We start from the raw sequence: 55,294 nt of genomic DNA, 5'->3' as shown, positions 1-55,294 counted from the left end.
GGCGTGGTTGGGGAGCATGACGCCGCCCGAGCCGACCCGGATGCGCTCGGTGACTCCGGCGACCATCGCCATGAGGACCGGCGGGTTCGTCGCCGCGACGGCCGGCATGTTGTGGTGCTCGGCGAGCCAGTAGCCCTCGTACCCGTGGGCGTCGGCGACCCGGGCGAGGGACCGGGTCGCGGCGAGGGCGTCGCCGCTGGTCTGGTCGGTGCGGACCGGGACGAGGTCGAGGACGGACAGGGTCGGGCTCGGGGTGCTCACCCCTGGCTCAGCGGCGGCCGGCGGGCGGCTATTCCGGGGCCGGCCGCACGGGCTGGTCGAAGACGTGCCGCCGCACCCAGGCGTGCATCGCGACCGCGGCCGCAGCGCCGGCGTTGATGGAGCGGGTCGAGCCGAACTGGGCGATGTGGAGGACGACGTCGCACGCCTCCTGCATCGCCGGGGTGAGCCCGTCGCCCTCCTGGCCGAAGACGAGGACGCACGCGCGCGGCAGATCGTGGGTCTCGAGCGCGACCGACCCCGGGACGTTGTCGACCCCGACGAGCGGCAGGCGGTCGCCTCCCGCCCCGGCCGCGGCCGCCCACGCGACGAGCGCCGCGGCGTCCGGGTGGTGGTGCTCGTGCTGGTAGCGGTCCGTGACCATCGCCCCGCGGCGGTTCCAGCGACGCCGGCCGACGACGTGGAAGGCGGCGACGTTCATCGCGTTCGCCGTCCGCACGACCGAGCCGATGTTGAGGTCGTGGCCCCAGTTCTCGATCGCGACGTGGACCGGGTGACGGCGGGTGTCGAGGTCGGCGACGACGGCGTCCATCCGCCAGTAGCGGTACCGGTCGACGACGTTGCGGCGGTCCCCGTCCCGCAGCAGGTCCGGGTCCCAGTGGTCTCCGTCGGGCCACGACCCCTCCCACGGCCCGACCCCGACCTGCCGCTCCTCGTCCACGACGCGAGGGTAGGCGAACGGTGTCCGTGGCCCCGCATACTCTGGAGGAGTGATCCCCACCCTCGGTCCGCAGTGGCTGCAGCCCGAGTACCTCCTCGACACCTACGGCGAGGCGTTCCTGTGGATCGCCGTCCTCATCGTCTTCGTCGAGTGCGGCCTCTTCTTCCCCTTCCTGCCGGGCGACATCCTCCTGTTCATGACCGGCATCTTCATCGCGAACGGCCGGCTCGAGGACCACCTCCTCGTCGCGATGGGCGCCCTCGTCCTCGCCGCCATCGGGGGCAACGTCGCCGGCTACGAGATCGGCAGACGGGCCGGCGCGCCGCTGCGAGAACGCGACGGCCGCATCGTCAAGCGCCAGCACATCGCCCGCACCGAGGTCTTCTTCGACCGCTACGGCGCGGCGGCGCTCGTCCTCGCCCGCTTCGTGCCCGTCGTCCGCACGTACATCACCGTCGTCGCGGGCGTGAGCCGGATGCACCGCCGGTTCTTCCTCACGTGGTCCTTCGTCGGGGCGCTCGTCTGGGTCGTCGGCATCACCCTCGTCGGCTACCTGCTCGGCGGCGTCCCGTGGGTGCGCGACCACCCGGACCTCGCGGTGCTCGTCTTCGTCGTCGTGACGAGCATCCCGATCGTCGTCGAGTACCTGCGCCACCGCAACGACGCCCCGCTGTCCGAGGACGCCGCCGAGGCGTCCTGACCGACGAGGGGCGACCGGCCCCGACCGACGGGTCAGGACAGGTCGACGAGACCCCGCCGGTGCGCCTCGGCGACGGCCGCGGTCCGGTCCGCCACCCCGAGCTTCGCGAAGGCCCGCACGAGGTGGGTCTTGACCGTCGCCTCCCCGATGAAGAGCGACCGGCCGATCTCGGCGTTCGACAGGCCCCGGCCGACGAGGGCGAGCACCTCGACCTCGCGGCCGGTGAGGTCCGTCCCGGCGGGAGCCCGCAGCCGCTCGGCGAGCCGGGCGGCGACGGGAGGCGCGAGGACGGTCTCGCCCCGGGCGGCCCGCCGGATCGCGTCCGTGAGCACCGCCGTCGGGGCGTCCTTGAGGAGGTAGCCCCGGGCGCCGGCCTCGACGGCCCGGACGATGTCGGCGTCGGTGTCGTACGTCGTGAGGACGAGGACCTGCGGCGGGTCTGGCAGGGCGCCGATCCGCCGCGTCGCCTCGGCACCGTCGAGCACCGGCATCCGCAGGTCCATGAGGACGACGTCCGGGGCGAGCCGGGGGAGCACCGCGAGCGCCTCCGCCCCGTCCGCTGCCTCGCCGACGACCTCGAGGTCCGCCTCCTCGCCGAGCACCGCGACCATCCCTGCGCGCACGACGGGGTGGTCGTCGACGACGAGCAGGCGGATCACCGCGGCACCTCGAGGGTGAGCGTCGTGCCCGCGCCCGGCCCGCTGAGCAGGTCGACGCGGCCACCGACCTGCGCGGCCCGGGCGCGGACCCCGTCGAGCCCGAAGCCCCGGTGGTCCGTGTCCGCGTCGAAGCCGCAGCCGTCGTCCGCGACGGACAGGACGACCCGCTCCGGCCGGTAGCTGAGGGCGACCGCGACGTGTCCGGCGCCCGCGTGCCGTCGCACGTTGGCGAGCGCCTCCTGCGCGGTCCGCAGGACGACGACCTCGGCGGCGCCGCCGAGCGGTGCCGGCTCCCCGTCGACCCGCACCTCGGTCCGCAGCCCGGTCTCCCGGCCGACGGCGTCGCCGAGCCGGACGAGGGCCTCGGCGAGGCTGCGGGACTGCAGGTGCCCCGGGGTGAGCTCGGCCACGATGAGCCGGGCCTCGGCGAGGTTGTCGGTCGCGGTGCGTTCGACGAGGGCGAGCCGCTCCCGCGCGGTGTCGACGTCGCCGCGGGCGAGCGCGGCGTCGGCGGCCCGGCTCAGGGTGACGACGGAGGTGAATCCCTGCGCGAGGGTGTCGTGGATCTCCCGCGAGATGCGCTCGCGCTCGTCCTGGACGCCGCGGTCCCGCTCGACCGCCGCGAGCCGGGCCTGGGTCGCCCGGAGCTCGTCGATCGTCGTGGCCCGGGCGTCGGCCTCGCCGACGATCCGGTGGATGAACAGGCCGAGGGCCAGGCTCACCCCGAGCGAGATGACGGAGGACACGACGATCGGGCCGAAGGTTCCGTCGTCGTAGCCGCTCTGGACGTACCGCGTGACCCCGAAGGCCGTGAGGGTGAGGACGGTTCCGGCGACCGCCTGTCGCGCCGAGAGCATCGCCCACATCTGCGGGTAGAGGACGAAGTAGAGCATCCAGGCCTCGGTGCCCGGGTCGAGCCACTGGACCGCGACGAGGAGGGTCCAGGCGAGGACCTGGTACGCGAGACCGGCGCGACGGTCGTCCCGCAGCCCCCGCACCCCGAGGCCCGCGTACGCCCCTCCGATGACGAGGAGGAGGACCGGGGAGACCCACCGGCCGTGCGGCCCCGGGTCGTCGAGGACCGCGACGACGAGCGCCGCCCCGAGGACGACGACGAAGAGGCCGTGCCACCACGGCAGCTGGCGGTGCCACCACGCGTCGAGGGCGCCGCTGGACGAGCCCTCGGGCCGTTCGCAGCCGTCGGTCTCGGTCGCCGTCGCGCTCACGCTTCCATCGTCGCGCGTGGGGACCGGCGGCGCAGCCGTCACACACTCCCCCGTTTCGTCCACCGGAAGGTCGTGACACAGAGCACGAGCCCGACGACCGACCACGCCGCGAGGACGAGGAGGGTCCGGCCGGTCTCCCACGACCCCGCCATCTCGAGCCCGACCATGCCCTCGGGGTAGAACACCGACCGCATCCCCTGGGCGATCCACTTGAGCGGGAAGAGCGCGGCGACCTGCTGGAGCCATCCCGGGATGCTGTCCCAGCCGATGTAGACCCCGGAGATGAACTGCAGGACGAGGATCGGGCCGATGACGACGGCGCCGATCGCCCGCGACGTCGCGAGCGAGGAGTAGGCGACGCCGAGGACCGTCCCGCTGAGCACCCCGAGGGCGAAGACGCCGGCGAAGACGGCCCACCGGTCGGCGCCCGTCGGCATCGGGACGTCGTAGACGAGGCGGGCGACGGCGAGGAGCAGGACCAGCTGGGCCAGCGAGGTCACCGCGACGAGGCCGACCTTGCCGAGGAAGTAGGCGACGGGCGGCATCGGGGTGGCGCGCAGCCGCTTGAGGCTGCCGTCGTCCCGCTCGGTCGCGACCGACAGGGCCATCGTCTGGAAGGACGTGAGGAGCACGCCGGCCGCGATCATCCCGGGCAGGAAGAAGCGCGACGCCGACATCTGCGAGCCCCCGTCCTCGAACTGGGCGCCGAAGACGGTCGAGAAGAGGGCGAGCAGGAGGATCGGGAAGAGGAAGGAGAAGAAGACCGACTCCTTCTCCCTCGAGTACATCCGCAGCTCGACGGCGGTGCGGTCGAGCCCGAGGGCGAGCGTCGTCATGCGGGGACCTCCGTGGCGGCGACCGGGTCGGCCGCGTCGACGTGCGGGGCGATGAGCGAGAGGTAGGTGTCCTCGAGGCTCGGCCGGGTGACGGTGAGCCCGGGCACCTCCCCGGCGAACCGGGCGGCCAGGGCGGAGACCTCGGTGGTGGGCGTGGTCGTGCGCCGGGTGCGTCGCTCGCCGCCCTCCTCCCACGAGACCGTGGCCTCCGCGCCCTGCCGACCGCCGAGAGCCGCGGGGGTGTCGAGCGCGAGCAGCCGGCCGGCCGCGATGACGCCGACCCGGTCGGCGAGGTGCTCGGCCTCGTCGAGGTAGTGGGTCGTGAGGAGGATCGTCGTGCCGTCGTGCGCGAGGGAGCGGATGAGTCCCCAGAAGTCGCGCCGGGCCTGCGGGTCGAACCCCGTCGTCGGCTCGTCGAGGAAGAGCAGGTCGGGCCGGCCGACGATGCCCAGGGCGACGTCGAGGCGGCGACGCTGGCCCCCGGACAGGCCGACCGTCCGGTCGTCGGCCTTCGCGGTGAGCCCCGTGAGGTCGAGGACCTCGTCGACGTCGCGGGGCCGGCGGTAGCTCTTCGCGGCACTGCGCAGGACCTCGCGGGGCGTGAGCAGGTCGAGCCCGCCGGTCGACTGCAGGACGATGCCGATGCGGTCGCGCCAGGCGCGCGGCGCCCGGTGCGGGTCGGTGCCGAGGACGCTCACGTCCCCGGCGTCCCGCGACCGGAACCCCTCGAGGATCTCGACCGTCGTCGTCTTGCCGGCCCCGTTGGGGCCGAGGAGCGAGAACACCTCGCCGGCCCGGACGTCGAGGTCGAGGTCGTCGACGGCGCGGTGCGTGCCGTACGTCTTGCGCAGACCTCGGATGCGGATGGCCTCTGTCATGCCTCCAGGGTGGTGGCCGCGACCGCGTCGGTCGAGACCCGGGCGGTGGATCCACGGTCCATCGACCGGTGGACGAGCCACGCCGCGACGAGCGCGACCAGCACGCCTGTGACACCGGCGACGACGTAGAGCGTGCGCGGGCCGGCGACGGCGCTGACGACCCCACCGGCGACGAGGGCCAGGGCGGAGGCCGCCCGGGAGAGGCCGCCCACGAGGGCGAGGACCGACCCGCGGTGGTCCGCGGCGAGCTCGTCGAGGACGAGGGCGACCACGAGGGCGTTGACGAGCCCGAGGACGAGACCCAGCCCGGCGCCGAGGACGAGGTAGACGAGGAGGCCCGGTGCGAGCCCCTGTCCGACCTGGACCAGCCCGAGCAGGCCGACGCCGCCGAGGACGGCACGGGTGCGCGAGGCCCGGCGCGTCAGCGAGCCACCGAGCACCGCCCCGAGCACCGCACTGCCGCCGGTCACGGCCTCGGCGAGCCCGTACTGCGCCGCACTCGCCCCGAGGACGTCCCGGACGAGGAAGACCTCCGCGACGTTCACCGACTCCAGCGCGACGATCATCGGCAGGAGCGACAGGACGAGGACGAGCAGGACGCGGTCGGTCCGCAGCTCCCTGAGCCCGTCGCCGGGGAGGATCGACGCCGTCCAGCGCCGGGCTGCCCCGCCCGGTCGTGGCCGCGGGCGGGCGGCACGGGGAAGGGTCAGCGCCACTGCGGCGAGACCGAGGAAGGTCAGGGCGTCGAGGACGAGCGCGGTCGAGGGTCCGTGCCACTGGACGAGGACCCCGCCGACGGCGGCCCCCGCGGGACCGGCCACGCCGCGGAGGGACTGCTGGAGGGCCACGACCCGCCCGGCGCCGCCGGGTGGGACGAGCCGGGGCACGATCGCGCTCCACGTCGGGTGGCCGAGGGCGAAGGCGGTCTGGAGGACGAGGACGAGGACGACGGTCGCCACGACCCCGCTCACGACGGCGAGGCCGAGCGCGGCGCCGGTCTGGACGAGGGCCGTCGCCACGAGGACACGACGCGGGTCGGCCCGGTCGGCGAGGGCACCGGCGGGACCCATCGTGAGCACGACCGGCAGGGCGAAGGCGAGGAGCAGGACGGAGACCGCCCACGGCCCGCGCTCGCTCGCGTGGGCCCGCAGGACGAGCGCGACCATCGCCGCCGAGTCCCCGAGGACACTCACCGCCGCGGCGGCGAGGAGCAGGCGGACGGTGCGGTCCCGCAGCACCGTCGCGTACTCGTGAAGTATCTGTTTCACATTTGTGAAGGTAGTGCTTCACGAATCCCTGGTCAACTAGCCTGGCGCCATGGCACGCGTTGCGCGGGACGAGGACGGCCGCTCCGAGCTGCGGATCACCGACCCTCGGGCGTTGCGGGCACTCGCCCACCCGGCGCGTCAGCGCGTCATCACCGAGCTCTTCTCCGGCGAGGTCCTCACCGCCACCGAGGCGGCCCGGCTCGTCGGCCTCAGCCCGTCGGCGACGAGCTACCACCTCCGCGCCCTCGAGCGGTGGGGCATCGTCGAGCGGGACGAGAGCAGCGACGGCCGCGAGCGACCGTGGCGCGCCACCGCGTCGTCGATCACCGTGACGCCGGACGCGCACCGGGCGGCCGGCGTCGACTCCAGCCGAACCTCGGTCCACGCGTGGTTCGGCGACCTCGGGGACGACCTCGACCGGTTGGCGGCGTCGGTCGCCGCCGGCGACGAGCACGGGATGACCGCACGCGGACGGCTCTGGCTCACCGACGACGAGGAGACCGAGATCCGCGAGCGGCTCCAGGAGGTCGTCCGCTCCTTCCGCGGGCGGACCCGGCGCGAGCACCCCGAGGGAGCGCGCCCCTGGAACGTCTACGCCCTGCTCCTCCCGGCGCAGTCGCCGAAGGCCTGACCCAGCGGGCCGACCGCGGGGTCGAGGGGTCACGACGCGCCGCGGCGACGCCCGCCGGTACGGCGCGTCGTGGCCTCCCGACGGTGCCGGGCACCGCCGGGGCGGGCCCCCACGCCGCGGGTCCGGGGTCGGGAAACCGGCACTCGCGCACCCCGATGGACGAGACGGCGGCGCAAACTCGCGGCGCGTGGGTTATGGCGCACATCACGCGAGCGGTCTAGGGTCATCGGCACTCATACGGATCGAGGGACCGGGAGGGCCCAACACCATGGAGACCGTCGTCGTCGGCGTCGACAACAGCGACGTCTCCACCCGAGCGGTGGAGTTCGCTGTCGATCGCGCCCAGAAGAACGACTGGAAGGTGGTGCTGGTCCACGTCATCCCGTGGTCCCCGTACTCCTTCCAGACCCCCACGGAGAACGAGCACCGACAGCGGGAGAAGGTCAACGAGACCAACGCCGCCAAGGAGCAGATCCTCGTCCCCATGGCGAAGATCGCCGAGGAGGGCGGCGTGGCCCACGAGGAGATCGTCACCCACGGCAAGCCCTCCGACACCATGAGCGACCTCGCCACCAAGCACGGCGCGGTCCACCTCATCGTCGGCCGGACCGGTGACGGCGGCCTGCGCGAGGCCGTGTTCGGTTCCGTCGCCAGCCGGCTCGTCCAGCAAGCCAAGATCCCCGTGACGGTGGTGCCCTGATGAACATCGCAGATGGTTTCGAGTCCTTCGCCAACGGCGTCGGCAACGTCGTCTTCTACTCCGTCACCGTGGCCGGTGCCAGCCTCCCGCTCATCGTGGTGTGGCTCGTCATCGCCGGGACCTTCTTCACGATCTACCTCGGCTTCATGCAGGTGCGCGGCCCCCGCCTGGCCGTCGACCTCGTCCGGGGCAAGTACACCCAGCCCGACGAGGTCGGCGAGGTGTCGCACTTCCAGGCCCTCGCGACCGCCGTGTCCGGCACCGTCGGCCTCGGCAACATCGCCGGTGTCGCCATCGCCATCTCGCTCGGCGGCCCGGGCGCGACGTTCTGGATGATCCTCGCGGGCCTGCTCGGCATGGCGACGAAGATGGCCGAGTGCATGCTCGGGGTGAAGTACCGCAACGAGCACAGCGACGGCACCGTGTCCGGCGGCCCGATGTACTACCTCAAGAAGGGCCTCGCCGAGCGCGGCATGGGCGGTCTCGGCAGCGTCCTCGCCGTCCTCTTCGCGATCTTCATGATCGGTGGCGCGCTCGGTGGCGGGAACATGTTCCAGTCGAACCAGGCGACCGCCCAGATCGTCGACGTCACCGGTGGCGACGACGGCTTCCTCGGCAGCAACCCGTGGATCATCGGCGTCCTCTTCGCCATCGCCGCGGGCCTGGTCATCATCGGCGGCGTCAAGAGCATCGCCCGCGTCACGGAGAAGATCGTCCCGTTCATGGCGGTCCTCTACCTCGTCGCCTCGCTCATCGTCATCCTGTGGAACGTCACGGCGCTGCCGGACGCCATCGGGGCGATCTTCTCGGGCGCCTTCAGCCCCGAGGGTGTCGCAGGCGGCGCGATCGGTGCGCTCATCGTCGGCTTCCAGCGGGCGGCGTTCTCGAACGAGGCGGGCCTCGGCTCGGCGTCGGTCGCGCACTCCGCGGTGAAGACGAAGGAGCCCGCGACCGAGGGCTTCGTCGCGATGCTCGAGCCGTTCATCGACACCGTCGTCATCTGCACGCTCACCGCTCTGACGATCGTCATCACGGGGACCTACCAGAACCCGGACGCCTCGGAGCTCGGCGGCGTCGCCCTGACCTCCGACTCGTTCGAGACGGTGCTGCCGTGGTTCCCGACGGTCCTCGCGCTCGCCGTCGTGCTCTTCGCGTTCTCGACGATGATCAGCTGGGCGTACTACGGGATGAAGGCCACGGGCTACCTCTTCGGCGACAACTTCGCCGCGGAGCAGGGCTTCAAGGTCGTCTTCCTCATCGCGACGATCCTCGGCTCGGTCGTGGCGCTCGACCCGGTCATCCTCGTGTCCGACTCGATGATCTTCCTCATGAGCCTGCCGAACATCATCGGGCTCTACCTGCTCGCGCCGGTCATCCGGAAGGAGATCCACGGGTACCTCTCGCGGGTCCAGTCCGGTGAGGTGCAGAAGGTCAAGGTCTGACCGACCCCGCACGACGACGGCTCGTCCCCGGCAGGGGGCGGGCCGTCGTCGTGCGGTGCGGGTGGTGGCGCCGCGGGTGCGGAAGCCGACGCCCGGGAGGCGTGCGGAGCGGGCTCGGTCGTCAGGCGAGGCCGAGGTCGGCGAGCCCGTACACGTGGCGGTAGTCGAGGCCGGCGTCGGCGAAGACCCGGTCGGCGCCGGTCGCTCGGTCGGCGATCGTCGCGACGGCGACGACGGTCGCCCCCGCCTCCTGCGCGGCGGTCGCGGCCTCGAGCGGGGAGGCACCGGTCGTCGAGGTGTCCTCGACGACGAGGACCCGCCGGCCCTCGATGCCCGGCCCCTCGATCCGCTGCTGCAGGCCGTGCGCCTTGCCCGCCTTGCGGACGACGAACGCGTCCAGCCGGCGCCCGGCGGCCGCGGCGGCGTGGAGCATCGAGGTGGCGACGGGGTCGGCGCCGAGGGTCAGCCCGCCGACGGCGTCGAAGTCGAGGTCGGCGACGAGGTCGAGCATGACCCGGCCGACGAGCGGGCTCGCCTCCCCGTCGAGGGTGACCCGGCGGAGGTCGACGTAGTAGTCGGCCTCCTTGCCGGAGGAGAGGGTGACGCGGCCGTGCACGACGGCCTTGTCCCGGATGATCGTCTGGAGCCGGTCACGGTCGGCGGCGATGTCGCTCACGCGGCCCACCGTAGTGCGCCCCCGCCCGCTCGTCAGCGGCGGCCGCGGACCCGGTCGAGCAGCCGCGCCCCGGCACCCCGGACGACCGGCCGCGGCAGCGCCCGCACGAGCAGGGACAGGGCGGTCCACTGCGGCCCGGGGACGGAGACGACCCTCCCGGCGGCCGCGTCGGCGAGGGCCTGCGCCGCGACGTCGTCGGCGTCGAGCCAGAGCCCGGCGGGGACCCCGGGCCGTCGCATCCGGGCGCGGTCGTGGAACTCGGTGCGGGTCAGGCCGGGGCAGACCGCCGTCACCGTGACGCCGGTGTCGCGCAGCTGGCCGGCGAGCGCCTCGGACAGCACGGTGACGAAGGACTTGTGCGCGGAGTAGGAGCCGCTCGCCATCCACCCGGCGACGGAGGAGACGTTGAGGATGCACCCGCGGCCCCGGGCGCGCATCGCCCCGGCCGCGGCGTGGCTCGTGAGGAGCACGGCTCGCACCATGACGTCGAGGGCGGCCTCCTCACGCGCGACGTCGTTGTCGACGAACGGTCGCTCCTGGCCGAACCCGGCGTTGTTGACGAGGACGTCGACGGGCCGGGCGGGGTCCGCGAGGCGGTCGCAGACGTCCTGGGTCTGCCGGCGGTCGGCGAGGTCCGCGACGAGGACCTCGACGGCGTGGCCGTGCGCGGCGCGCAGCTCGGCGGCCAGCCGCTCGAGCCGGGCGCGGTCCCGGGCGACGAGGACGAGGTCGTGACCGTCGCGGGCGAGCCGCCGGGCGAAGGCCAGCCCGATCCCGGCGGTGGCCCCGGTGACGAGCGCGGTGGTCACGACACGCCCTCGGCGAGGAAGGGGAGCAGGGCGGCGAGGACCTCGTCGGGGGCCTCCTCGGGGCAGAAGTGCCCGCCCGGGACGGCGTGGCCGCGCACGTCGGCGGCGTACCCGCGCCACACGTCGAGGACGTCGTACGTACGGGCCACGAAGCCGTCGGCTCCCCACAGGACGAGCAGCGGGACCTCGACGCGCCGGTCCCGGCTCGCCCGGTCGTGCTCGAGGTCGACGCCGAGCCCGGCGCGGTAGTCCTCGCACGAGGCGTGGAGGACCTCGGGCCGGGAGAAGGCCCGGACGTAGGCGGTGACGGCGTCCTCGTCGAACCGCGCCCCGGGGGCGGACCAGCGGCGCAGCGTCTCGCGGAGGAAACCCTCGGGGTCGGCGCCGACGAGCCGCTCCGGGAGCCCGTCCGGCTGGGCGAGGAAGAACCAGTGGTAGTAGCCGGTCGCGAACCGCGCGTCGGCGTGCTCGACCATGTGCAGGGTCGGCGCGATGTCCAGGACCGCCATCCGGGTCACGACGTCGGGACGGTCGTGGACGAGCCGGTGGGCCACCCGGGCGCCCCGGTCGTGCCCGACGACGGCGAAGCGGTCGTGGCCGAGGGTCGCCATCGCCTCGAGCAGGTCGGCGGCGCTCGCCCGCTTCGAGAACGTCGCGTGGTCCGGCTGCGCGGCCGGCGCGGTGCTGTCGCCGTACCCCCGCAGGTCGGCGGCGACGACGGTGTGCTCCTCCGCCAGCGCGGGCGCCACGCGGTGCCACATCTCGTGGGTCTGCGGGTACCCGTGGAGGAGCAGGACGGGGGACCCCGACCCGGCGACGGCCACGTGCACCGTGCCACCGGAGGTCGGGACGTCGTGGACGGCTGCCCCGGGGATCGGCACGGCACCTCCTGCGTCGCGGGTGGGTCTGTCGCCAGCATCGCACGGTGCGGGGACCGTCGGTCGCGGTCGTTAGGGTGACGGCGTGCGTATCGCGACCTGGAACGTCAACTCCATCCGCTCCCGTGTCGACCGGGTCGAGGAGTGGCTGCGCCGCACCGACGTCGACGTCCTCGCGATGCAGGAGACGAAGGCCAAGGACGAGCAGTTCCCCTACGAGCGGCTCCGCGCGCTCGGCTACGAGGTCGCCCACCACGGGGTGAACCAGTGGAACGGCGTCGCCGTCCTCTCCCGCGTCGGGCTCGAGGACGTGCAGGTGGGGTTCGAGGGCGACCCGGGGTGGGGCGAGCCGGTGGCCGCGGAGGCCCGCGCCATCGGCGCGACGTGCGGCGGGGTGCGGATGTGGTCCCTCTACGTGCCCAACGGCCGCGCCCTCGACGACCCGCACATGGCGTACAAGCTCGAGTGGCTCGCCCGGCTGCGGGACCGGGCCGAGGACTGGGCGGCCGACGGCACCCCGGTGGCGCTCTGCGGCGACTGGAACATCGCCCCGCAGGACGAGGACGTGTGGTCGATGGAGTACTACGAGGACAAGTCGCACGTGAGCCCGCCCGAGCGGGCGGCCTTCTCCGCCTTCCTCGAGTCCGGGTTCGTCGACGTCGTCCGACCGCACGCGCCGGGTCCCGGCACGTACACGTACTGGGACTACCAGCGGCTGGCCTTCCCCAAGCGGCGGGGCATGCGCATCGACTTCGTCCTCGGCTCGCCGTCCCTCGCCGAGCGGGTCGCGGGCGCGGCCATCGACCGTGAGGAGCGCAAGGGCAAGGGGGCCAGCGACCACGCGCCGGTCGTCGTCGAGCTCGAGGACCGTCCGGTCACCTGACCGGGGGCTGACGCGGGACGGCCTCGCGGGTTAGCGTGCCGTGATGACGCGCCCGCCCCACGAGATCGTCGCGACGGTCCTCGTCGACCCCACGGTCCTCGGGGAGCTCGAGGTCGCGCTCATGCACCTCGACCTACGGGTGTGGCCGATGGCGACCGCCCCGAACTGCACCGACGGGCCCCGCCAGGCGTTCCAGTACCGGCGCCGGACCCTCATCGCCAAGCGCGGCGCGTGGGACGACGCGGAGCACTGGGTGCCGGTGTGGGTGTCGTTCGGGGCGTCCTGGAGCGAGGGCGCCGAGCCGCTGCCCTGGGAGGCGCACGCCGCCCTCTGGGACGAGCTGGCCCGGTGGTCCGGGCACGTCCACTACCGGAAGTGGCTGAGCGGCGTCCGTCCGCTCGAGGTCCCGGTCGGGGTCGACGGCGCCGGCTCGAGCCCGGGGGCGTCCCGCTCGGCCTGAGGTGGGTCGGGGCTGCTCGCAGGTCGGCTGCTGTCGGTCAGCGCTGCTCGCGGGGGCAGAACCACGTCGTGCGGCTGCCGACCGTCGCGCGGGCCATCTCGCTCCCGCACCGGGGACAGTGTCCCGACGCCCCTCGGTGCCGGACCACCTCGAGGGTGTGCACGCCGCCCTGACGCACGGCCGTGCGGATCGCGGACCGCAGGCGTCGGCGCAGCTCGTCGAGCTCCTCGGTGGACAGCTCACCCGCGGGGCGGCGGGGGTCGATCTCGGCCTGCCACAGCACCTCGTCGGCGAGCAGGTTGCCGACTCCCGCGACCCGCTGCTGGTCGAGCAGCCGCGCCTTGACCGGGGCCTTCCCGGTGCCGATCCGCTCGCGGAACTGCTCCCGGGTGATCTCCTCGGCGTCCGGGCCGAGCGCGTCGACGTCCGGGTCGAGGCGGATCCGACCCAGCCGGCGCGGGTCGAGCAACCGCATCCGACCGCCCCCCTCGAAGGTCAGGGTGAACCGGTACCACTCCTCCTTGCGCCGTCGCGGACGGCGCCGGCCGCTCCCCTGGTAGTCGCCGCCCTCGTCCTCGCCCTCGGGGCCGACGACGAGGATGCGACCGCTCATCCCGAGGTGGATGCCGAGCGGTGGGGCGTCCCCGCCGAGCTCGCACCAGATCGACTTGCCCCGGCGGTGCGCTGCGGTGAGCCGGTGCCCGACGAGGGCGTCGCGGATCTCGCCCGGCGGGTGCGGACGGCACTCCCACGAGTCGCTGTCGTCGACGTCGGTGATCGTGCGGTGCAGGGCCGACCGCTCGATGACGGCACGGGCGGACTCGACCTCGGGCAGCTCGGGCATGACCCGATCCTCGCCCGTGCCGGCCCGTCGGGTCGTGCCGGGGTGCCGACGAGGGGGGCAGGTGTCCAGGGCCCGGGGCAGCGACCCCGGGCGTCGACTACGGCCGGGTGAGGATGCCCGCCGCGTAGGCCGCCTGGCCGACGTGCTGGGTGGCGTCGTTGAGGGCGCTGACGAGCCGGACGGCGAGCGTCACCGGCGGGTCCCAGTCCTCGTCGACGACGCGGTCGAGGTCGGCGTCGTCGAGGGTGCGCAGCGCGTCGGCGACGAGGGCGTGCGTCGCGTCGAAGTAGCCGCGCAGGTCCTCGGCGTCGGCCCGGACGGCGAGGACCTCGTCGTAGGACATCCCGTACCCGTGCGCGCTCGCGGGGAAGGGCAGGTCGAAGCGCTCGGACCAGCCGCCGGTCGTCCAGACGACGTCGCGGTCGAACGCGTCGGCCACGTGGGTGTCGAGCACCCGGGTCGTGTGCCAGACGAGCCAGGCGACGGTGTTGGCACCGGGGGCGGGCGGGGTGGCGAGCTGCTCCTGCGGGACGTCGTCGAGGAGGACGTGGACGCTCTCCCGGACGCGGTCGAGGGCGTCGGTGAGGATGTCGCTGATCGTGGCCATGCCGCCGACGCTACGCCTGCGGTCCGACCCTGACGCGCTCCGGTGCCGGTGGCCGCCCGCGACGTCGTGGCCGGCCCGGCGAGCGCGAGACAAGAGAACGTCCCCCGACACAAGAGAACGTTTCCCTTGTGTCGGGGGACATTTCGGGGTCACCCCGAAAAGGGGAGGCGGGTGGGTCAGGTGAGGCGGAGCGTGTCCGCGTCGGGGTCGAGGCCGACGCGGACGGTGTCGCCGTCGCGGACCTCGCCGGCGAGCAGGGCGGTCGCGAGCCGGTCACCGATCTCGCGCTGGACGAGCCGGCGCAGCGGCCGTGCCCCGAACGCCGGGTCGTAGCCGCGCTCGGCGAGCCAGGACTTGGCGTCGTCGGACACCTCGAGGTCGATGCGGCGGTCGCGCAGCCGCGCCCCGAGCTCGTGGACCTGGAGGTCGACGATCCGGGCCAGCTCGTGGGTCGAGAGGGCGTCGAAGACGACGACCTCGTCGAGCCGGTTGAGGAACTCCGGCTTGAACGCCTGCCGCACGACCCCCATGACCTCCTCGCGCCGCTCGTCCGGCCCGAGGGTCGGGTCGACGAGGTACTGCGAGCCGAGGTTGGAGGTCATGACGAGGATGACGTTGCGGAAGTCGACGGTGCGGCCCTGCCCGTCGGTGAGCCGGCCGTCGTCGAGCACCTGGAGCAGGATGTCGAACGTCTCCGGGTGCGCCTTCTCGACCTCGTCGAGCAGGACGACCGAGTACGGCCGGCGCCGCACGGCCTCGGTGAGCTGGCCGCCCTCCTCGTACCCGACGTACCCCGGAGGGGCGCCGATGAGTCGGGCGACGGCGTGCCGCTCGGCGTACTCCGACATGTCGAGGCGGACCATCGCCCGCTCGTCGTCGAAGAGGAAGTCCGCGAGCGACTTCGCGAGCTCGGTCTTGCCGACGCCGGTCGGCCCGAGGAAGAGGAAGGACCCGGTGGGGCGGTCCGGGTCGGCGATGCCCGCCCGCGCCCGGCGCACCGCGTCGGACACCGCACGGACCGCGCCGGACTGCCCGATGAGGCGGGAGCCGATGATCGACTCCATCGACAGCAGCTTCTCGGTCTCGCCCTGGAGCAGCCGTCCGGCGGGGATGCCGGTCCACGCCGCGATGACCTCGGCGATGTCGTCGGCCCCCACCCGCTCCTTGACCATGAGGTCGGCCTCGGCGCTCGCGGACTCCGCGGCCTGGGCGGCCTCGAGCTGGGTCTGCAGGGCGGGGATGTCGCCGTAGAGCAGCTTCGACGCGCCGCCGTAGTCGCCGTCGCGCTGGAGCCGCTCGGCCTGCGTGCGCAGGTCGTCGAGGCGGGCCTTGAGGTCACCGACCCGGTTCAGGCCCTCCTTCTCGGCGGTCCACCGGGCGTTGAGGGCGTCGAGCTCCTCGGTGCGGTCGGCGAGGTCGGCACGCAGCCGCTCGAGCCGCTCCTTCGAGGCCTCGTCGCTCTCCTGGGCGAGGTGCAGCTCCTCCATCCGCAGCCGGTCGACCTGGCGGCGCAGGACGTCGATCTCGACGGGGCTGGAGTCGATCTCCATCCGCAGCCGGGACGCGGCCTCGTCGACGAGGTCGATCGCCTTGTCCGGCAGCTGCCGGCCGGTGATGTACCGGTCGGACAGCGAGGCCGCCGCGACGAGGGCGGAGTCCTCGATCTCGACCTTGTGGTGCGCCTCGTAGCGCTCCTTGAGGCCGCGGAGGATCGCGACGGTGTCCTCGACCGACGGCTCGCCGACGAACACCTGCTGGAAGCGGCGCTCGAGGGCCGGGTCCTTCTCGACGTGCTCGCGGTACTCGTCGAGCGTCGTCGCCCCGACGAGCCGCAGCTGCCCACGCGCGAGGAGCGGCTTGAGCATGTTGCCGGCGTCCATCGCCGACTCACCGGTCGCGCCGGCCCCGACGACGGTGTGCAGCTCGTCGATGAACGTGACGACCTCGCCGTCACTGCCGGTGATCTCCTCGAGGACGGCCTTGAGCCGCTCCTCGAACTCGCCGCGGTACTTGGCCCCGGCGACCATCGCCCCGAGGTCGAGGCTCACGAGCCGCTTGCCGCGCAGGGACTCGGGGACGTCGCCGTCGACGATGCGCTGGGCGAGACCCTCGACGACGGCGGTCTTGCCGACGCCGGGGTCGCCGATGAGGACGGGGTTGTTCTTCGTCCGGCGGGAGAGGACCTGCACGACCCGGCGGATCTCGTCGTCCCGGCCGATGACGGGGTCGAGGCGGCCGTCGCGGGCGGCCTGGGTGAGGTCGGTGCCGTACTGCTGCAGCGCCTCCCCGCCCTCCGCCGGGGTCTCGGACGTCACGGTGCGCCCGGCCCGCAGCTCGGTGAGCTTGGCCTCCATGTCCGCCGCGCCACGCTTCTCGACGGCGGCGAGGTGGCCGGTCTCGGCGAGGGCGAGCAGGAGCAGGTCGAGGGCGAGGAAGGTGTCTCCCGTCGCGCGCATGAGGGTGTCGGCCTGCTGGAGGACGGCGAGCGCCTCCCGGCCGAACGTGGGGGCGGACGACCCCCCGCTCGCGGTCGGCAGGGTCCGCAGCCGGGCGTCGGCCTGGCCCAGGACGTGGGCTGCACCGGTACCCGCCGCGCCGAGGAGGGCGTCGGCGAGCGGCGTGTCGAGGCGGAGCGCGGCGCTCGTGAGGTGGTCGGGGGTGATCTCGGCGTGGCCCGCCTGCTGCGCGGCGCGCTGGGCGAGGGCCAGCGCCTCGGCCACCTTGGTCGTGGGCTTCAGCTCCATCCGTCGGGTCTCCTGCTCGTGCGAAGGTCGTCGTCAGTGTCGTCAACACTGAACAAAGTTGAGTCTATTCCACTCAACCCGCGCCACGCACCCCCGTCAGTGCCGGCCGAGCCAGCGCACCGCCTCGTCGACGAGCGTCTCGGGATCGCGCCGCAGGTCGAGGACGACCCCGTCCTCGTCCGGCTCGAGCGGCTCGAGGGTCGCCACCTGCGACTCCAGGAGGGCGGGGGGCATGAAGTGGTCGGGACGGGCGGACATCCGCGCCGCGATGAGGTCGGCCGGACCGTCGAGGTGGACGAACTGCACCTGCGGCGGGCCGTGCCGCAGGATGTCGCGGTAGGACCGGCGCAGGGCCGAGCAGGCCATGACGGTGGACTGCCCCTCCCGCGCCTGGGCGGCCATCCACGCCGCCAGCTCGGCGAGCCACGGCCGACGGTCGGCGTCGGTGAGCGGCGTCCCCGCCGACATCTTCGCGATGTTCGTCTCCGGGTGGAACCGGTCCGCCTCGGCGAACGGCAGCCCGACCGCGTCGGAGATCCCCTGTGCCACCGTCGACTTGCCGCACCCGGACACGCCCATGACGACGACGTGCCGGGTGCGGCCGTGCCCGGGGCCGGGCCCCTCGGGGACGCTCACAGGACGACACTCACGAGGGCCGCGAGGGCGAACCCGACGACGCCGATGAGGGTCTCCATGACCGTCCACGTCCGCAACGTCGTGCGCACGTCCATCCCGAGGAAGCGGCCGACGAGCCAGAAGCCGGAGTCGTTGACGTGCGACAGGACGGTCGAGCCGCACGCGATGGCGACGACGACGCAGGCGAGGTCGATACTGCTCAGCGACCCGGCCGCCTCGACGGTCGGCGCGATGAGGCCGGCGGTCGTCGTGAGCGCGACGGTCGCCGAGCCCTGCGCCACCCGCAGCGCGGTCGCGACGAGGAAGGCGGCGACGATGACGGGCAGGCCGACGCCCTCGAGCGACCCGGCGAGCGCCTCGCCGATGCCGCTGGCCCGCAGCACGCCGCCGAACATGCCGCCCGCGCCGGTGATGAGGATGATCGCGCACACCGGGGCGAGCGCGCCGTTGAGCAGCTGCTCGACGTCGGACTTCGAGCGACCCCGGCCGAGCACGGCGGTCGCGACGAGCACGGTGACGAGCAGGGCGACGGCGGTCTGCCCGATCATCCGCAGCAGCCCGACCCAGGTCGCGTCCCCGTCGACGACCCCCGCCGTCGCGAGGGTGTTGAGCCCGGTGTTGAGGAAGATGAGGGCGAGCGGCAGCAGGAGCAGGCCCATGACCGTCGCGAACGCCGGCGGCGGCAGGTCGTCCGAGCCCTCCGGCTCCTTCGCGCCGCCCGACAGCAGCTCGGGGACGGCCTGGTCGATGCGCCGCCCGGTCCAGGTCCCGAAGAGGTAGGAGGCGAGGTACCAGGTCGGCAGGCCGACGAGCAGGCCCACGACGACGAGGAGGCCGATGTCGGCCCCGAGGATCTCCCCGGCCGCGACCGGCCCCGGGTGCGGTGGGACGAACGCGTGCATGACGGCGAAGGCACCGGCCGCCGGCAGGGCGTACGTGAGGACCGAGCCGCCGAAGCGCCGCGCGACGCTGAAGATGATCGGCAGCATGACGACGAGCCCGGCGTCGAAGAAGATCGGGAAGCCGAAGAGCAGCGACGCGACGCCGAGGGCCAGCGGTGCGCGCTTCTCCCCGAACCGCGAGACGAGCGTGTCGGCGAGGACCTGCGCGCCCCCGCTCACCTCGAGCAGGCGGCCGATCATCGCGCCGAGCCCGACGAGGAGGGCGACGTTGGCGAGCGTGCCGCCGAAGCCGTCGAGGAGGGTCGGCACGACGTCGGCGAAGGGGATGCGGGTGACGACGGCCGTGAGCAGGCTGACGAGCACGAGCGCCACGAAGGCGTGCATCCGCAGCTTCATGATGAGGAAGAGCAGCACGCCGACGGCACCGGCGGCGACGAGGAGGAGCACGCCGGAGGAGTAGGCGGGCTCGACGGCGTCCGCGGCGACGACCGCGGTAGGGGCGAGTGACGGCATCGTCACTCCTCTCGGGTCGGGACCCGGGGCGGGACCCCCGGCGACCCCACGCTATCGACGCGGTGACCGCCCGTCGCCTTCCGGAACGACCGTGTCCGGTCGATCCGCCCCGCGCCGGGCCTCGAGCGAGACCTCGAAGGTGCCACCGCGAACCCGTGCACCGTCGAAGACCGGCTCCTCGTCGAGGGTGGCCACCACGCGGGGGTCGGCGAGCGCGGCGGCGACACCCCGGTCGCGGACATCCCGGGAGGGCCACCGCGTCAGCGTGACGACGACCGCCTCGCTCGGCCCCGTGGACACGAGGCCGGCCACGTCGCCCAGCGCGTCGGCCGCGTACTCCGCCGCGTGGAAGTCCGCCTGACCCACCGCGTCCTCGACCTGCCAGTGGTCCACGACCGAGGTCGCGCCGTGTTCGAGGTAGACCTGGGCCATCCGCCGCGAGAACTCCTCGAAGGCCGAGCGCCGGTCACGGGGGACGGGCACGAGCGTGATGTCGGTGATGTCCATGCAGCGGTCCCTACCCGAGCGGGGTCGGGTCGTACCAGCCGTCACGCTCCTGCGCGAGAGCCGAGAGCCGTTCCCGCAGGTCGGGGATGTCCCGGTCGCCCTCGACGACGACGTGCACGGCCCACTCGTGGTCCTCGGCGTCGTCCTCGCCGGAGAGCGCCTCGCGGACGACCCGGACCTCCGTGAACCCCTCGTCGCGGAGCTCGTCGGCGACCTGCTCGGCCACGTCGCGGTCGGGGAAGACGAGGAGGTGCTCGGTCATGGGCCCAGTATCCCGCCGGGATACCGTGGGGCATGGCCACCGTGACGACCGGCAGCACGCCGACCGCCGAGGACCGACGCCGTCAGGTGGTGGTGACCGTCGCGGAGGTGTTCTGCGTCGTCGGGACCCTCGTCGGGCTCGGCGTCCTCGGGACGCAGGTCGAGGACTCCGCCGGCGGCGCGCTCGCCGCCGACGCCACGCTCCTGGCCCCCGCGGGGCCGGCGTTCTCGATCTGGACCCCGATCTACCTCGGCCTCCTCGGGTACACCGTCTGGCAGTGGCTGCCCGAGCACGCGACCGACCGGCGGCACCGCGCGACGGGATGGCTCGCCGCGGCGTCGATGGTCCTCAACGCGTCGTGGCTCCTGGTGACCCAGCAGGGCTGGGTGTGGGTGAGCGTCGTCGTCATCCTCGCGCTGGCAGCGACCCTGTTCGCCCTCGTCGACCGCTTGCAGCGGACGCCGTCGTACGGGGTCGGGGAGTCGGTGCTCGTCGACGGGACGTTCGGCCTCTACCTCGGCTGGGTCGTCGTCGCGTCGGCCGCCAACGTCTTCGCCGCCCTCTCCTCGAGCGGTGTGCGTCTCGACGGCGGTGCGCTCGCGACGGTGCTCGCGCTCGTGGGGGTCGGCCTCGTCGCCGCCGTCGGGGTGGGGCTCGCCCGGCGGTTCGGCGGTCGGTGGTCCGTCGCGGTCGCCCTCGCGTGGGGCCTGGCGTGGGCCGGGTGGGGCCGCCTCGCCGACGAGCCGGCGTCCGTCCCGGTCGGCCTCGCCGCGCTCGTCGCGGCCGTCGTCGTCGTCGCCGCGGCCACCCAGGAGCACGCGCGGCTCACGGTGTGAGGCCGGACGCCGCCTCCCGGCCCGCGAGCCTCCCGACGCACGGGACCGGCTCGGCCCACTTCGGTTCCCGTCGGTCCCGGCGACCGGCCATCGTCCCCCAGCGCCACACGTGCGGGACGACGGCGCCCGTCCACCACCGGGCCTCCTCGGCCCAGCGCGGTGCGGTGGGGCGGTGCCCCGGCGCGGCCTCCCGGCGCGAGCCCCGCACCGGGCCCACGCCGAGCGCGTCCGCCACCCGGTGGGCGACGAGCCGGTGCCCCCACGCGTTGAGGTGCACCCGGTCGACACAGAACGCGTCCGGTCCCCAGCGGCCGAGATCGGCGACGTCCACGAGGGTCGCGCCCCGACGCTCCGCGAGAGCCCGGACCCGGTCGTTGTAGGCGACGACGCGCGGACGCGCACGCCGCAGCAGGGGCGTGACGGTGACCTCGGGGACGGTCAGCACCACGACGCGGGTGGACGGGGCCGCCACCGCCGCGACGACCGCGTCGAGCGTCGCGGCCACGACGTCGACGTCGACGCGCGGCAGGAGGAGGTCGTTGCCGCCCGCCCAGACCGTCGCGAGCGACGGCCGGGCCCTTACCACCACGGGCACCTGGTGCTCGAGCACCTGCGCCACGCGCCGACCCCGCAGCGCGAGGTTGACGTAGGCCGCGTCCTCCGTGTGCGTGCCCAGCGCGTCGGCGACGAGCTTGGCCCAGCCACGCCAGCCGTTCGGGTAGTCCGGATGGGGGTCGCCGACCCCCTCGGTGAGCGAGTCGCCGAGTGCCACGAACGTCGTCACGTCGGGCACGCTAGGGCCGGCCTCCCGGCCTCCGGCGACGCCCGGTCGTCCGGGCGGCGACCGCCCGGTGAACTCTTGCCGGCACCGGACCGCGACCCCCGGGGAGCGGCGCCGCGGAGGTCGACTCCGTGCTGCGATGAGGGGGTGGACCCCGGCCGTCTCGTCGCCGTCGGCGACTCCTTCACCGAGGGCGTCGGTGACCCGCACCTGCGCTACCCCAACGGCTACCGCGGGTGGGCCGACCGCCTCGCCCGCCAGCTCGGCCGCGCCGACCCCCGGTGGGAGTACGCCAACCTCGCCCTGCGGAGCAAGCGCATCGACGCCGTCCTCGCCGAGCAGCTCCCGGCCGCGCTCGCCCTGCGCCCGACGGTCGCGACGTTCTTCGCCGGGGGCAACGACCTGCTCGCCGTCCGCGCCGACGTCGACGGCGTCCTCGACCACTACGAGCGGGCCGTCGCGGCCCTCGCCGGGACCGGTGCCGCCGTCGTCGTCTTCACCGCCTTCGACCCGCGGATGACCGCCCTGCTCGAGCCGCTCACCAGGCGGGCCCGGGCGATGAACGCCGGGATCCGGGACATCGCGGACGAGCACGACGCCCTCGTCGTCGACCACGCCCGGCTCCGGGAGTTCGACGACCCCCGTCTCTGGGCCCCGGACCGTCTGCACATGAGCCGCTGGGGCCACAAGCGGATGGCGGCGGCGGTGCTGCGCGAGATCGGCGTGCCGCACACCCTCCACCTGCGGCGCCTCACCGACCCGCCGCCGCCGACCCGGTGGACCCGCGCGGTCGCCGACGAGGCACGGTTCGTGCGCGACGAGGTGGTCCCGCTCGTCCGGCGCCGGGTCACCGGGCGCAGCAGCGCCGACACCGCGGACCCGAAGTGGCCCGACCCGGTGCGGCCCGCGGACGGGCTGAAGCGGCTGGCTCGGGAACGCTCCGCCCCGCTCCGCGGCGCGCCCGCGACCGTCCAACCTTCGACGAAGGTTGGACGGTGACGTTCCTGCGCGCCCCCTCCAGGTCCTCGTCGGGGACCGTGAGGACATGAGCACGACAGCCGCCGCCCTGCCCCGTCCGAGCCGCCGCGTCGCCATCGGCATGACGACGCTCACCGCCGCCGCTCTCCTCGGCCGCCCGACCCCCGCCGCCGCGAGGCGTGCACCCCGCGCCCCCGAGACCGTCGCGCTGCCCGACGGCATCCGACCCGAGGGCATCACCTCCGGCCCCGGTACGACGTACTACGTCGGCAGCCTCGCCGACGGTCGGATCGTCACCGGTGACCTGCTCGCGGGCACCGTCGCGACGTTGCTCCCCGGGGCCGCCGGACGCCAGCTCCGCGGCCTCTTCTTCGACGACCGGTCGGGCCTGGTGTGGGCGGCGGGCAACGTCGGCAGCGAGGGCCACGTCTGGGCGGTCTCCGGCGCGGACGGCACCGTCCTCGCCGACGTCGTCGTCCCGGGCGCGGGCTTCCTCAACGACCTCGTCGTCACCGACGACACCGTCTGGGTCACCGACTCGCGGGTCGACCGGCTCACCGCGATCGCCGTCGACGGCCGCGGTGCGCCGACCGGCACCGACCCGGCGTTCCTGCCGCTCGGCGGGGCGTGGCCCGGCTACGACGGCACGAACCTCGCGGCCAACGGCATCCGCGAGCTGTCCGACGGCAGTCTCGTCCTGGACCACAGCACCGCGGGCGGCCTCTGGGCCGTCGACCCCGCGACGGGCACGACGACGGAGATCCCCGTGAGCGGCGGTCCGGGTATAACCGGCGGCGACGGGCTCGTGCTCGACGGCTCGGTCCTGTACGTCGTGCGCGGCAGCGGTCAGGCGGAGGTCTCGGTGCTCCGGCTGCGCGCCGGCGCCGACGGCTGGGCCGCGGCCTGGCGGGGCCGCGCGGAGGACGAGACCCTCGACGTCCCCGCGACCGCCACGCTGGCCGGGGGCTGGTTGTGGGCCGTCAACGCCCGGTTCGGCGTCGCGTCGCCCGACACCGCCTCCTACTGGATCACGCGCCTGCCTGCCCGCTGAACGGGCTCCGGACCACCGCGCCCGACCTCGCCCCCTTCGGCTCACGCCGGGTCGGGCGCGGTGCCGTGCGTCAGCGGAACACCCGGTCGACGGACGTGAAGGCACCGAGCGCGTGGTCGGCCCGGAAGGACGCGTGGTCCGCCCGCAGCCGCTCGGCCGCCTCGGTCGCGAAGCCGAGGGTGTCCTCGAGGAACAGCTCGGGCACCCCGATGGCGTCGAGGACCAGCGGCTCGATGTCCACCTCCCGCTCCCCGACGTCGTCCGACAGGGCGTGCGCGTGCGCGAGGGTCTGGCCACACAGCTGCGCGTACCTCTTCCAGTCCCCGAACGACAGCTCGTCCAGGTCGATCTCGTTCTTGTACGGCGACCGCTCGCGGGTCATGAAGCTCATCCCCTCGAACTCGACGTGCCCGAAGAACACGTCGCCGTTGACCAGCTGGACCCGGGCCGCCTCGGTGATCCGCTCCCCCGTCCCGTCGACCCCGAAGTCGGAGGGCGGGACGAGCCCCGACAGCGCCGACCGGCGGGCCTGCTTGAGCTCGACGATGACGTCGTCCGACCCGTCGGCCGTCGGACCCTCGAGGAGGACGTAGTACCGGGTGAGCCCGAGCGAGGCGGTCCCCTGGCCGATCCGCGCGGCGACGTCCTTGACCCGCATCCGACCGGCCCGCGCCGGGACGGTCATCCCGTTGTCCTTCACCATCCGGTCGACGACCTGCTGGAACTCGGGGACCCGCCCGGACTGCGGCACGAGCTTCTTGCTGGACTTGAAACCCCGCCCGTACTCGTCGTGGTACTTCTTCGCGAGCCACTCGGTGCGCGCGTTCAGCGAGTTCTCCAGGAGCGCCTTGATGATGGGCGGCGCGTTGTCCAGCCGCGTCTGGTGCTGGGTCTCGTCCCCGTCGCGCGCGAAGCGGGTCATCCCCTCGACGTACCCCCGCACGAACTCGGCCGCGACGGCTCGCTGCTTCTTGGGCTTCATCCCGCCCTCGACCTCGGCGGCCACGACGAACCCGACGGCACCGCGCTTGATGTCCCACGTGAAGGGGGCGTAGTAGGCCTCGTCGAAGTCGTTGACCCCGAAGAAGGGGACGTTGTCGGCGCTCGGCATGACGCCGAAGTTCTCGGGGTGGACGTCACCGAGACAGAGCACCGTCGGCATCCACGCGTCCTCGCCCGCGATGTCGCGGTAGAAGAGCAGCGCGGTGCCACGGAAGAACGAGTACATCGAGTCGGCGAGCTTGTCGAACTTCGCCTGCGCGTCGTCCGAGCCGTCGGTGATGCGGGACCGGTGGTCCTCGCGGATCGTCTGGCGGACGTGGACCCGCCGGTCGTGGCCGGAGAGGTTGCGCGGCAGCGGCACCATGTCGCCCCGGGCCCGGGCGGCGGCCAGGGCGGTGAAGGAGTCCATCCGGGACGCGGCGTCCCGGGGCCCGAGCGCGGAGTCCTTCGGACCGCCGGTCGACCCGGCGGAGTCGCCGGCGGCGGTGGGGCGCGACTTCGTCGCCGCGTCCTTGCGGGTCGACGCCTGCTTCGCCGACGCCTTCGTCGCCCCGGACCTCCTCGACCCCGACGACGTCGTCGTCTTCGCCCCGGCCTTCTTGGCGGCGGCCTTCTTCGTGGGGGACTTCTTCGCCGCGGACTTCTTCGCCGTCGACGAGGCCGTGCGCGCGCTCGAGCCGGAGCCGTCCCCGTCGGGGGCCGCGGACGAGGCGGCGGCGGTCGAGCGGGAGCGGCGGGAGGTGGAGGCCATGACCCTGTCTATCGCACGGCGCCGAGGCCCGGAAGCGCCGACCGGCCGCCGTCGCGCGCGACCCGGTCGGCGACGACCCCGAGCAGCCTCCGGAACCCGGCCGCCGACCACGCGGCCCGTCCGACGAACAGCCCGTCGACGCCGGTGTCGAGCAGGACGTCCGCGTTCGCCGTGTCGACGCCCCCGCCGTAGAGCACGGCCAGCGGGTCGGCGTCGGTGAGCGCCGAGCCGGTCCGGCGCAGGTGGGCGACGACCGGCGCGACGTCGTCGGGCGTCGCGGGCGTCCCGCCGGCGCCGATGGACCACACCGGTTCGTAGGCGAGGACGACCCGGCGGACCTCCTCGCCGTCGAGACCGCGCAGGGCGCTCGCCAGCTGGTCGGTGAGGTGCTCGAGGGCCCGGCCCTCGCGGCGACGCCCCGCGCTCTCCCCGACGCACAGCAGCGGGGTCAGACCGCCGTCGAGGACCGCCCGCAGCTTGGCGGCGACGACGCCGTCGTCCTCGCCGAGCCCGATCCGGCGCTCGGAGTGACCGACCTCGACGATCCCCGCGCCGGCGTCGGCGACCTGCGCCACCGAGACCTCACCGGTCCACTCCGGGCCGTCGTCCCAGTGCGCGTCCTGGGCGCCGACCCGCAGCCCGTGACCGGACGGGACGGCACCGGCCACGGCCGCGAGCGCGGTGTGCGGCGGGAGGACGAACGCGTCGACACCGGGCGGCAGGGGCCGGTCGGTCACCTCGGCGACCCACGCCCGCGCGGACGCGAGCGTCATCGACATCTTCCAGCTCGTCCCGAGCCACACGGGTCAGCAGCCCTCGTAGGCGCTGATGACCGCCACCTTGTCCTTCGAGGGCGACGACGGGTCGAAGGTGTAGCCGATCCACTCCGAGGCGAGCCGCCGCGCGAGCTGCAGGCCGACGACCCGCTGGCCCATCGTGAGGACCTGGCAGTCGTTGGACAGGATCGAGCGCTCGACGCTGAACGAGTCGTGCCCGACCGTGGCCCGGATCCCCGGCACCTTGTTCGCCGCGATGGCGACACCGATCCCGGTGCCGCACACGAGGATGGCCCGGTCGGCCTTCCCGTCGCGGATGGCCTCCGCGGCGCGGATGCCGACCGACCCGTAGGTCTCGGACTCCTTGTCGTCGGCCGGGACGCCGAGGTCCTCGACGGACGCCACCCTCGGGTCGTCCTTCAGGTCGGCGAGGATCGCCTCCTTGTACTCGAACCCCGCGACGTCACCGCCGACGAGGAGCCGGATGCCCGTGCTCATGCGCTGCTCCCTTCGCTCACGCCCGCGGGCTCTCCCGCGAGCACCTGTCCGACGGCGCCGACGACGAGGGCCATCGACACCGCTCCCGCGTCGGGGGTCCCGACGCTGCGCTCGGCGAGCGGACGCGCCCGCCCGAGCCGGGGGGTGAGGTCGGCCGTCGCGCGGGCGGCCTCGTCGGCGACGCGGGCCGCGGCCGGCCAGGCGGTCGCGAGTCCCTCCCCCGCGTCGACCCGCTCGCGCAGGTCGGCGACGAAGGGGACGAGCGCGTCGACGAGGGTCTTGTCCCCCACCTGCGCACCGCCGGCGGCCTGCACGGCGTCGCAGCCGCGGGCCACGGCGGCGGCGGCGGACGCGGCGGTCACCCGGTCCTCGTCACCGAGCCCGGCACCGACACCGGAGAGGAGGATCCCCCAGAGGATCCCGCTCGTGCCGCCGGCCTTGTCGCCGAACGCGTCCGCCGCCGCGGCGAGCACCGAGCCGGCCCCTCCCCCGGCGTCGGCCGCCGCGTGCGCCGCCTCTTGGGCCGCGCGTGTGCCCCGCGCCATCCCGAGGCCGTGGTCGCCGTCGCCGGCGACCGCGTCGATCCGGCCGAGCTCGTCCTCGTGCTCGAGGACGGTGGCCGTCATCGCGTCGACCGCGGCGAGCACACGCGGCACGGCGGCCAGCGACTCCTCGCTCGCCGGGGTCCGCTGCTCGGTCTCCTCGCTCGCCTCGTCGACCTCGACGGCCTCGTACGTCGGCAGGTCCCCGACGTCGCCACGGCGGAAGGCCGGGGTGTCCGCGGGGGCGACCCACAGCTCCTCGAGCCCGCCGTCGAGCCACGTCAGCGACAACGAGCAGCCGGCCATGTCGAGACTCGTCACGAGCTCGCCGACCTCGGGCTGGACGATCTCGACCCCGGCCTCCTCGAGGAGCCGGGCGACGTGGCCGTACAGGACGAACAGCTCCTCGTACTTCGTCGCCCCGAGTCCGTTGACGAGCACGGCCGCCCGCCCGGAGGCGTCCTGCGGGCGCTCCTCGAGCACCCGCTCGACGAGGGCGGCGGCGAGGTCGGGTGCCGGCATCCACGGGGCGGAGGAGATGCCCGGCTCGCCGTGGATCCCGAGGCCGAAGTCCATCCGGCCCTGCTCGACGTGGAAGAGCGCGTCGTCGCTGCCCGGCAGGGTGCAGCCGTCGAAGGCGACGCCGTAGGAGTACGTGCGGTCGTTCGCGAGCCGCATGAGGCGCTCGACCTCGTCGAGGGGGTCGCCCCGCTCGGCGGAGGCCCCGCCGACCTTGTAGACCGTGAACGTCCCGGCGATCCCGCGCCGGGCGTCCTTCTCCGCGAGCGGCGCGGACGCGACGTCGTCGGTGACGTAGACGACCCGGGTGTCGATGCCTTCCTCGACGAGCCGCTTCTGCGCGGCGCCGAAGTTGAGCCGGTCCCCGGCGTAGTTGCCGAACGCGAGGACGACTCCACCCCCGCCGGACGCCGCACGGGCGACCCGGTAGACCTGCTCGGTCGAGGGGGAGGTGAAGACGTCACCGAGGACGCAGCCGTCGGCGAAGCCGGTGCCGGTGACACCGGAGTACGAGGGGTAGTGCCCGGAGCCGCCGCCGACGACGAGGCTCACCTTGCCCGCACCGGGGCCGGAGCGCCGGACGAACCCCGAGGCGTTCGGGACCCGGCGGACGTAGCGGCCGTACGCCTGCGCGAAGCCGGCGACGACCTCCTCCTTGAACCGCGCCGGGTCGTCGTGGACGTGGGTCATCGGGGACCTCCGAGAGGGTCTGGGTGCGGCGGTGCCGCGGGGACGGGACGCGGGTGCTCCCGCGGGGGTCGGGTGGTGCGGGTGGCCGGCGCCGCGCCGCGCGGGCGCCGGCCCCCCGGGTCGGGGTGCGGTGGGTGCCGCTCAGCCGCCCATGACGAAGTTGTCGAGCTGCCCGACGTTGTCCTCGGTGATGAGGATGCAGTCGATGGCCTGCTTCTCCGTCGAGGCGCCGGTCTCACCGTCGGTGAGGAAGGCGTCGGCCTGCTGCACGGCGAGCGTCGTGCCGTCGACGATGGGCTGGAGGACGGTCGCGACCATCTCGCCCGCCTCGACCGCGGCCGCGGCGTCCGGGTTGCCGTCGAAGCCGAGGACCGTCACCTGGTCGAGCTTCCCGGCGTCCTTGAGGGCCTGGATCGCGCCGAGCGCCATCTCGTCGTTGCCGGAGACGACCCCGACGATGTCCGGGTGGGCCCGGAGCATGATCTCCATCTTCGCCTTGCCCTCGGCACGGTCCCAGTTCGCGGTCTCCTGCTGCACGAGCTCGAGGTCCGGGTACTGGGCGAGCACCTCGGCGTAGCCGTCGGAGCGCACCTGGGCGTTGTTGTCGGTCGGGTTGCCGAAGAGCTCGACGTACTTGCCCTCGCCGCCGACCGCCTCGACCCACGCCTCGGCGCCGATCGTGGCTCCCTGGGCGTTGTTCGAGACGATCTGGCTCTTGGCGATCCCCTGCTCGGAGATCTCGGCGTTGACGAGGAAGACGGGGATGCCGGCGTCGGTCGCCTTCTGGACGGCGCCGACCGACTCGTCGGCCCCGGCCGGGTCGAGGATGATCGCGTCGACCTGCTTGGAGATCGCGCCGTCGATGAACTGGTTCTGCCGGTCGGCGTCGTTGTTGTGCGCGTCGACCGTCGTCTCGTAGCCGAGCTTCTCGGCCTCGGCGACCGCGGTGTCGACCTCGGCCTTCCAGTACGGGTTCGACGGGTCGACGGTGATGACGGCGATCGTGCCGCCCCCGCCGCCGCCCTCGTCACCGGAGGCTCCGGCGGAGGTGTCGGCGTCGGAGGAGCCGCAGGCGGCGAGCGCGATCGAGCCGACGAGCGCGACCGTCGCCTTCGTGAGCGTGCGGAACATGGTGGTCCTTTCGGGAAGGGTGGTGCGGTGGGTGCACCCGGTGGCCGCCGCGCCCTCACCGACGCGGGCGGCCACCGGGTCAGGCGGGACTCGGGGAGCCCGGCCGGTTCGTGGACGCGGCGACCTTGCGGAGGGCGCGCCGCTTCTGGAAGGACTGCTGGAGCTGGTCGACGGCGACGGCGAGGATGATGACCGCGCCCTTGATGACCTGCTGCCAGAAGACCGAGACGCCGACGAGGACGAGACCGTCGACGAGGAAGCCGATGACGAACGCGCCGATGAGCGTGCCGCGGATGGTGCCGCGCCCGCCGGAGAGGGCGGCGCCGCCGATGACGACCGCGGCGATGGCGTTGAGCTCGTAGAACTCGCCGGCCCGGGGCGTCGCCGCCGGGAGGTCCGCGGTGAGCAGGAGACCGACCGTGGCGGCGCAGAAGCCGGACATGACGTAGACGAGGGTCTGGACCTTCTTCACCGGGACGCCGGACAGCTCCGCCGCCCGTTCGTTGCCGCCGGTCGCGTAGAGCCAGCGGCCGAACGCGGTCCGGTTGAGCAGGAGGGAGAAGCCGACGGCGAAGACGACCATGAACCACACGGGCATCGGGATGCCGAGCGGGGCGCTCGCGAGGAAGGTGACGAAGCCGGTGTTGCCGAGGCCCTCCTCGCCCTGGAGGGCGGTGAAGGTCTCGCCGTTCGTGATGAGCAGCGCGATCCCGCGGGCGACGTAGAGCATCCCGAGGGTCGCGATGAACGGGGCGACGTTGAGCTTGGAGACGAGCAGGCCGTTGACGTACCCGACGAGGGCGCCGAGGGCGACCGCGCCGATGATGACGACCCACACCGGCGGGTAGGCGACGAGCTGGGTGATCGGCATGTCCCAGCCCTGGAGCAGGTAGCCGGCGATGACCCCGGACAGTCCGACGGTCGAGCCGACCGACAGGTCGATGCCGCCGTTGAGGATGACCATGAGCATCCCGATCGCCAGGATCGCGTTCATCGCGACGTGGCGCGTCATGAGGATGAGGTTGTCCGGCTGGAGGTAGTTCGGCGACAGCGACGCGAAGATCACGACGATGATCGCGAGCGCGACGAGCGCCCGGCCCTCGACGAGGACGTTGCCGAGGTTGATCCGGCGGCGGCGGGGCTCCTGCGGCGGCGGCGCCGGGCGGGTCTCCCGCTCGGGGGCGAGGGTGTCACTCACGGTGCTGCTCCTTGGTGTGGTGGACGTCGGCGCCGGTCTCGCCGGCGGCGGCCATGACTTCTTCACGGGTGCAGGTGCGCGGGTCGAACTCGCGGACGACCCGACCCTTGGACATGACGACGACGCGGTGGGCGGCGCTCAGCGCCTCGCCGATCTCCGACGTCACGTAGAGGACGGCGAGCCCGCGGGCGGCCTCGCGGAAGAGGAGGCTGAAGATCTCCCCCTTGGCCCCCACGTCGATCCCGCGGGTGGGCTCGTCGAGGAGCAGCACCCTGGGGTCGGTGAGGAGCATCTTGCCGATGACGACCTTCTGCTGGTTGCCGCCGGACAGCGAGGTGATGAGCGCCTCCGGGCCGGCCGTCTTGACCCGCACGTCGCGGATCTGGTCCTCGATCCCGCCGCGCTCGTGCTTGCGGGAGACCAGCCCCCGCCTCACCGAGCCGAGCAGGCTGGCGAGCGAGAGGTTCTGGCCGACGGTCATGAGCTGGACGAGCCCGTCGCGCTGCCGGTCCTCCGGGACGAGCCCGATACCGAGCTCGATCCGCTGCTGGATGGAGTACGGCGCGAGGTCGGTGTCGCCGAGCAGGGCCCGGCCGGTGGCGAACGGCTCGCGACCCGAGAGGGCCTCCATGAGCTCGGTCCGGCCGGCCCCCATGAGGCCGTAGAGGGCGACGATCTCGCCCTCGCGGACGTCGAGGGAGACCCCGTCGACGGCGAGGCGGCCGCCGCCCTCCTGGTCGACGACGCGCACGTCCTCGATCCGCAGCGCGACGTCGCCGTAGTCGCGCGAGGCGTCCCGGAAGTCGTAGTCCGCCTCGCGGCCGACCATCGCCGAGACGACCCACGGGAGGGTGAGGCCCTCGGCGTCCCGGTCGGCGACGAGGTCGCCGTCGCGGAAGACGACGGCGTGGTCGGCGACCTCGATGGCCTCCTCGAGGTGGTGCGAGATGTAGACGATCGCGACCCCGGAGGCGGTGAGGTCGTCGATGACCTTGAAGAGGACCTCGACCTCGGCCGAGGACAGGGCCGACGTCGGCTCGTCCATGATGAGGATGCGGGCGTCCGCCGCGAGGGCGCGGGCGATCTCGACGATCTGCTGCTGCCCGAGCCGCAGGTCGGCGACGAGGGTGTCCGGCGAGATCTCCTCCTCGAGCCGCGCCATGAGCCCGCGGGTGATCTCCGCCTCCCGCCCGTAGTCGATGCCGCGGGCGGTCCGCAGCTCGCGGCCGATGAAGATGTTGTCGCGGACGTTGAGGTTGGGGCAGAGGTTGAGCTCCTGGTGGATGATCGCGATGCCCCGGTCGACGGCGTCGGTCGTCGACGCGAGGGTCACCGGCTCGCCGTCGAGCTCGAGGACGCCGCCGGTCGGCTGCTCGACCCCGGAGAGGATCTTCATGAGCGTCGACTTGCCGGCACCGTTCTCCCCGAAGAGGACGGTGACCTTGCCGCGCCGGACGTCGAAGTTGACCCCCTTGAGCGCGCGGGTCACCCCGTAGGTCTTCGTGATGTCGACGGCCCGCAGGACGACGTCGCCCTCGTGCGCGGCGGCCTCGGTGGGCGTCTCGGTGACGGCGGTCACGACGTGGCCTGCAGGACGACGGGCTGGACGAGGTAGGAGCCCTCGGGGCCGCCGGTCGCGAAGGCACCGACGACGGAGACCTCCTGACCCTCGAGCGACGCCGGGTCGGCGGCCCCGACGACCTCGTCGGCGATGACGAGCTTCAGCTCGTTGGCGACGTTCTGGAAGTCGGTCTGGCCGGGGAAGTCCCCGAAGGTCATGAAGCCCGTTGCGTCGCGCACCGGGGTCCCGCTCACGGCGTTCCCGATGGGGATGCGGACGGTGTCGCCGTCTGGGACGCCCTCGACGTCGACCTCCATGAACCGGTCGTCGACGCTCGTCACCGTGCCGGTGAACGAGACCGGGACGGCGAACTTGCCGCTGCCGACGGCGACGCCGAACTGCTCACCGCCGGCCTGCGGGTCGGCGTCGACCGCCTCGGCGACGGTCGCGAGGTCGGTGGCCTCCGCCGTGAGGGTCTCGACGACCTGCGGGAAGTTCTCCTGGACGTAGACGGGCGCCTCGAACTGCTGCGGCCGCAGGGCCTCGGCCTCCTCGGGCGTGACGAACTTCGTCGAGACGACCATCGCGACGAGGAGGAGGACGGCGGCGCCGAGCAGGACGAGCGGCCGGCGACGGGTGCGGGTCATCCGGGGGCTCCTCTGCGACGGGGGGCGGTCGGCGGCCGGTGCCGCCGGGGCGGGGGCGGGTGCGGTGCTCATCCGGGGATCAGCGAGACCTTGATCGACTCGGCGCCCGAGGCGACGAGGTCGAGCCCGCGCTGGAACTCGGCGAGCGGCAGCTGGTGGGTGCAGATGTCGTCCATCGGCAGCCGGCCGGACTCGATGAGGCGGATCGCGGCGGGCCAGCAGCCCGGACCGAGGTGCGCGCCGAGGACGTCGAGCTCCTTGTCGTCGCTGATGATCGACCAGTCGACGGAGACGTCGTCCTTGAAGACGGAGTACTCGACGAACCGGCCGAGCTTGCGGAGCAGGTTGAGGCCCTGGAGCACCGCGGACGGGTGGCCGGTCCCCTCGAGGTAGACGTCGGCGCCGTAGCCGCCGGTCATCGCCTTCACCTCGGCGACGGCGTCGGTGTCGGCGATGTTGATGGCGCGGGTGGCACCGGTCCGCAGCGCGAGGTCGAGCTTGCGGGGGTCCATGTCGAGGGCGACGATCTCGGCGGGGAACTTCGCGGCGGCGCCGGCGATCATCCCGAGGCCGATCGGGCCACAGCCGGCGACGACGACGACGTCGTCGAAGCGGATGGCCGCCCGCTCGACGGCGTGCAGCGCGCAGGACAGCGGCTCGGCGAAGGCGGCGTGGGCCGGCGGGAGGTCCTTGCTGATCCGGTGCACGAGCGCCTCGACCGGGAAGACCATGTACGAGGCCATGCCGCCGGGGTTGCGGCGCTTGAAGCCGAACATGTCGTGCGGGGCGCACATGTGGTAGTTCCCGGTGTCGCAGTAGCGGCAGTCCCAGCAGGGGACGATCTGCTCGGCGACGACCCGGTCCCCGACCTCGACCGACCAGCGGGCGCGGGCGGCGTCGTCGAGCTGCACGACCGTCCCGGTGAACTCGTGGCCCGGGACGACCTCGGTCTCGGCCCAGGCGGGGCGGTTCTCGTCGCCCCAGAACTTCGCGGCCCCGTGGTACGCCTTCAGGTCGCTCGCGCAGATGCCGACCGCCTCGACGCGGACGAGGGCCTCGCCCGGGCCGGGGGTCGGGACCGGCAGCTCCTCGAGGCGGTAGTCGCGCGGACCGTGGCAGACGACGGCCTGCATGGTCGTCGGCACATCGGTTCCGGGTGTCGTCGTCGCCGTGTCCGTCACGGAAGACCTCCATTGGTCCGGCGCTGCGTCGCGCCGTCGAGCGGGTGGGTGCGGACCAACCGTACGAGCGCTCCGCACTTTTGTCCAGAACATTTTTTCAGACGGCCGATCCGGCATACTCGGCCCGGACGAGAGGAGGGCCGTCATGGCGCCGTCGCGGCAGGAGCCCGACACCGACACCTCGGCCGGTCGCTTCCCGGCCGACCTGCTCTACCGGGCGGCCCGGATGTACTACCTCGAGGACGCGAACCAGGCGCAGGTCGCGGCCGCCCTCGGCACGAGCCGCCCGACGGTGAGCCGGCTGCTCTCCGAGGCCCGGGCCCGCGGCATCGTCCACATCGAGGTCCGCGAGCCGGAGCCGCTCGTCACCGCCGACCTCGCCGAGCGGCTCGCGGCACGCCTCGGCCTGTCCCGCGCCTGGGTGACCCCACCGGTCGGCGCCTCGGGGACCGGGTCGGTCCTCGCCCCCGCCGTCGGCGAGGCGCTCGCCGCGGCCGGGCTGCGGGCCGGGGACGCCCTCCTCGTGTCGTCCGGGGCGACCGTCCACGGCGTCGCCCAGCACGCCCTGACGCCGCTGCCCGGTGTCCTCGTCGCCCCCGTCGTCGGCGGGTCGGACGAGCCGGAGGAGTACTACCAGACGAACGAGATCACCCGGCAGGTCGCGGCGCGCGTCGGCGGCTCGCCGCAGTTCCTCTACGCCCCCGCGATGCCGGGCCCCGAGCTGTCCACCCTCCTGCGGGGCGACGCGACGATCCGCCGCGTCACCGACCTGTGGGCGTCCGCCTCGGCCGCCGTCATCGGCATCGGCGCCCCGCCGAGCAGCCGGACGTCGCTGCCGAGCGTCCTCCCCGGCGGCAGCGCCGGGCTCGCCTCGGCCGTCGGCGACGTCTGCTCCCGCCCCTTCACCGAGGACGGCACCCCGCTCGACTTCCCGGGCAGCGACCGGCTGCTCGCGATGGAGCTCGAGGACCTGCGCCGGGTCCCGCACGCGATCGGGGTCGCGGTCGGCGCGATCAAGACCTCCGGCATCCTCGCCGCGGTCCGGGCGCGCTACGTCACCGAGCTCGTGACCGACGCCCCGACGGCCACCGCCCTCCTCGCCCGGACCGGCGCTCAGGCCTGAGCGCGGGCGACCTCGGCCAGGTCGTGCATGTGTTCCACCGTGTCGCCGTAGAGCGCGGTGAAGGTCCGGTACAGCGCGTCGTAGACCTCACGGCGCCGCTCGTCGGGCTCGACGAGCACCCCGTCGCGGGCCCAGTCGGTGTCCGGCGGGACCGCGCCGGTGCCGATCGCGGACAGCAGCGCGCTACCGTAGCTCGCCCCGATCGCCTGCTCGGGCACGACCTGGGGCCGTCCGCTCACGTCGCTCACGACCTGGGTGAGCAGGCGTGAGCGGGTGCCTCCGCCGACGGCGACGACCCGGGAGCGGGGCGCCGCGGGTCCGTCGCCCAGGTCGACGAGCTCGAGGACCTGGCGGATCCCGAGCGCGATGCCCTCGCAGGCGGCGCGCATGAGGTGCCCCCTCCCGTGCCGCAGGGTGAGACCGACCGCGACCCCGCTCGCCCGGGGGTCCTGGACCGGGGTCCGCTCCCCCGCGAAGTACGGCAGCAGCAGCAGGCCCTCGGCCCCGGCGGGGACCGCGGCGGCCTCCGCCTCGAGGTCTGGGAGGTCGGCACCGGTGAGGTCGCGGACCCACTGGACGAGCGAGCCGCTCGTCGCCGTCCCGCCCGCGAGGGTCCGGGTACCGGGGACGACACCGGCGGTGAGCCACAGGTCCGGGTGCGCGACGGGGCGGGTGACGGGCTGGACGAGGAACATCGTCGACCCGTACATGAGCATGAGGTCGCGTTCGTCCCGCACGCCGGCCGAGAACGCCTCGGCCCACGCGTCGACGGTGCCGGCCGAGACCGGGGTGCCCGCGGGGAGCCCCGTCCGCGCGGCCGCCTCGGCGCCGAGCCGGCCGACCACGTCCTGCGGCCAGACGAGCCGGGGCGGGGTCGTCCCGGGCGTCACCTCCTCGACCCAGTCGTGGGCCCAGTCGAACGCCGTGACGTCGTAGAGCGGGTCGCACTGGCTGGCCGTCTGGTGGTCGAGGACGTACTCGCCGGTGAGCCGTCCGACGAGCCAGGAGCTGAGCCCCCACCACCGCGTCGTGCGGGACCAGACCTCCGGCTCCTCCTGGCGCACCCACGCGAGCTTCGGGCCGACGGCCTGCGTCGTGAGGTCCTTGCCGCACCGTCGGCGGATCTCGGCGGCGCCGAGCCGCGCCGTGAGCGCGACGATCTGGTCGGTCGCCCGGCCGTCGATGCCGTAGAGGACGGCCGGGCGCAGCGGCACCCCGTCGTCGCCGGTCACGACGAGACAGGGCCCCATCCCGCTCACGCAGAGCCCGACGACGGTGTGGGCGCCGAGCGCCCCGGCGAGCTCGCGGCAGACCTGGGCGACCTCGTCCTCGACGGCGACGGGGTCGACCTCCGCCCGACCCGGCCACGGCATCGACACCCGGTGGCTCCGGGTCGCGGTCGCGACGACGTCGCCCGCGGCGGTCGCGGCGACGGCCTTCGTGCTGCCGGTCCCGACGTCGACGCCGACGAAGACCTCGGCCACCGGTACCTCCAGCGTCGACAGGGACGGACGGGGGTCATCCTGCCAAAGCCCCGCCCCCGGACGGTGATCGCGGTCAGCCCCGGTGGGGGCTCCACACGACGAGCGCCTGGCTGCGACCGGCCCGCGGCCGCTCGCCGAGGCGGCCGGCCCAGACGTCTCCGGTGGGGCTCACCGAGAACACCCGGGTCGAGCCGCCGTGCACTGCCCGCAGGGCGTCGACCTCGTCGGTGAGCTCGGCGACCCGCCGGCGCAGGGCGTCGACCTGGTTCTCGAGCTCGAGGATGCGCGCGACGCCGGACAGCGACACACCCTCGTCCTGGGACAGCCGCTGCACCTCCCGAAGGAGCGCGACGTCGCGGGCCGAGTAGCGCCGGCCGCCGCCCTTGGTCCGCGACGGGGTGACCAGGCCGAGCCGGTCGTACTGCCGCAGGGTCTGGGCGTGCATCCCCGCGAGCTCGGCGGCGACGGAGATGACGAACACGGGGGTGTCGTCGTCCGGGCCGAACGCGGCGACGTCGATCCTGGCCATTGCGCTGCCTCCCGTCAGGTGGCGGCCTGCTCGAACAGGGTCGCACGCGGGTCGGCGTCGCCCTCGGCGTCACGGAGGGTCTCGACCGCGTGTCGCGCCTCGTCCGAGAGCCGCTGGGGGACCACGACCTGCACCTTGGCGAGCAGGTCACCGGTCGCCTTCGCGGTCTGCACCCCCCGACCCTTGAGGCGCAGGACGCGGCCGCTCGGGGTGCCGGCGGCGACCTTGACCCGGACCGGGGTGCCGTCGAGCGTCGGCACGCTCACGGTCGCACCGAGCGCGGCCTCGGCGAAGGTCACGGGCAGGTCGACGGTGAGGTCGTCGCCCGAGCGCCCGAAGACCGGGTGCTTCCGGACGGCGACGGTGAGGATGAGGTCACCGCGGGCGGCACCGGGGTCACCCTCGGCGCCCTTGCCGCGCAGCCGGATCTTCTGGCCGTCGCGGACCCCCGCGGGGATCTTCGCGGTGACCTTGCCGCCTTCGCGGGTGCTGAGGGTGACGGTCGCGCCCTCGACGGCGTCGCGGAAGGCGAGCGTCGTGCGGGCCTGGACGTCGGCGCCCGGACGCGGGCCGCGCGAGGAGGTGAAGCCGCCGAACGGGTCGGCCCCGCCCCGGGGTCCACCGGCCCGCGGCCCGGCACCGCCGGCACCCCCGAACATCTGGGCGAGGATGTCGTTGATGTCCTCGCCGCCCTGGGCGTAGCCGCCGCCCGGACCGCCCTGGGAGAAGCGGACGCGGCTGCCGCCGCCCCCGCCGCCGAACGCGCTGAAGATGTCCTCGAAGCCGGCGTCGCCCGCGGGCCCGCCGGCCCCGGCGCGGAAGCGGGCACCGCCACCGGCCATCGACCGGACCGCGTCGTACTCCTCGCGCTGCTGCGGGTCGGACAGCACGGCGTTGGCCTCGCCGACGTCCTTGAAGCGCTGCTCGGCGCTCGGGTCGTCGGCGTTGCGGTCGGGGTGGTACTGCTTCGCGAGCTTGCGGTACGCCTTCTTGATCGCCGCGGTGTCGGCGTCCTTCGGGACGCCGAGGATGGCGTAGAAGTCCTTCTCGAACCAGTCCTGGCTGGCCATCGGCGTCTCCTCTCGGTGCCTGGGTCGGGTCGCCCTCCCCACCCCGGGGGACGGGGCGGGGGAGGGCGGCGGCGTCAGTCGGGGTCGGCGACCGCGACCCGGGCGGGCCGCAGCACGTGCTCGTTCGCACGGTAGCCCGGCTGGAGCACCGTGACGACGGTCGTCGACGTCGAGCCGGTGGGCAGCTCGTCGTCGTCCTCCGGCCACGGCGCGTGCATGAGGGCCTCGTGCTGCTGGGGGTCGAACGCCTCGCCCTTGTCGCCGAACCGCTCGAGGCCGTAGCGCCCGAGGGCGGTCTCGAGCTTGTCGGCGATGGCGGAGAACGGTCCCGTGAGGTCGCCGTGCTGACGGGCGGCGTGGATGTCGTCGAGCGTCCCGAGGAGGGAGCCGAGGACGTCGCGCACCGCGCGCTCCTGGTCGACGGCGCGGTCGCGGTCGACCCGCCGCTTGTAGTTGACGTACTCCGCCTGGAGTCGCTGGAGGTCGGCGAGCCGCTCGGCGGCCAGCACGGTGTCCGGGTGGACGTCCTCGCCCTCCGGCACCACGACCTCCTCGGCCGGGACGGCCTCGGTCGGGCCGGGCTCGGTCGTCCCCGGCTCCCCCGGGGCCGCGACGGACGGGTCCGTCGCGGCCGCCGGGTCGGCCGTGGGGGCGGGCTGGGCCGGGTCGTCGTTGACCGCCTCGGTGTTCACCGACTCCTCGGCGCGCTCCGGGTCGTTCCTCGACTGCTCGGTCACGCCTGCTCCTTGCCGTCCTTGGTCTCGTCCTCGTCCTCGACGACCTCGGCGTCGACGACGTCGTCGTCCGAGCCGGTCGCCGCGTCGCCGGTGGGCTCGTCACCGGGCACGTCGCCCGACTCGCCCTGCTCGGCCGCCGCCGCGTAGACCGCGGCCCCCATCTCCTGGGACTTGGTGTTGAGGTCGTCGATCTTGGCCTGGATGTCCTCGGTGGACGCGCCGCTGTCGGGCTTGATCGCGTCCTTGAGGGCCGTGAGGGCCTCGTCGACCGGCGCGCGGTGCTCGTCGGAGACCTTGTCGCCGGACTCGGAGAGGAACTTCTCGGTCGAGAACACGAGCGACTCACCCATGTTGCGGGCCTCGGTCTCCTCGCGCCGCTTCTTGTCCTCCTCGGCGTGGGTCTCGGCGTCCTTGACCATGCGCTCGATCTCCTCCTTCGACAGGGCGGACCCGCCGGAGATGGTGATCTTCTGCTCCTTGCCGGTGCCCCGGTCCTTCGCGGAGACGTTGACGATGCCGTTGGCGTCGATGTCGAACGTCACCTCGACCTGCGGGACCCCGCGCGGCGCCGGCGCGATGCCGGACAGCTCGAAGGTGCCGAGCGGCTTGTTCTGCTGCGCGATCTCGCGCTCGCCCTGGAAGACCTGGATGAGCACCGACGGCTGGTTGTCCTCGGCCGTCGAGAAGACCTCGCTGCGCTTGGTCGGGATCGCCGTGTTGCGCTCGATGAGCTTGGTGAACAGCCCGCCCTTGGTCTCGATGCCGAGGCTGAGCGGCGTGACGTCGATGAGGAGGACGTCCTTGCGCTCGCCCTTGAGGACACCGGCCTGGAGCGAGGCGCCGAGGGCGACGACCTCGTCCGGGTTGACGCCCTTGTTCGGCTCCTTGCCGCCGGTCATCTCCTTGACGAGGTTGCCGACCGCCGGCATGCGGGTCGAGCCGCCGACGAGGACGACGTGGTCGATCTGGTCGACCGAGACGCCGGCGTCCTTCATGACGTTCTCGAACGGCTTGCGAGTCCGGTCGAGGAGGTCCTTCGTCATCTGCTCGAACTGGGCGCGGGTCAGCGTCTCGTCGAGGTGGATCGGGCCGTTCTCGGACATCGAGAGGTACTGCAGGCCGATGTTCGTGCTGCTCGCGGAGGAGAGCTCCTTCTTCGCCTGCTCGGCCGCGTCCTTGAGCCGCTGCATCGCGATCTTGTCCTTGGACAGGTCGACGCCGCTGCTGTTCTTCACCGTCGTGAGGAGGTGCTGGACGATGCGGTCGTCCCAGTCGTCGCCACCGAGCTGGTTGTCACCCGAGGTGGCGCGGACCTGGATGGTGGAGAAGCCGTCCTCCGGGTCCTTGCCGACCTCGAGGAGGGAGACGTCGAAGGTGCCGCCACCGAGGTCGAAGACGAGGATCTGCTCGTCCTCCTTGCCCTTCTCCAGCCCGTAGGCGAGGGCGGCCGCGGTCGGCTCGTTGACGATGCGCAGGACGTTGAGGCCCGCGACCTCGCCGGCCTCCTTCGTCGCCTGACGCTCGTGGTCGTCGAAGTAGGCCGGGACGGTGATGACGGCGTCGGTGATGTCCTCGCCGAGGTAGGACTCGGCGTCGCGCTTGAGCTTCTGGAGGATGCGCGCGCTGATCTCCTGCGCGGTGTACTGCTTGCCGTCGATGTCCTCGGTCTTCCAGTCGGTGCCCATGTGGCGCTTGACCGAGCGGATGGTGCGGTCGGCGTTCGTCACGGCCTGGCGCTTGGCGATCTCGCCGACGAGCACCTCACCGCCCTTGGAGAACGCGACGACCGAGGGAGTGGTGCGACCGCCCTCGGCGTTCGCGATGATCGTGGGCTCGCCACCCTCGAGGACGGCGACGGCGCTGTTGGTCGTACCGAGGTCGATGCCGACTGCACGGGCCATGTGAGTGCTCCTTGTGTGCTGGTGGTGCGGAGTTGAGTGCTCTGCGCTCAAGGTAGATCCGGTGGCACGGGTTGCGCAAATCCGCCGGACCAAAGTTGCTGTCACCCGACTCAACCTTGCCCCGGGTGGATCCATTCCCACGACCGGCGCTGCCACCCGCCCCGTCGACGTCGGGCAACACGCAGGCGGCGGGTCCCCCTCTTCTGCGTGTTGCCCGATCTCGACGTCGGTCAGCGGGAGGCGGCGACCCGCGCCTCCGGACCAGGGCCCGGCTGGCAGTGCGGGCACCACCAGGTGCGCCGGTTCGCGGCGTCGCCGGGCACCTCGGCGACGACCCGGACCGGGCCGCCGCACCGCAGGCAGCCCTGCCGCCGCCGGCCGGTGACCCAGTGGTCCTCGCCGCGCCGGGACGACCCGGTCGTCACCTGGTAGGCGCCGTCGACGGTCGCCGAGTGCCACAGCATCGTCGCCGCCCGCTCGACGAGCCGGCCGACGTCGACGTCCCCGACCCGCGTCCACGGGCTCACCCCGGTGAGGAACGCGAGCTCGTTCGCCCAGAGGTTGCCGAGCCCCGCGACCCGGCGCTGGTCGAGCAGGGCGCTGACGAGCGGCACGTCCGGGTCGGCCCGCAGCCGCCGCTCCGCCTCCGCGGCGTCCCAGTCCTCCCGCAGCGGGTCGGGGCCGAGGCGCCCGACGAGCCGGGCCTCCTCCCGGGTCGGCACGAGGTCGAGGTCGTGCAGCCGCAGCCCCCAGACCGTCCGGTCGTCGTCGAGCCGCAGGACGAGCCGGACCTCGTGCATCAGCCGCGCCGGCAGCCGCTTCCCCGGGCGGGTCACCGACCACTCGCCGTCCATCCGCAGGTGGCTGTGCAGGGTGACCGGCGGGGCGTCACCGGCTCCGGAGAAGCGGGTCAGCAGGTGCTTGCCGTGGGTGTCGTGCCCGAGGACCGAGCGCCCGGTGACGCTGCGGGTCGCGAGCCGGGGGTGGCGCAGGTCGGTGTGCGCGACGGTGCGCCCGGCGAGCTGCCGGTCCAGCCTCCGGGCGAGCCGGAAGACGCTGTCACCCTCGGGCATCGCCCCATCCTCGCCCGGTCGCCGGGGGACGGCGGACGGCGTCTCGTTGGACCGTTATTCCGTGATCACGTAATCTCGTACTCATGACCTCCCTCGACGACCTCGACCGACGGGTGAGCCGGCTGGAACGCCTCCTCACCCCCACGGACGACCCGCGCCCGGACACCGCCGGGGCACCGCCCCCCACGGGGCGCCCTCGACCACCGGCGGACACCGAGACGTTCTGGGCCCTCGACGGCCTCGACCGCCGGCTCCCGGAGGACTCCCGCGGCGCCGTGATGATCGTCGGCGCGGTCGGGACGGCCGACGGCCGGGCGGCGCAGTGGCAGGAGGGCGCCCTCGCCGACGACCTCCTCGACGACGAGTGGTCCACCGCCGCCGAGGCGCTGGCCGCCCTCGGACACCCGGCCCGGCTGCGGATCCTCCAGGAGGTGCTGCGCGGGGTGTCGACGGCCCGAGACCTCGCCGCACTCGAGGACCTGGGCACGACCGGGCAGGTCTACCACCACCTGCGACAGCTCGTCGGCGCCGGCTGGCTGCGCGCCCGGCGCGGCGGGGAGCACGAGGTCCCCGTCGAGCGGGTCGTGCCGCTGCTCACCGCCGTCCTGGGGGCCCGGCGATGACCCGGGTCCGTCGGCTCGTCGCCCCCCTGCAGACGTGGTGGCTGCGGTCGTTCCTCGTCGCCATCCCGCTCGTGACCGTCGTGCCGGTCCCGTGGTGGGGCCACTGGACGGTGCTCGTGGCCCTGATCGGCCTCTCGACGGTTCGCCCACCCCGGCGGGACGACGCCCGACCGGTCGCCGTCCGGGCGCCGGTCCGGGGCCGGTGGGCGGCCCTGAACTCCCCCGGGACCTCCGTGCCGAGCCACGGCGTGCGCGCCTACGGCCAGGCGTTCGCCGTCGACATCGCCCACCCGCGGGCGGACGATGCCGCCGGTGCGGTCGGCTGGGGCCTGCGTCAGCGCCGAGCGGAGGAGTACACGAGCTTCGGCGAGCCGGTGACCGCGGTCGCGGCCGGCACCGTCGTCGCGGTGACCTCGGGCCTCCGGGACCACCGCGCCCGGTCGACGTGGCCCGGCATCGCCTTCATGCTCACGGTCGAGGGGTTCGTCCGCGAGATCGACGGCGCCCGGTTCGTCGTCGGCAACCACGTCGTCATCGACCACGGGGACGGCGTCTTCTCGCTCTCCGCCCACCTGCGCCGGGGCTCGGCGACGGTCCGCCCGGGCGACACGGTCCCGTCCGGTGCGCGGCTCGGCGAGGTCGGCAACTCGGGCAACACGAGCGAGCCGCACCTGCACGTCCAGCTCATGGACCACCCCCGGCCGACGGCCGCCGCGGGCCTGCCGTTCCGGTGGACCGACATCCGCCAGGACCCGGGGGACGCCGATCCGACGTGGGCGCGGGGCCCGGTGTCCACCGACATCGTCGACGGGCTGCCCGCGAACGGCCAGGTGTTCACCGCCGGCGCCGACTGAGCGCGCCGCAGGTCAGGCCAGCGCGGCGCGCAGCCGGTCGGGCGACCACCGCTCGACCTGCCGACCCCGCGCGTCGGCGAACTCCTCGATCGTCCCGTCCGGGTCGACGACGACGATGCGGTGCCCGTCGTCGGCGAGCTTCGTCGCGTTCTCCGCCGACACCCGCCAGGTGACGGGCCGCACCTCGTCGACGCGGCTCATGTCGAAGACGACGAGGGTCGTCGGCGGGGGATTCTCGACGAGCTCGACGGTCAGGGCCTCGATGCTGCTGAGGACGATGTCGCCCTGGAGGACGTAGACCGTCGCCGGCTCGCCGTCGACGGTCACGGACTGCCGCTCGCGCAGGGCGGAGCGCGAGGGCCGGCCGGCCTCCATGAGGTGCAGCCCCATGTCGTCGCTCATCCGCTCCATCATCGCGACGCCGCGGGCGCTGTTGCCGTGCGCGTCGAGCCGGGGCGAGAACACGGCGAGCCCGACCTGGCCGGGCAGGACGCCGATGATCCCCCCGGCGACCCCGCTCTTCGCGGGGATGCCGACGGCGGTGAACCAGTCCCCCGCCGCGTCGTACATGCCGCACGAGGCCATGACGCTCAGCACCTGCCGGGTGGTCTCCCGGCACACCACCTGCTCGCCGGTCTGCGGCTGCACCCCGCCGTTGGCGAGCGTCGCGGCCATGAGCGCGAGGTCCCGCACGTCGACCGACGCGGCGCACTGCCTGACGTAGCCCTCGACGGCGGCGCGGGGGTGCCGGGCAAGACCACCGGTCGCCTCGAGGAGGTAGGCGAGCCCGAGGTTGCGCGACGCCGTCGACATCTCGGAGGCGGCCACCGACTCGTCGACCTCGACGTCGCGGCCGGTGAGCGTGGAGAAGAACCGCAGGACCCGGTCGACGCCGTCGTCCTCGTCCTGCGCGACGAGGGCGTGCGTCGCGATCGCCCCGGCGTTGATCATCGGGTTGAGCGGGCGGCCCGTCTCCCGGTCCAGGGACAGCTCGTTGAAGGCCTCGCCGCTCGGCTCGACCCCGACGTGCTCGAGCACCCGGGCGACCCCGTGCTCCTCGAGGGCGAGGGCGTAGGCGAACGGCTTGCTCATCGACTGGATGCTGAACCGGTGGTCGGCGTCGCCCGAGGCGTAGACCGTGCCGTTGACGGTGCACAGGGCGACGGCCGCACGGTCGGGGTCGGCCGCCGCGAGGTCCGGGATGTAGTCGGCCGTCGCGCCGCTCGTGACGTGCGCGGTCCCCTCGAAGATCGCGTCGAGGTAGTCGAGGATCGGGGAGCGCATCCCCCGACGCTAGCCGGGCAGCGGCCGGGTCGCCCGCGGCGCACAGGCCCGGTCGCCCCTCGGGCGTAGCGTCGGCGTCGTGCGCCGCGTCCCCCTCCGTCACCTGCCACCGTGGCTCGTCGTCCTCGTCGGCGCGGTCGTCGTCGGAGTCGTCCTCGTCGTCGGGCTCACCCAGGAACGGCTCGCCCCCGGCCGCGCCCTGCTGCTCGTCCTGCTCGCGCTGTCGGCGACGGCCCTTCCGCTCGTGCGCCGGACGCGGGGGCGTCGTCCCAAGCCCCGGTCGAGGGGCCGCGACGCGCCGTGACGCCGATCGCTCGCCCGACATGTCGTGGCCTCTCGACCACCGGGACGGCCGCGCACCGGTGCGACGTGGGGTCAGAGGCGCCAGCCGCCGTCGACGGCGACGACCCGACGGTCGGCCCGGTCCGCCCCTTCGCGGACGGCGTCGGCGTTCGGCTCGTCGACCGCGGCCATCCAGGCCCGCGCCTCGTCCGGGTCCTTGCCGAAGGCGACGTGCCGGGCGAGCAGCCGGTCCCACCAGACGTCGCGGTCCTCGTCGACGAACCACACCTCGTCGAGCGCCTCCCGGGCCACGCGCCACTCCGGCCGGTCCAGGAGCAGGTAGTTGCCCTCGGTGACGACGACCCGGGCCCCGGCCGGGACGACGACGGCGCCGGCGATCGGCTGCTCGAGGTCCCGCTCGAACCCGGGCGCGTACACGTCGTCCTCGACGTCCTCGCGCAGCCGGCGCAGCAGCGCCGCGTAGCCGAGGGCGTCGAAGGTGTCCGGCGCCCCCTTGCGGTCCCGCCGCCCCAGCCGGTCGAGCTGGACGTCGGCCAGGTGGAACCCGTCCATCGGCACCTGCACCGCCCACGCGTCCCCGTGCCGGGCGCACAGCCTGGCGACGAGGGCGGCGGCGAGCGTCGACTTCCCGGCCCCGGGGACCCCGGCGACCCCGAGCAGCGCCCGGCCCCGACCGGACGCGAGCCCGGCGGCCAGGTCGGCGAGCCCCTCGGCGCCCGTCATTCAGACCCCCGCGTCATCGAGGGCCTTCTCGGTGAGCTCGCGGCCGAGGGCGATCATCTCGGCGGCGCGGTGGAAGTCCATCGTCCGGCACGCGTCCGTCGGCACCGTGACGAGCACGTCCGGCGGGTTGCTCGCCATCCGGTACCTAGTGATGAGGGCCGCCATCGTGTCGAACGAGCGGTTGAAGATCTCGGCGGACTGGAGGTCCTTCGGCGCCGGCGTGTGGTCCGGGGCCTCCGGCGTCTCCGGGGACCCCGCGGCGCCCACGTCGGTCTCGGCGGCGCCCTCGGCGACGGCGCCCGCCCGGCGCGCGGCCAGCCGGTGGGTGAGCGCCCGGACCGGCCCGACGATGCCGCTCGCCGTCCGGACCGGCGAGGCGTGCTCCCGCAGGACCCCGTGCCGGTGCCCGCCCTGGAGCGACACGGCGACGGTGAGGTCGGAGGGCGCCGCGGCGGTCGGCTCGATGGGGACCGGGTTCATCAGCCCGCCGTCGACGAGCAGGCGGCCGTCGACGACGATCGGTGTCACGAGGCTGGGGATGGCGACGGAGGCGCGGATCGCGGTCGCCATCGGCCCGCGCTGGAACCACACCTCGCGGCGGTGGTCGAGGTCGGTCGCGACCGCGGTGAACGGGATGGCGCAGTCCTCGATGAGGCGGCCCTCGAGGATCTCGCCCACCCGGCTGAAGACCCGCTCGGCGCGGATGGCCCCTCCGCCGCCGACGTTCATGTCGAGCAGCCGCCACACGTCGAACTGGCTGAGGCCCGTGACCCACTCGGTGTAGGCGTCGAGCCGCTCGGCGGCCGCCAGCCCGCCGACGAGCGCCCCCATCGAGGTCCCGGCGACGGCGACGACCTCGTGACCGCGCTCGCGCAGCACCTGGATCGCCCCGATGTGCGCGTACCCCCGCGCACCCCCCGCCCCGAGGGCGAGCGCCACCCGTCGACCCATGGCCGCAGGATACGCCCGCCCCCGGGGTCCGGACGCCGCGCTCAGGCGGCCGGGTAGTCCGTGTAACCCTCGGCGCCACCGCCGTAGAACGTCGACGGGTCGGGCTCGTTGAGGTCGATCCCCTCGGCCCAGCGTCGCGGCAGGTCCGGGTTGGCGAGGAACGGCCGACCGACGACGACGGCGTCGGCGAGCCCGGCGTCGAGCACCTCCTGGGCGTTCTCCCGGGTCGTCACCTCGGCGAAGCCGGAGTTGAGGAACAGCGGACCGTCGAACGCGCCGCGCAGCGTCCGCACGAGCGGCGCCTGCGGGTCGGCGAGGACCGACAGGTACGCGAGGTCGAGGTCGGCGATGCCCTCGAGGAACGCGAGGTAGGTCGCCTCGGTCTCGGCGACGTCGTCCTCGATCACGCCCTGGATGTCGTGCGACGGGGAGATCCGCAGCCCGACCCGCTCGGCGCCGATCGCCTCGGCGACCCGGCGGACGACCTCGATCCCGAAGCGGGCGCGGGCCTGCGGGCTGCCGCCCCACGCGTCGGTGCGGGTGTTGCTGCTCGGGGCGAGGAACTGGTGGACGAGGTAGCCGTTGGCCCCGTGGACCTCGACGCCGTCGAGACCGGCGTCGACGGCGTTCCGGGCGGCGGTGACGAAGCCCTCGACGGCCTGCTCGACCTCGTCGGTCTCCAACGCCCGGGGGACCGGGTGCGGCTTCGGCCCCTGCGCCGTCACCATCTCACCCGGCGCGGCGATGGCGCTCGGGGCGACCGACTCCAGGCCGTCCTTGTTGTCCGGGTGGGCCACCCGGCCCGCGTGCATCAGCTGGACGACGATGCGCCCGCCCTCGGCGTGCACGGCGTCGGCGACCCGGCGCCAGCCGGCCAGCTGCTCGGGGCTGTGCACCCCGGGGGTGTCGAGGTAACCCTGGCCGACGGCGGTCGGCTGGCTGCCCTCGGTGACGATGAGCCCCGCCGAGGCACGCTGCCGGTAGTACTCGACCTGCAGGTCGCCCGGCACGGTGCCCGTGGCGCGGTTGCGGGTCAGGGGCGCCATGACGAGGCGGTTGGGCAGGCGCCCGAGGGGGGTGTCGAGCGGGTCGAGGAGGTCGGGGGCCGAGGAGGGCGTCTCACTGGTCATGCAATCTTCAACCACATCCGGGCCGTGCTGTTCCCGCGGCCCGGTCGGGCGTCGAAGGTCTCGGAACGACACCGGTCGGAGCGTCGTCCGACGTGAGGAGACCGGGGCGCGCGACAATCGACCCGTGGAAGGAGCACCCATGACCGGACCCAGCAGGCGCCGCCGGACGACCGCCGTCGTCGGCGCCGCCCTCGTGCTCGCCGTGACCGCCGGGTGCGGGGACGGCGACGAGGACCTTGCCTCGACCACCGACCCCGCACCGACGGGCAGCAGCGCGAGCCCGTCCCCGTCCGCGTCCGACACGGAGTCGGCGTCGCCGTCGGCCTCCCCCTCCCCCTCGCTCGAGGTGCCGGAGGGCTTCGGCACCGAGGAGCAGGCGTCCGACTCCTGGCCGGAGCTCGGCCCGCGGGTCGGCGTCGGGACCGCCGTCCGCGTCGGGCGGCACGAGGGCTACGACCGCGTCGTCTACGAGTTCTCCGGGTCCGGGCTGCCGACCTACCAGGTCGAGTGGGTCGACGAGCCGGTCCAGAGCGGCTCCGGGAACACGGTGGAGGTCCCCGGGGACGCCTACCTGTCCGTCCGGGCCTCGACCGTCGAGATCCCGACCGACTCCCAGCCGCAGCCGCAGGCCCCGGGGGCCGGCCGGCTCGACGGCACCGTCGTCGCCTCCGCCGAGCCGATCTGGGGCGGGTTCGAGGGGTACGGCGAGACCTTCGTCGGCGTCACCGGCGAGGAGCGGCCGTTCCGGGTGCTCGTCCTGGAGGAGCCGACCCGGCTCGTCGTCGACGTCTGGCGCTGAGCCCGGCCCGGTCGGACCGGGCGCGGTCTCAGATCGCGAGGTCCCGGTGCCAGGACTGGGTCTTGTAGTCCGTGACCCAACCGAGGTCGAGGTAGAGGGCGTCCGCGCGGGTCGGGGAGTCGTCGTCGACCTCGAGGCCGACCCGGCTGTTGCCCCGGCGTGCGCTGTCGGCGATGACCGCCCGTAGCAGTGCCTTGGCGACACCCTTCCCCCGGGCCCGCCGGTGCACGCCGATGTAGTCGACGTAGCTGCCCTCGCGGCCGGAGGCGTCCGGGCCGAGGACCGACGCCACGACCGCGCCGGCGGGCTCGACGCCGTGCTCGGTCTCGACCGTGGCGAGCCACCAGTGGTCCCACCGGTGCCCCGGGTCCTCGCGCAGCCGGGCGACGAACTCGGGGAAGCTCTCGGGGTAGGAGCTGAAGTGGTCCTGGAAGGACTCCTCGAGGACGCGGTGGACGGCCTGGAGGTCCTGGGCCACGGGCAGGCCGTTGTCGTCGTGTCGGTCGAGCGAGCGGACGACGACCCCGGGCTTCGGGGACGGCAGGGACGTGGCCTCCTGGGGCAGGACCGGGCGGGTCATCTGCAGCCAGGTGCGGGTGTGCCGGTAGCCGGCCGCGGTGAGGAACTCCTGCTGCCGCAGGTCGTCGGCGTAGCAGCCGGAGTCCAGGAGGGTGGTGTCGAGCGAGCGCAGCGAGGCGATCTCGTGCGCGTAGCGGTCGACGGCGTCGAAGAGCGCGGAGGCGACGGCGTCGGCGGTGGCGCGGGGCAGGGCGGGTGAGACCGTCACCTCGACGAGCGTCCGGCCCGCCGCACGGTCGTGGACCGACACCCACCCGACGACGCGGCCGTCGCCGTCCTCGACGAGCGCCTGACGGCGGGTCCAGGAGCCGAGCCCGACGAGCTGTCCGAGCACGGCCTCGACGTCGGCGGAGGAGCTGCCCTTGGCGGCCTCCTGATGGGCGGCGAGCAGGGCCGTCACCTGGGGTCCGTCGTCGGCCTCGGGTCCTCTGGCGGTGAAGGGTTCCGGAAGTCCGTCGATGGTCACCTCGGCGTCGCTCATCCCCCCAGTCTCCCACCCCCGTCGAGCACGCTCCGGGGGCCTCCCGACGGACGGACCGGGCCCCGGCGGGGAAGAGACCCGGGGTCGACGGGGTTGGCCCGGACATGACGACACTCGCCATCATCGGAGCAGGTCAGGGGCTCGGCGCCGCCGTCGCCCGTCGTTTCGGCCGGGAGGGCTTCACCGTCGCCCTCGTGTCCCGGCACCAGGGCCGGGTCGACGCCCTCGCGTCGCAGCTGCAGGCGGACGGAGTGACCGCCCGGGGCTACACCGCGGACGTGCGCGACCCCTCGTCGCTGCGCACGACGCTCGAGCGGGTCACCGAGGAGCTCGGCCCGATCGAGGTCCTGCAGTACAGCCCGCTGCCGCAGAAGGACTTCATGCGCCCGGTCCTGGAGACCCGGCCGGAGGACCTCGTCGGCCCCGTCGAGTTCTCGATCTACGGGCCCGTGGCCGCGGTCCAGCAGGTGCTCCCGGGCATGCGCTTCCTCCCCGAGGACGCGAACCCGTCGATCCTCTTCGTCAACGGCGGGTCCGCCGTGACACCGGGTCGCACCGTCACCGGGACGTCCGTCGCCTTCGCGGGGCTCGGCGCGTACGTCACGCTGCTGCACGACGAGCTGAAGGACGAGGGCATCCACGTCGGGCAGCTCGTCATCGGCGGCCAGATCCTCGAGGGCGACGCCGAGAAGGACCCCGCCGTCCTCGCCGACCGGCTGTGGGACATGCACACCGGTCGCGGCGACATGCGGGTGCAGATCTCCGCGGACTGACATCGGGACGACCCGTGGGAGGGCCGACCACGTCACGGCGTGGTCGGCCCTCCCACGGTCGGTCCGGGGCGGTGCGTCGGCCGTCGACGCCCGTCAGTGCGCGCCGAGGCGGCGGGCCGCGAGGACGGCGAGCGTGCGGGCCACGGCGTGCACCTCCTCGAGCGGGACGCTCTCCCGCGTCGAGTGCGCGAGCCGGACGTCGCCGGGGCCGTACTGCAGGGTCGGCACGCCCTCGCCGGCGTACAGCCGCAGGTCCGAGCCGTACGGCGCCGCGCCGGTGCCGGGCCGGGCACCCCCGGCCGCCTCGACGGCGTCCGCGACCTCGCCCGCGAGGGGGTGGCCCTCGGGGAGGCGGCCCGACGCGAACCGTCCGCCCGGCCAGGTCACGCGCGGGGGGTGCTCGGCCAGCCACGGGTCGCCGACGGCGCTCTCGGCGACCGCCCGCTCGAACTCCACCTGGGCCGCCCGCGTGGACTCCCCGAGCGCCACCCCGAGCCGGCCCTCGGCGACGAGCAGGTCCGGGACGCTGCTTGCCCAGTCACCGGCGCGCACCGTGCCGATCGTGATGGCGTACGGCAGGTCGTTGCCGTCGAACAGCGGGTCGGGGTCGACGTTGCGCCGTGCCTCGAGCGCCCGGACCGCCTCGTGGACGACCATGAACGACTCGACGGCGGACTGCCCCTCGAGCCGGGTGCTGCCGTGCGTCGCCCGCCCCGGCACCTCGAGCCGGAAGGTGAGCGCGCCGGCGTTCGCCGTGAGCAGCCGGCCGCTCGTCGGCTCGCTGATGACGACCGCGTCGCCGGAGTGGCCGCGTCGCAGCGTCGCGTACGCGCCGAGGCCGCCGTCCTCCTCGCCGACGACGCTGTGCAGCGCCAGCCGCCGCTCAGTGCGCACGCCGGAGCGGTGCAGCGCGCGGGCGACGGCGAGGTTGGCGACGAGGCCGGCCTTCATGTCGCACGACCCGCGCCCGTGCAGCCGCCCGCCCTCGACCGCCGCGACGAACGGGTCGTGGGACCAGGACCAGAGGTCCCCGACGGGGACGACGTCGACGTGCCCGTTGAGCACGAGCGCCGGGGTTCCGCTCCCGGGGGTCGTGCCGACGAGACCCCACGCCTCGTCGCGGGGAGCCTCGATGCCCGGGAAGCCCGGCTCGGCGTAGAGGTCCTCGAGGTCCTCGGCCCACAGGTCCACCTCGAGACCGGCGTCGCGGTACCACGTGGAGAGCAGGTGCTGGGCCTCGCTCTCGGCGGCGGTCCCGGTCACGCTCGGCACGCGGACGAGGTCGGCGAGGGTCTCGACGGTCTCGTCCTCGTCGAGGGCGTCGAGGACGCGGTGTTCGGCATCGGTCAGCGGGGCGGTCACGGCGGCACGCTAACGCGGCGAGTAGCGTCGGCACGACGTGAGTCCCCGGACGCCTCGAGGAGGACCCATGGGCGGCCACCACCACGGCCCCGCCGCGGGCGGTCCGACCGGCCACGCCGGCACCGCTCACCGCTGGCGGCTGCGGCTGGCGTTCGGCCTCGTCGCGACCTTCTTCGTCGTCGAGCTCGTCGCCGGGCTCGTCAGCGGCTCGCTCGCCCTGCTGAGCGACGCCGGGCACATGGCGGCCGACGTCGTCGCGCTCGGCGCCGCGCTCGTCGCGACCAGGATCGCGACCCGGCCCGACACGACCGGCCGGCGCACCTTCGGCTCCTACCGCGCGGAGGTCTTCGCCTCGGGCCTCGCGGTGCTCCTCATGCTCGGGGTGTCGGTCTACATCGTGCTCGAGGCCCTCGCCCGGGTCGGGAGCGAGCCGCAGGTCGCGACGGGGGCGATGCTCCTCGTCGGCGGACTGGGGCTCGTCGTCAACCTCGTCGCGCTGGTCCTCCTGCGCGGCGGCGCGGCCGAGAGCATCAACGTCAAGGGCGCCTACCTCGAGGTCGTCGCCGACACCGTCGGGTCCGTCGGGGTCGTCGTCGCCGGAGTGCTCGTCGCGACGACCGGCGAGGCGGCCTGGGACACCGGGGTCGCCCTCGCCATCGCCGCCTTCGTCGCTTTCCGCGCCGTGCTCCTCGGCCGGGAGGCGCTCGCCGTGCTGGGGCAGCACGCCCCGCCGGGCATCCACCCGGGCGACGCCGAGCGCGCCCTGGGCGACGTGCCGGACGTCGTCGACGTCCACGACCTGCACCTGTGGACGCTCACGTCCGGGATGCACGTCGCGACCGCCCACCTCGTGTGCGCCGACGGGGCCGATCCCGGCGCGGTCCTGCGCGACGCGTCGGCGACGCTGCGCACGGAGTTCGGCATCGAGCACGCGACGATCCAGGTCGAGCCGCGTGGGACCCGCAGCTGCGTCGAGACCAGCTGGTGACCCGCCGGGCCCTCGCGCGGCCCGCGTCCTGCGACCTCGCTGGGTCGGGGCGGTATCGCTGAGTCGGGGCGATATCGCTGGGTCGGTGCCACCTCGACCGGTCGGCGTCCCATGGCGCACGGACGCGGCGCGCGCGCACCGACCCGGCGAGATCCCTCGTCGTCAGGCGACGCGCGACCCGGCCGACGCGACGCCGAGCCAGGAGTGCGGGTTGCCGTCCCAGCACCAGCCGAGCTTGGGCGCGCCGGCGCTGATCCACATCGCCGGGACGCGCCGGTCCCCCCGTCGCGAGCCGGAGAGCATGAAGCAGCGGTTCTTCTCGAGCAACCCGGGGGCGTGCGTGACGACGGCGACCCCCTCCTCGATCGTGAGCGGACTGCGTCCGCGCGCGAGGATCGTCGGCAGCGCGTCCTCCGGTCGGACGTCACGGAACTCCTCGCCCCGGTCGACGTCCAGGAGCAGGTAGGCATCGGGACGCGGCAGCCGCACGTGCTCGGTCGGCCGGTACGGCGCCAGCCCCTTCTCGCCATGGTTGCGGTCCACGACCCCCGGCCGCGTCCCACGCGGGGCGAGCCGGAGCATCGGGACCGCCTGCTCGGGGTCGACGATCTCGCGGGTGACGACGAGGACGAGCGGGGCGCATCCCGGGGAGGCGTGCGGCAGGTCTTCGAGACCGGCCGCGACCTGGCGTAGTGGCTCCAGAAGGTCGCGGAACCGCGCCGGCGACTCCTCGGCGAGGGCGGGGTACCCCCGGTCCAGCAGGGTGGCGATCTGGGCGTCGAGCGCGTCGAGGGCGGCGGTCGGGCTGATGGGGTCCTCCGTGACGTCGGGCGAGGCGGCTGACCGTCAACGCCCGTCCGGGACTCCCGGTTCCCTCACGCGGGGTCGGGGACCCTCTCGCGGACCGGATGCGTCTCCCGGGCGCGCAGCCAGGGCAGGACGGCGAGCACGGTGATGAGTCCGGTGAGGGCGAAGGCGAGCGAGTAGCTGCCGCGGTCGACGAGCATCCCGGCGACGACCGGCCCGATGATCGCCCCGGTGTCCATCGACATCTGGAACGCCGCCAGCGCCGGACCACCGTTGCGCTCCCGCCCGACGATGTCGGCGAGCGCCGCCTGCTGCGCGGGGTTGAGCGAGCCCGCGCCGAGCCCCGCGACGACCGACAGGACGATGAGCGTCGGCAGGTTCGTCGCGAGCCCGGTGGCCGCCGTCGCGACGCCGGAGACGACGAGACCGCCGATGACGTACGGCTTGCGGCCGACCTTGTCGGACGTGCGGCCCGCGAAGGTGAGGCCGACGGCGTTGCCGGCCGCGAAGACGGCGAGGGCCGCCCCCGCGACGAGCGCCTGCTGGGTCTCGCGCGTCGACTGGTCGAGGCTGCTGTCGACGATGACGGCGGCGGCGAACAACGGGAGGATCGCGTTGCGGACCCCGAAGTTGGCCCAGCCGTTCGTGAAGCCGGACGCGACGGCGGCGCGGTAGGCCGAGTCGGCCCAGCCGTCGCGGACGGTCATGACGGGCAGCACGGGGTCGCCCGGCTTGGGGCGCAGCGAGGCGTCCTTGAGGAAGACGAAGACGATCGTCGCGGCGAGCAGCAGCGCGACGGCGTAGACGATGAACGGGACCCGCAACCCGAGGCCGCCGAGGAGCCCGCCGACCGCCGGGCCACCCACCCCGCCGATGAGGAAGGCGGACGCGTAGACCGACGACACCCGGGCCCGGACCGACGGCGGGGCGAGCCGGACGATGAGCGCCATCGCGGAGACGGTGAACATCACCGAGCCGATGCCGCCGAGACCGCGGAAGACGAGCAGCTGCCAGTAGCTGCCGGCGAACGCCGTCGCCCCGGTGGACAGCGCGACGATGACGAGGCCGCTGAGGTAGATCGGCCGCTCGCCGAGCCGGGCGATGAGCCGGCCGCCGGCGGGCGCGAAGCACAGCCGCATGAAGGCGAAGGCGCTGACGACGATGCTGCTCGCGGTGGCGCCGACGCCGAAGCTCTGGGCGAACTGGGGCAGGACCGGGGTGATGAGCCCGAAGCCGAGCGCGATGACGAACGCGGAGGCGATGAGGACCCAGATCTCCCGGGGGATGCGCACGCGGGCGTCGGGGCTGGTCACGGGGTCTGCGGACACGAACGTCCAGTATGCCCGCGACCGGGGACACCGCCGAACCCGCCGCCGAAGGTCGTCGGCGGTGGACTCGGGGAGCGGCCGACTCCTCCGCACGTCGAGATCGGGCAACACGCAGAGGATCCGGCCGGCGACTTCAAGGGGTGAGTGCAACACGACCTGCGGAGGTGTGTTGTGACGTTGAAGGTGGCTCGTCGTTTCGAGGATGTGTTCTGGCGGGAGTACCGCCGGCACGGACGGGTGGAGGTCGCG

57 protein-coding genes (1 of these 57 cut by a window edge) are annotated in these 55,294 nt (G+C 74.0%); 16 read left to right on the top strand and 41 right to left on the bottom strand.

Translation table 11 applies throughout. The features are described 5' to 3' along the window. Both KC207_RS15245 and KC207_RS15240 read right to left on the bottom strand, forming a co-directional pair. Nucleotides 1-261 carry the beginning of an LLM class flavin-dependent oxidoreductase gene (locus tag KC207_RS15245; RefSeq protein WP_211604175.1) on the bottom strand. Its footprint begins 795 nt before the window's first position, so the window shows 261 of its 1,056 coding nt (coding positions 1-261); it begins with the start codon at nt 259-261; the stop codon falls past the left edge of the window. A gap of 28 nt (nt 262-289) precedes the next feature. After that, complete coding sequence (locus KC207_RS15240) at nt 290-940, bottom strand: TrmH family RNA methyltransferase (RefSeq protein WP_249138779.1); 651 nt, start codon at nt 938-940, stop codon at nt 290-292. A 49-nt stretch (nt 941-989) separates the two neighbouring features. On the opposite strand from KC207_RS15240, the gene KC207_RS15235 reads away from it, so the two are divergent. Further along, the gene (locus tag KC207_RS15235) at nt 990-1,640 is read left to right on the top strand and encodes a DedA family protein (RefSeq protein WP_249138778.1); all 651 of its coding nucleotides are present in this window, start codon (nt 990-992) and stop codon (nt 1,638-1,640) included. A gap of 32 nt (nt 1,641-1,672) precedes the next feature. On the opposite strand, the gene KC207_RS15230 is transcribed toward KC207_RS15235, so the two are convergent. The 5 genes from KC207_RS15230 to KC207_RS15210 are packed head-to-tail and all read right to left on the bottom strand — an operon-like array spanning nt 1,673 to nt 6,507. Beyond that, complete coding sequence (locus KC207_RS15230) at nt 1,673-2,299, bottom strand: response regulator (protein WP_211604173.1); 627 nt, start codon at nt 2,297-2,299, stop codon at nt 1,673-1,675. Beyond that, nucleotides 2,296-3,525, bottom strand: a complete 1,230-nt coding sequence (locus tag KC207_RS15225) for a sensor histidine kinase (protein ID WP_211604172.1) — start codon at nt 3,523-3,525, stop codon at nt 2,296-2,298. Before KC207_RS15225 ends, KC207_RS15230 begins: the two co-directional genes overlap by 4 nt. A gap of 38 nt (nt 3,526-3,563) precedes the next feature. Continuing rightward, on the bottom strand, nt 3,564-4,361 hold the full coding sequence (locus KC207_RS15220; RefSeq protein WP_211604171.1) for an ABC transporter permease: 798 nt from the start codon (nt 4,359-4,361) through the stop codon (nt 3,564-3,566). Further along, nucleotides 4,358-5,239 (bottom strand): ABC transporter ATP-binding protein, encoded by an 882-nt coding sequence (locus tag KC207_RS15215; protein WP_211604170.1) that lies wholly within the window; start codon nt 5,237-5,239, stop codon nt 4,358-4,360. The genes KC207_RS15220 and KC207_RS15215 overlap by 4 nt, the downstream gene beginning before the upstream one ends. Next, complete coding sequence (locus KC207_RS15210) at nt 5,236-6,507, bottom strand: MFS transporter (RefSeq protein WP_211604169.1); 1,272 nt, start codon at nt 6,505-6,507, stop codon at nt 5,236-5,238. The genes KC207_RS15215 and KC207_RS15210 overlap by 4 nt, the downstream gene beginning before the upstream one ends. A 49-nt stretch (nt 6,508-6,556) precedes the next feature. Here KC207_RS15210 and KC207_RS15205 point away from each other — a divergent pair, with 49 nt between their 5' ends. The 3 genes from KC207_RS15205 (at nt 6,557) to KC207_RS15195 (ending at nt 9,280) form a co-directional block, all read left to right on the top strand. Next, on the top strand, nt 6,557-7,138 hold the full coding sequence (locus tag KC207_RS15205; protein ID WP_211604168.1) for an ArsR/SmtB family transcription factor: 582 nt from the start codon (nt 6,557-6,559) through the stop codon (nt 7,136-7,138). Nucleotides 7,139-7,406: 268 nt separating this feature from the next. After that, entirely contained in the window at nt 7,407-7,838 is a 432-nt protein-coding gene (locus tag KC207_RS15200; protein ID WP_211604167.1) for a universal stress protein, read from the top strand. Then, nucleotides 7,838-9,280 carry an alanine/glycine:cation symporter family protein gene (locus tag KC207_RS15195; protein ID WP_211604166.1) on the top strand — a complete coding sequence of 481 codons (1,443 nt, stop codon included), beginning with the start codon at nt 7,838-7,840 and terminating at the stop codon, nt 9,278-9,280. Before KC207_RS15200 ends, KC207_RS15195 begins: the two co-directional genes overlap by 1 nt. A 121-nt stretch (nt 9,281-9,401) precedes the next feature. On the opposite strand, the gene pyrE is transcribed toward KC207_RS15195, so the two are convergent. From pyrE to KC207_RS15180, 3 genes are read right to left on the bottom strand one after another with little or no spacing between them, the layout of a single operon-like run. Further along, the gene (gene pyrE / locus KC207_RS15190; protein ID WP_211604165.1) at nt 9,402-9,956 is read right to left on the bottom strand and encodes an orotate phosphoribosyltransferase; all 555 of its coding nucleotides are present in this window, start codon (nt 9,954-9,956) and stop codon (nt 9,402-9,404) included. Nucleotides 9,957-9,988: 32 nt separating this feature from the next. After that, nucleotides 9,989-10,765 carry an SDR family NAD(P)-dependent oxidoreductase gene (locus KC207_RS15185; RefSeq protein ID WP_211604164.1) on the bottom strand — a complete coding sequence of 259 codons (777 nt, stop codon included), beginning with the start codon at nt 10,763-10,765 and terminating at the stop codon, nt 9,989-9,991. Then, nucleotides 10,762-11,646 (bottom strand): alpha/beta fold hydrolase, encoded by an 885-nt coding sequence (locus tag KC207_RS15180; RefSeq protein ID WP_249138777.1) that lies wholly within the window; start codon nt 11,644-11,646, stop codon nt 10,762-10,764. Before KC207_RS15180 ends, KC207_RS15185 begins: the two co-directional genes overlap by 4 nt. Before the next feature lie 82 nt (nt 11,647-11,728). Here KC207_RS15180 and KC207_RS15175 point away from each other — a divergent pair, with 82 nt between their 5' ends. After that, nucleotides 11,729-12,526 (top strand): exodeoxyribonuclease III, encoded by a 798-nt coding sequence (locus KC207_RS15175; protein WP_211604163.1) that lies wholly within the window; start codon nt 11,729-11,731, stop codon nt 12,524-12,526. Nucleotides 12,527-12,569: 43 nt separating this feature from the next. Next, nucleotides 12,570-12,986, top strand: coding sequence for a hypothetical protein (locus tag KC207_RS15170; protein WP_211604162.1), 417 nt, complete (start codon nt 12,570-12,572; stop codon nt 12,984-12,986). A gap of 37 nt (nt 12,987-13,023) precedes the next feature. Here KC207_RS15170 and KC207_RS15165 read toward each other — a convergent pair whose 3' ends face one another. The 7 genes from KC207_RS15165 to KC207_RS15135 form a co-directional block, all read right to left on the bottom strand. After that, the gene (locus tag KC207_RS15165; RefSeq protein ID WP_211604161.1) at nt 13,024-13,830 is read right to left on the bottom strand and encodes an Fpg/Nei family DNA glycosylase; all 807 of its coding nucleotides are present in this window, start codon (nt 13,828-13,830) and stop codon (nt 13,024-13,026) included. 97 nt (nt 13,831-13,927) lie between these two features. After that, nucleotides 13,928-14,437, bottom strand: coding sequence for a mycothiol transferase (locus KC207_RS15160; RefSeq protein WP_211604160.1), 510 nt, complete (start codon nt 14,435-14,437; stop codon nt 13,928-13,930). 176 nt (nt 14,438-14,613) lie between these two features. Next, complete coding sequence (locus tag KC207_RS15155; RefSeq protein ID WP_211604159.1) at nt 14,614-17,181, bottom strand: ATP-dependent Clp protease ATP-binding subunit; 2,568 nt, start codon at nt 17,179-17,181, stop codon at nt 14,614-14,616. A 96-nt stretch (nt 17,182-17,277) separates the two neighbouring features. Next, nucleotides 17,278-17,817 (bottom strand): gluconokinase, encoded by a 540-nt coding sequence (locus KC207_RS15150; RefSeq protein ID WP_249138776.1) that lies wholly within the window; start codon nt 17,815-17,817, stop codon nt 17,278-17,280. Next, nucleotides 17,814-19,232, bottom strand: a complete 1,419-nt coding sequence (locus KC207_RS15145) for a GntP family permease (RefSeq protein WP_211604158.1) — start codon at nt 19,230-19,232, stop codon at nt 17,814-17,816. The genes KC207_RS15150 and KC207_RS15145 overlap by 4 nt, the downstream gene beginning before the upstream one ends. Before the next feature lie 51 nt (nt 19,233-19,283). Then, nucleotides 19,284-19,739: a DUF1428 family protein gene (locus KC207_RS15140; protein WP_211604157.1), complete on the bottom strand. Its 456-nt coding sequence runs from the start codon at nt 19,737-19,739 to the stop codon at nt 19,284-19,286. A gap of 10 nt (nt 19,740-19,749) precedes the next feature. After that, on the bottom strand, nt 19,750-20,001 hold the full coding sequence (locus KC207_RS15135) for a ribonuclease E inhibitor RraB (RefSeq protein ID WP_211604156.1): 252 nt from the start codon (nt 19,999-20,001) through the stop codon (nt 19,750-19,752). Between the two features lie 32 nt (nt 20,002-20,033). Between KC207_RS15135 and KC207_RS15130 the strand changes: the two genes are divergently transcribed. Beyond that, complete coding sequence (locus KC207_RS15130; RefSeq protein WP_211604155.1) at nt 20,034-20,837, top strand: TspO-related membrane protein; 804 nt, start codon at nt 20,034-20,036, stop codon at nt 20,835-20,837. On the opposite strand, the gene KC207_RS15125 is transcribed toward KC207_RS15130, so the two are convergent. Further along, on the bottom strand, nt 20,827-21,621 hold the full coding sequence (locus KC207_RS15125) for an SGNH/GDSL hydrolase family protein (protein ID WP_211604154.1): 795 nt from the start codon (nt 21,619-21,621) through the stop codon (nt 20,827-20,829). The genes KC207_RS15130 and KC207_RS15125 overlap by 11 nt on opposite strands. A gap of 144 nt (nt 21,622-21,765) precedes the next feature. Here KC207_RS15125 and KC207_RS15120 point away from each other — a divergent pair, with 144 nt between their 5' ends. After that, nucleotides 21,766-22,617: an SGNH/GDSL hydrolase family protein gene (locus tag KC207_RS15120; protein ID WP_249138775.1), complete on the top strand. Its 852-nt coding sequence runs from the start codon at nt 21,766-21,768 to the stop codon at nt 22,615-22,617. Between the two features lie 46 nt (nt 22,618-22,663). Then, entirely contained in the window at nt 22,664-23,647 is a 984-nt protein-coding gene (locus KC207_RS15115; RefSeq protein ID WP_211604152.1) for an NHL repeat-containing protein, read from the top strand. Between the two features lie 70 nt (nt 23,648-23,717). Here the strand turns inward: KC207_RS15115 and KC207_RS15110 are convergent, their stop codons facing one another. From KC207_RS15110 to KC207_RS15070, 9 genes are all read right to left on the bottom strand, one after another. Beyond that, complete coding sequence (locus tag KC207_RS15110) at nt 23,718-25,400, bottom strand: DUF2252 domain-containing protein (protein WP_211604151.1); 1,683 nt, start codon at nt 25,398-25,400, stop codon at nt 23,718-23,720. 8 nt (nt 25,401-25,408) lie between these two features. After that, a complete protein-coding gene (locus KC207_RS15105) occupies nt 25,409-26,203 on the bottom strand; it encodes a triose-phosphate isomerase family protein (protein WP_282958978.1) in 795 nt (264 codons plus the stop codon). A 3-nt stretch (nt 26,204-26,206) separates the two neighbouring features. Next, on the bottom strand, nt 26,207-26,674 hold the full coding sequence (locus KC207_RS15100) for a ribose-5-phosphate isomerase (RefSeq protein WP_211604149.1): 468 nt from the start codon (nt 26,672-26,674) through the stop codon (nt 26,207-26,209). Continuing rightward, nucleotides 26,671-28,425 carry a dihydroxyacetone kinase family protein gene (locus tag KC207_RS15095; protein ID WP_211604148.1) on the bottom strand — a complete coding sequence of 585 codons (1,755 nt, stop codon included), beginning with the start codon at nt 28,423-28,425 and terminating at the stop codon, nt 26,671-26,673. Before KC207_RS15095 ends, KC207_RS15100 begins: the two co-directional genes overlap by 4 nt. A 141-nt stretch (nt 28,426-28,566) precedes the next feature. Then, nucleotides 28,567-29,556: a D-ribose ABC transporter substrate-binding protein gene (locus tag KC207_RS15090; RefSeq protein WP_211604147.1), complete on the bottom strand. Its 990-nt coding sequence runs from the start codon at nt 29,554-29,556 to the stop codon at nt 28,567-28,569. Nucleotides 29,557-29,635: 79 nt separating this feature from the next. Further along, nucleotides 29,636-30,754 (bottom strand): ABC transporter permease, encoded by a 1,119-nt coding sequence (locus tag KC207_RS15085; RefSeq protein ID WP_211604146.1) that lies wholly within the window; start codon nt 30,752-30,754, stop codon nt 29,636-29,638. Next, on the bottom strand, nt 30,747-32,333 hold the full coding sequence (locus tag KC207_RS15080; RefSeq protein ID WP_211604145.1) for a sugar ABC transporter ATP-binding protein: 1,587 nt from the start codon (nt 32,331-32,333) through the stop codon (nt 30,747-30,749). The genes KC207_RS15085 and KC207_RS15080 overlap by 8 nt, the downstream gene beginning before the upstream one ends. Further along, nucleotides 32,330-32,962, bottom strand: a complete 633-nt coding sequence (locus tag KC207_RS15075) for a DUF2291 family protein (protein WP_211604144.1) — start codon at nt 32,960-32,962, stop codon at nt 32,330-32,332. The genes KC207_RS15080 and KC207_RS15075 overlap by 4 nt, the downstream gene beginning before the upstream one ends. Before the next feature lie 68 nt (nt 32,963-33,030). Beyond that, nucleotides 33,031-34,095: an alcohol dehydrogenase catalytic domain-containing protein gene (locus KC207_RS15070; RefSeq protein ID WP_211604220.1), complete on the bottom strand. Its 1,065-nt coding sequence runs from the start codon at nt 34,093-34,095 to the stop codon at nt 33,031-33,033. A gap of 193 nt (nt 34,096-34,288) precedes the next feature. Between KC207_RS15070 and KC207_RS15065 the strand changes: the two genes are divergently transcribed. Beyond that, nucleotides 34,289-35,266, top strand: a complete 978-nt coding sequence (locus KC207_RS15065) for a sugar-binding transcriptional regulator (RefSeq protein ID WP_211604143.1) — start codon at nt 34,289-34,291, stop codon at nt 35,264-35,266. Here KC207_RS15065 and KC207_RS15060 read toward each other — a convergent pair. From KC207_RS15060 to KC207_RS15035, 6 genes are all read right to left on the bottom strand, one after another. Next, nucleotides 35,257-36,750: an FGGY-family carbohydrate kinase gene (locus KC207_RS15060; RefSeq protein WP_211604142.1), complete on the bottom strand. Its 1,494-nt coding sequence runs from the start codon at nt 36,748-36,750 to the stop codon at nt 35,257-35,259. The two genes, KC207_RS15065 and KC207_RS15060, sit on opposite strands and share 10 nt — an antisense overlap. A 73-nt stretch (nt 36,751-36,823) precedes the next feature. Further along, nucleotides 36,824-37,279 (bottom strand): heat shock protein transcriptional repressor HspR, encoded by a 456-nt coding sequence (locus KC207_RS15055; protein ID WP_211604141.1) that lies wholly within the window; start codon nt 37,277-37,279, stop codon nt 36,824-36,826. Nucleotides 37,280-37,293: 14 nt separating this feature from the next. After that, on the bottom strand, nt 37,294-38,349 hold the full coding sequence (locus KC207_RS15050) for a DnaJ C-terminal domain-containing protein (RefSeq protein ID WP_211604140.1): 1,056 nt from the start codon (nt 38,347-38,349) through the stop codon (nt 37,294-37,296). A 74-nt stretch (nt 38,350-38,423) separates the two neighbouring features. Continuing rightward, complete coding sequence (gene grpE, locus KC207_RS15045) at nt 38,424-39,086, bottom strand: nucleotide exchange factor GrpE (protein ID WP_211604139.1); 663 nt, start codon at nt 39,084-39,086, stop codon at nt 38,424-38,426. Then, on the bottom strand, nt 39,083-40,987 hold the full coding sequence (dnaK, locus tag KC207_RS15040) for a molecular chaperone DnaK (RefSeq protein WP_211604138.1): 1,905 nt from the start codon (nt 40,985-40,987) through the stop codon (nt 39,083-39,085). Before dnaK ends, grpE begins: the two co-directional genes overlap by 4 nt. 230 nt (nt 40,988-41,217) lie before the next feature. Continuing rightward, nucleotides 41,218-42,060 (bottom strand): DNA-formamidopyrimidine glycosylase family protein, encoded by an 843-nt coding sequence (locus tag KC207_RS15035; RefSeq protein WP_211604137.1) that lies wholly within the window; start codon nt 42,058-42,060, stop codon nt 41,218-41,220. A gap of 83 nt (nt 42,061-42,143) precedes the next feature. Here KC207_RS15035 and KC207_RS15030 point away from each other — a divergent pair, with 83 nt between their 5' ends. Both KC207_RS15030 and KC207_RS15025 read left to right on the top strand, forming a co-directional pair. Then, a complete protein-coding gene (locus KC207_RS15030) occupies nt 42,144-42,683 on the top strand; it encodes an ArsR/SmtB family transcription factor (protein ID WP_211604136.1) in 540 nt (179 codons plus the stop codon). Next, nucleotides 42,680-43,537, top strand: a complete 858-nt coding sequence (locus KC207_RS15025; protein WP_211604135.1) for a M23 family metallopeptidase — start codon at nt 42,680-42,682, stop codon at nt 43,535-43,537. Before KC207_RS15030 ends, KC207_RS15025 begins: the two co-directional genes overlap by 4 nt. A gap of 12 nt (nt 43,538-43,549) precedes the next feature. On the opposite strand, the gene KC207_RS15020 is transcribed toward KC207_RS15025, so the two are convergent. After that, on the bottom strand, nt 43,550-44,821 hold the full coding sequence (locus KC207_RS15020) for a glutaminase (RefSeq protein WP_211604134.1): 1,272 nt from the start codon (nt 44,819-44,821) through the stop codon (nt 43,550-43,552). 79 nt (nt 44,822-44,900) lie between these two features. On the opposite strand from KC207_RS15020, the gene KC207_RS15015 reads away from it, so the two are divergent. Continuing rightward, the gene (locus KC207_RS15015; protein WP_211604133.1) at nt 44,901-45,125 is read left to right on the top strand and encodes a hypothetical protein; all 225 of its coding nucleotides are present in this window, start codon (nt 44,901-44,903) and stop codon (nt 45,123-45,125) included. Between the two features lie 71 nt (nt 45,126-45,196). Here the strand turns inward: KC207_RS15015 and KC207_RS15010 are convergent, their stop codons facing one another. From KC207_RS15010 to KC207_RS15000, 3 genes are read right to left on the bottom strand one after another with little or no spacing between them, the layout of a single operon-like run. Next, complete coding sequence (locus tag KC207_RS15010) at nt 45,197-45,847, bottom strand: nucleoside/nucleotide kinase family protein (RefSeq protein ID WP_211604132.1); 651 nt, start codon at nt 45,845-45,847, stop codon at nt 45,197-45,199. Further along, nucleotides 45,848-46,798 (bottom strand): patatin-like phospholipase family protein, encoded by a 951-nt coding sequence (locus KC207_RS15005; RefSeq protein ID WP_211604131.1) that lies wholly within the window; start codon nt 46,796-46,798, stop codon nt 45,848-45,850. A 41-nt stretch (nt 46,799-46,839) separates the two neighbouring features. Further along, complete coding sequence (locus KC207_RS15000; RefSeq protein WP_211604130.1) at nt 46,840-47,928, bottom strand: alkene reductase; 1,089 nt, start codon at nt 47,926-47,928, stop codon at nt 46,840-46,842. Between the two features lie 139 nt (nt 47,929-48,067). Between KC207_RS15000 and KC207_RS14995 the strand changes: the two genes are divergently transcribed. Further along, nucleotides 48,068-48,727 carry an AMIN-like domain-containing (lipo)protein gene (locus KC207_RS14995; protein WP_211604129.1) on the top strand — a complete coding sequence of 220 codons (660 nt, stop codon included), beginning with the start codon at nt 48,068-48,070 and terminating at the stop codon, nt 48,725-48,727. A gap of 28 nt (nt 48,728-48,755) precedes the next feature. Here KC207_RS14995 and KC207_RS14990 read toward each other — a convergent pair whose 3' ends face one another. Then, nucleotides 48,756-49,787: a GNAT family N-acetyltransferase gene (locus tag KC207_RS14990; protein ID WP_211604128.1), complete on the bottom strand. Its 1,032-nt coding sequence runs from the start codon at nt 49,785-49,787 to the stop codon at nt 48,756-48,758. A 104-nt stretch (nt 49,788-49,891) separates the two neighbouring features. Between KC207_RS14990 and KC207_RS14985 the strand changes: the two genes are divergently transcribed. Further along, nucleotides 49,892-50,560 carry an SDR family NAD(P)-dependent oxidoreductase gene (locus tag KC207_RS14985; protein ID WP_211604127.1) on the top strand — a complete coding sequence of 223 codons (669 nt, stop codon included), beginning with the start codon at nt 49,892-49,894 and terminating at the stop codon, nt 50,558-50,560. A gap of 93 nt (nt 50,561-50,653) precedes the next feature. Here the strand turns inward: KC207_RS14985 and KC207_RS14980 are convergent, their stop codons facing one another. Continuing rightward, nucleotides 50,654-51,922, bottom strand: coding sequence for an ArgE/DapE family deacylase (locus tag KC207_RS14980; RefSeq protein WP_249138774.1), 1,269 nt, complete (start codon nt 51,920-51,922; stop codon nt 50,654-50,656). Nucleotides 51,923-51,989: 67 nt separating this feature from the next. Here KC207_RS14980 and KC207_RS14975 point away from each other — a divergent pair, with 67 nt between their 5' ends. Beyond that, nucleotides 51,990-52,910, top strand: a complete 921-nt coding sequence (locus tag KC207_RS14975) for a cation diffusion facilitator family transporter (protein ID WP_211604126.1) — start codon at nt 51,990-51,992, stop codon at nt 52,908-52,910. A 162-nt stretch (nt 52,911-53,072) separates the two neighbouring features. Here the strand turns inward: KC207_RS14975 and KC207_RS14970 are convergent, their stop codons facing one another. Continuing rightward, nucleotides 53,073-53,669: a DUF5701 family protein gene (locus tag KC207_RS14970; protein WP_282958979.1), complete on the bottom strand. Its 597-nt coding sequence runs from the start codon at nt 53,667-53,669 to the stop codon at nt 53,073-53,075. Between the two features lie 116 nt (nt 53,670-53,785). Continuing rightward, a complete protein-coding gene (locus KC207_RS14965) occupies nt 53,786-55,045 on the bottom strand; it encodes an MFS transporter (protein ID WP_249138773.1) in 1,260 nt (419 codons plus the stop codon). Nucleotides 55,046-55,294: the final 249 nt, after the last annotated feature.

The organism is Phycicoccus avicenniae (assembly GCF_018139485.1).
In the GTDB taxonomy this organism is placed as follows: Bacteria; Actinomycetota; Actinomycetes; order Actinomycetales; family Dermatophilaceae; genus Phycicoccus; species Phycicoccus avicenniae.
Note: the sequence above shows the minus strand (reverse complement) of the source record. Positions and strands in the feature narration are given on the sequence as shown.

What these genes read in the sequence shown, in the direction of transcription:
- KC207_RS15220 (WP_211604171.1), bottom strand. Translation starts at nt 4,361, where the DNA reads ATGACGACGCTCGCCCTCGGGCTCGACCGCACCGCCGTCGAGCTGCGG.
- KC207_RS15215 (WP_211604170.1), bottom strand. Translation starts at nt 5,239, where the DNA reads ATGACAGAGGCCATCCGCATCCGAGGTCTGCGCAAGACGTACGGCACG.
- KC207_RS15205 (WP_211604168.1), top strand. Translation starts at nt 6,557, where the DNA reads ATGGCACGCGTTGCGCGGGACGAGGACGGCCGCTCCGAGCTGCGGATC.
- KC207_RS15200 (WP_211604167.1), top strand. Translation starts at nt 7,407, where the DNA reads ATGGAGACCGTCGTCGTCGGCGTCGACAACAGCGACGTCTCCACCCGA.
- KC207_RS15195 (WP_211604166.1), top strand. Translation starts at nt 7,838, where the DNA reads ATGAACATCGCAGATGGTTTCGAGTCCTTCGCCAACGGCGTCGGCAAC.
- KC207_RS15170 (WP_211604162.1), top strand. Translation starts at nt 12,570, where the DNA reads ATGACGCGCCCGCCCCACGAGATCGTCGCGACGGTCCTCGTCGACCCC.
- KC207_RS15165 (WP_211604161.1), bottom strand. Translation starts at nt 13,830, where the DNA reads ATGCCCGAGCTGCCCGAGGTCGAGTCCGCCCGTGCCGTCATCGAGCGG.
- KC207_RS15160 (WP_211604160.1), bottom strand. Translation starts at nt 14,437, where the DNA reads ATGGCCACGATCAGCGACATCCTCACCGACGCCCTCGACCGCGTCCGG.
- KC207_RS15155 (WP_211604159.1), bottom strand. Translation starts at nt 17,181, where the DNA reads ATGGAGCTGAAGCCCACGACCAAGGTGGCCGAGGCGCTGGCCCTCGCC.
- KC207_RS15145 (WP_211604158.1), bottom strand. Translation starts at nt 19,232, where the DNA reads ATGCCGTCACTCGCCCCTACCGCGGTCGTCGCCGCGGACGCCGTCGAG.
- KC207_RS15140 (WP_211604157.1), bottom strand. Translation starts at nt 19,739, where the DNA reads ATGGACATCACCGACATCACGCTCGTGCCCGTCCCCCGTGACCGGCGC.
- KC207_RS15135 (WP_211604156.1), bottom strand. Translation starts at nt 20,001, where the DNA reads ATGACCGAGCACCTCCTCGTCTTCCCCGACCGCGACGTGGCCGAGCAG.
- KC207_RS15130 (WP_211604155.1), top strand. Translation starts at nt 20,034, where the DNA reads ATGGCCACCGTGACGACCGGCAGCACGCCGACCGCCGAGGACCGACGC.
- KC207_RS15115 (WP_211604152.1), top strand. Translation starts at nt 22,664, where the DNA reads ATGAGCACGACAGCCGCCGCCCTGCCCCGTCCGAGCCGCCGCGTCGCC.
- KC207_RS15110 (WP_211604151.1), bottom strand. Translation starts at nt 25,400, where the DNA reads ATGGCCTCCACCTCCCGCCGCTCCCGCTCGACCGCCGCCGCCTCGTCC.
- KC207_RS15100 (WP_211604149.1), bottom strand. Translation starts at nt 26,674, where the DNA reads ATGAGCACGGGCATCCGGCTCCTCGTCGGCGGTGACGTCGCGGGGTTC.
- KC207_RS15095 (WP_211604148.1), bottom strand. Translation starts at nt 28,425, where the DNA reads ATGACCCACGTCCACGACGACCCGGCGCGGTTCAAGGAGGAGGTCGTC.
- KC207_RS15090 (WP_211604147.1), bottom strand. Translation starts at nt 29,556, where the DNA reads ATGTTCCGCACGCTCACGAAGGCGACGGTCGCGCTCGTCGGCTCGATC.
- KC207_RS15075 (WP_211604144.1), bottom strand. Translation starts at nt 32,962, where the DNA reads ATGACCCGCACCCGTCGCCGGCCGCTCGTCCTGCTCGGCGCCGCCGTC.
- KC207_RS15070 (WP_211604220.1), bottom strand. Translation starts at nt 34,095, where the DNA reads ATGCAGGCCGTCGTCTGCCACGGTCCGCGCGACTACCGCCTCGAGGAG.
- KC207_RS15065 (WP_211604143.1), top strand. Translation starts at nt 34,289, where the DNA reads ATGGCGCCGTCGCGGCAGGAGCCCGACACCGACACCTCGGCCGGTCGC.
- KC207_RS15055 (WP_211604141.1), bottom strand. Translation starts at nt 37,279, where the DNA reads ATGGCCAGGATCGACGTCGCCGCGTTCGGCCCGGACGACGACACCCCC.
- KC207_RS15050 (WP_211604140.1), bottom strand. Translation starts at nt 38,349, where the DNA reads ATGGCCAGCCAGGACTGGTTCGAGAAGGACTTCTACGCCATCCTCGGC.
- dnaK (WP_211604138.1), bottom strand. Translation starts at nt 40,987, where the DNA reads ATGGCCCGTGCAGTCGGCATCGACCTCGGTACGACCAACAGCGCCGTC.
- KC207_RS15035 (WP_211604137.1), bottom strand. Translation starts at nt 42,060, where the DNA reads ATGCCCGAGGGTGACAGCGTCTTCCGGCTCGCCCGGAGGCTGGACCGG.
- KC207_RS15030 (WP_211604136.1), top strand. Translation starts at nt 42,144, where the DNA reads ATGACCTCCCTCGACGACCTCGACCGACGGGTGAGCCGGCTGGAACGC.
- KC207_RS15025 (WP_211604135.1), top strand. Translation starts at nt 42,680, where the DNA reads ATGACCCGGGTCCGTCGGCTCGTCGCCCCCCTGCAGACGTGGTGGCTG.
- KC207_RS15020 (WP_211604134.1), bottom strand. Translation starts at nt 44,821, where the DNA reads ATGCGCTCCCCGATCCTCGACTACCTCGACGCGATCTTCGAGGGGACC.
- KC207_RS15010 (WP_211604132.1), bottom strand. Translation starts at nt 45,847, where the DNA reads ATGACGGGCGCCGAGGGGCTCGCCGACCTGGCCGCCGGGCTCGCGTCC.
- KC207_RS15005 (WP_211604131.1), bottom strand. Translation starts at nt 46,798, where the DNA reads ATGGGTCGACGGGTGGCGCTCGCCCTCGGGGCGGGGGGTGCGCGGGGG.
- KC207_RS15000 (WP_211604130.1), bottom strand. Translation starts at nt 47,928, where the DNA reads ATGACCAGTGAGACGCCCTCCTCGGCCCCCGACCTCCTCGACCCGCTC.
- KC207_RS14995 (WP_211604129.1), top strand. Translation starts at nt 48,068, where the DNA reads ATGACCGGACCCAGCAGGCGCCGCCGGACGACCGCCGTCGTCGGCGCC.
- KC207_RS14990 (WP_211604128.1), bottom strand. Translation starts at nt 49,787, where the DNA reads ATGAGCGACGCCGAGGTGACCATCGACGGACTTCCGGAACCCTTCACC.
- KC207_RS14985 (WP_211604127.1), top strand. Translation starts at nt 49,892, where the DNA reads ATGACGACACTCGCCATCATCGGAGCAGGTCAGGGGCTCGGCGCCGCC.
- KC207_RS14975 (WP_211604126.1), top strand. Translation starts at nt 51,990, where the DNA reads ATGGGCGGCCACCACCACGGCCCCGCCGCGGGCGGTCCGACCGGCCAC.